General features: G+C 58.4%; 54 protein-coding genes and 2 tRNA genes (1 of these 56 only partly in view). 23 read left to right on the forward strand and 33 right to left on the reverse strand.

Translation table 11 applies throughout. The features are described 5' to 3' along the window. Nucleotides 1–27 precede the first annotated feature (27 nt). Nucleotides 28–867, forward strand: coding sequence for an isopenicillin N synthase family dioxygenase (locus CF137_RS15050; protein ID WP_139720005.1), 840 nt, complete (start codon nt 28–30; stop codon nt 865–867). A gap of 213 nt (nt 868–1080) precedes the next feature. Continuing rightward, nucleotides 1081–2394, forward strand: coding sequence for a sodium-dependent transporter (locus CF137_RS15055; RefSeq protein WP_139720008.1), 1314 nt, complete (start codon nt 1081–1083; stop codon nt 2392–2394). Between the two features lie 3 nt (nt 2395–2397). Here CF137_RS15055 and CF137_RS15060 read toward each other — a convergent pair whose 3' ends face one another. Next, a complete protein-coding gene (locus CF137_RS15060; protein WP_139720010.1) occupies nt 2398–3117 on the reverse strand; it encodes a substrate-binding periplasmic protein in 720 nt (239 codons plus the stop codon). 415 nt (nt 3118–3532) lie between these two features. On the opposite strand from CF137_RS15060, the gene CF137_RS15065 reads away from it, so the two are divergent. Further along, a complete protein-coding gene (locus CF137_RS15065; protein ID WP_139720012.1) occupies nt 3533–4846 on the forward strand; it encodes a sodium-dependent transporter in 1314 nt (437 codons plus the stop codon). A gap of 350 nt (nt 4847–5196) precedes the next feature. On the opposite strand, the gene CF137_RS15070 is transcribed toward CF137_RS15065, so the two are convergent. The 15 genes from CF137_RS15070 to ruvA form a co-directional block, all read right to left on the reverse strand. Continuing rightward, nucleotides 5197–5272 (reverse strand) — tRNA-Val (locus CF137_RS15070). Between the two features lie 17 nt (nt 5273–5289). Continuing rightward, nucleotides 5290–5365, reverse strand: a tRNA-Lys gene (locus CF137_RS15075). A gap of 174 nt (nt 5366–5539) precedes the next feature. Next, complete coding sequence (gene ybgF / locus CF137_RS15080; protein WP_042019510.1) at nt 5540–6340, reverse strand: tol-pal system protein YbgF; 801 nt, start codon at nt 6338–6340, stop codon at nt 5540–5542. Nucleotides 6341–6352: 12 nt separating this feature from the next. Next, nucleotides 6353–6877, reverse strand: a complete 525-nt coding sequence (gene pal / locus CF137_RS15085; RefSeq protein ID WP_042019509.1) for a peptidoglycan-associated lipoprotein Pal — start codon at nt 6875–6877, stop codon at nt 6353–6355. Between the two features lie 49 nt (nt 6878–6926). Next, nucleotides 6927–8252, reverse strand: coding sequence for a Tol-Pal system beta propeller repeat protein TolB (tolB, locus tag CF137_RS15090; RefSeq protein ID WP_101315682.1), 1326 nt, complete (start codon nt 8250–8252; stop codon nt 6927–6929). Between the two features lie 94 nt (nt 8253–8346). After that, entirely contained in the window at nt 8347–9480 is a 1134-nt protein-coding gene (gene tolA / locus CF137_RS15095; RefSeq protein ID WP_101325843.1) for a cell envelope integrity protein TolA, read from the reverse strand. Between the two features lie 5 nt (nt 9481–9485). Next, nucleotides 9486–9932: a protein TolR gene (tolR, locus tag CF137_RS15100; protein ID WP_042019505.1), complete on the reverse strand. Its 447-nt coding sequence runs from the start codon at nt 9930–9932 to the stop codon at nt 9486–9488. Next, a complete protein-coding gene (gene tolQ / locus CF137_RS15105) occupies nt 9932–10624 on the reverse strand; it encodes a protein TolQ (RefSeq protein WP_042019503.1) in 693 nt (230 codons plus the stop codon). Before tolQ ends, tolR begins: the two co-directional genes overlap by 1 nt. Continuing rightward, nucleotides 10614–11021, reverse strand: coding sequence for a tol-pal system-associated acyl-CoA thioesterase (ybgC, locus tag CF137_RS15110; RefSeq protein ID WP_101315686.1), 408 nt, complete (start codon nt 11019–11021; stop codon nt 10614–10616). The genes tolQ and ybgC overlap by 11 nt, the downstream gene beginning before the upstream one ends. A gap of 105 nt (nt 11022–11126) precedes the next feature. After that, the gene (locus CF137_RS15115) at nt 11127–11438 is read right to left on the reverse strand and encodes a cyd operon YbgE family protein (protein ID WP_240038555.1); all 312 of its coding nucleotides are present in this window, start codon (nt 11436–11438) and stop codon (nt 11127–11129) included. Further along, nucleotides 11425–11541: a cytochrome bd-I oxidase subunit CydX gene (cydX, locus tag CF137_RS15120; RefSeq protein ID WP_042019500.1), complete on the reverse strand. Its 117-nt coding sequence runs from the start codon at nt 11539–11541 to the stop codon at nt 11425–11427. Before cydX ends, CF137_RS15115 begins: the two co-directional genes overlap by 14 nt. Before the next feature lie 14 nt (nt 11542–11555). Next, nucleotides 11556–12692: a cytochrome d ubiquinol oxidase subunit II gene (gene cydB / locus CF137_RS15125; RefSeq protein ID WP_101325845.1), complete on the reverse strand. Its 1137-nt coding sequence runs from the start codon at nt 12690–12692 to the stop codon at nt 11556–11558. 11 nt (nt 12693–12703) lie between these two features. Continuing rightward, nucleotides 12704–14260, reverse strand: a complete 1557-nt coding sequence (locus tag CF137_RS15130; protein ID WP_101315690.1) for a cytochrome ubiquinol oxidase subunit I — start codon at nt 14258–14260, stop codon at nt 12704–12706. A 944-nt stretch (nt 14261–15204) separates the two neighbouring features. Next, nucleotides 15205–16215 carry a Holliday junction branch migration DNA helicase RuvB gene (gene ruvB / locus CF137_RS15135; protein ID WP_042019494.1) on the reverse strand — a complete coding sequence of 337 codons (1011 nt, stop codon included), beginning with the start codon at nt 16213–16215 and terminating at the stop codon, nt 15205–15207. Nucleotides 16216–16223: 8 nt separating this feature from the next. After that, the gene (gene ruvA, locus CF137_RS15140; protein WP_101325846.1) at nt 16224–16835 is read right to left on the reverse strand and encodes a Holliday junction branch migration protein RuvA; all 612 of its coding nucleotides are present in this window, start codon (nt 16833–16835) and stop codon (nt 16224–16226) included. Between the two features lie 260 nt (nt 16836–17095). Between ruvA and CF137_RS15145 the strand changes: the two genes are divergently transcribed. Further along, a complete protein-coding gene (locus CF137_RS15145; RefSeq protein WP_139720014.1) occupies nt 17096–19105 on the forward strand; it encodes a methyl-accepting chemotaxis protein in 2010 nt (669 codons plus the stop codon). Nucleotides 19106–19205: 100 nt separating this feature from the next. Here the strand turns inward: CF137_RS15145 and CF137_RS15150 are convergent, their stop codons facing one another. From CF137_RS15150 to CF137_RS15160, 3 genes are all read right to left on the reverse strand, one after another. Next, on the reverse strand, nt 19206–21179 hold the full coding sequence (locus CF137_RS15150; RefSeq protein WP_162515959.1) for a bifunctional 2',3'-cyclic-nucleotide 2'-phosphodiesterase/3'-nucleotidase: 1974 nt from the start codon (nt 21177–21179) through the stop codon (nt 19206–19208). Nucleotides 21180–21314: 135 nt separating this feature from the next. Then, a complete protein-coding gene (gene lysE / locus CF137_RS15155) occupies nt 21315–21923 on the reverse strand; it encodes an L-lysine exporter (RefSeq protein ID WP_139720223.1) in 609 nt (202 codons plus the stop codon). Between the two features lie 205 nt (nt 21924–22128). Continuing rightward, entirely contained in the window at nt 22129–22905 is a 777-nt protein-coding gene (locus tag CF137_RS15160; protein WP_139720019.1) for a helix-turn-helix transcriptional regulator, read from the reverse strand. A 62-nt stretch (nt 22906–22967) separates the two neighbouring features. Between CF137_RS15160 and CF137_RS15165 the strand changes: the two genes are divergently transcribed. The 6 genes from CF137_RS15165 to CF137_RS15190 all read left to right on the forward strand — a co-directional run bounded on the left by CF137_RS15165 (nt 22968) and on the right by CF137_RS15190 (nt 30509). After that, a complete protein-coding gene (locus CF137_RS15165) occupies nt 22968–23606 on the forward strand; it encodes an acyl-homoserine-lactone synthase (RefSeq protein ID WP_139720020.1) in 639 nt (212 codons plus the stop codon). 199 nt (nt 23607–23805) lie between these two features. After that, a complete protein-coding gene (locus tag CF137_RS15170) occupies nt 23806–24705 on the forward strand; it encodes a LysR family transcriptional regulator ArgP (RefSeq protein ID WP_139720023.1) in 900 nt (299 codons plus the stop codon). Nucleotides 24706–24805: 100 nt separating this feature from the next. Next, nucleotides 24806–26842, forward strand: coding sequence for an exoribonuclease II (locus CF137_RS15175; RefSeq protein ID WP_139720025.1), 2037 nt, complete (start codon nt 24806–24808; stop codon nt 26840–26842). Between the two features lie 261 nt (nt 26843–27103). Further along, entirely contained in the window at nt 27104–28744 is a 1641-nt protein-coding gene (locus CF137_RS15180; protein ID WP_139720027.1) for a GGDEF domain-containing protein, read from the forward strand. A gap of 4 nt (nt 28745–28748) precedes the next feature. Next, complete coding sequence (locus tag CF137_RS15185; RefSeq protein ID WP_139720029.1) at nt 28749–29852, forward strand: EAL and HDOD domain-containing protein; 1104 nt, start codon at nt 28749–28751, stop codon at nt 29850–29852. Between the two features lie 66 nt (nt 29853–29918). Next, nucleotides 29919–30509: an HAD family hydrolase gene (locus CF137_RS15190; protein ID WP_139720031.1), complete on the forward strand. Its 591-nt coding sequence runs from the start codon at nt 29919–29921 to the stop codon at nt 30507–30509. A 135-nt stretch (nt 30510–30644) separates the two neighbouring features. On the opposite strand, the gene hfq is transcribed toward CF137_RS15190, so the two are convergent. After that, nucleotides 30645–31004: an RNA chaperone Hfq gene (gene hfq, locus CF137_RS15195; protein ID WP_042019475.1), complete on the reverse strand. Its 360-nt coding sequence runs from the start codon at nt 31002–31004 to the stop codon at nt 30645–30647. Between the two features lie 175 nt (nt 31005–31179). On the opposite strand from hfq, the gene CF137_RS15200 reads away from it, so the two are divergent. The 3 genes from CF137_RS15200 to CF137_RS15210 are packed head-to-tail and all read left to right on the forward strand — an operon-like array spanning nt 31180 to nt 34662. Continuing rightward, nucleotides 31180–32451 (forward strand): PqiA/YebS family transporter subunit, encoded by a 1272-nt coding sequence (locus CF137_RS15200; protein ID WP_139694177.1) that lies wholly within the window; start codon nt 31180–31182, stop codon nt 32449–32451. After that, nucleotides 32444–34093, forward strand: coding sequence for an intermembrane transport protein PqiB (gene pqiB / locus CF137_RS15205; RefSeq protein ID WP_139694176.1), 1650 nt, complete (start codon nt 32444–32446; stop codon nt 34091–34093). Before CF137_RS15200 ends, pqiB begins: the two co-directional genes overlap by 8 nt. Further along, nucleotides 34090–34662, forward strand: a complete 573-nt coding sequence (locus CF137_RS15210; RefSeq protein ID WP_139720033.1) for a PqiC family protein — start codon at nt 34090–34092, stop codon at nt 34660–34662. The genes pqiB and CF137_RS15210 overlap by 4 nt, the downstream gene beginning before the upstream one ends. Before the next feature lie 172 nt (nt 34663–34834). Here the strand turns inward: CF137_RS15210 and rlmD are convergent, their stop codons facing one another. Continuing rightward, complete coding sequence (gene rlmD / locus CF137_RS15215; protein WP_139720035.1) at nt 34835–36187, reverse strand: 23S rRNA (uracil(1939)-C(5))-methyltransferase RlmD; 1353 nt, start codon at nt 36185–36187, stop codon at nt 34835–34837. 274 nt (nt 36188–36461) lie between these two features. Here rlmD and CF137_RS15220 point away from each other — a divergent pair, with 274 nt between their 5' ends. Continuing rightward, the gene (locus CF137_RS15220) at nt 36462–38186 is read left to right on the forward strand and encodes a proline--tRNA ligase (protein ID WP_139720037.1); all 1725 of its coding nucleotides are present in this window, start codon (nt 36462–36464) and stop codon (nt 38184–38186) included. Nucleotides 38187–38278: 92 nt separating this feature from the next. On the opposite strand, the gene CF137_RS15225 is transcribed toward CF137_RS15220, so the two are convergent. Further along, nucleotides 38279–38911: a TIGR04219 family outer membrane beta-barrel protein gene (locus CF137_RS15225; protein WP_139720039.1), complete on the reverse strand. Its 633-nt coding sequence runs from the start codon at nt 38909–38911 to the stop codon at nt 38279–38281. A gap of 94 nt (nt 38912–39005) precedes the next feature. Beyond that, nucleotides 39006–39455, reverse strand: coding sequence for a copper chaperone PCu(A)C (locus CF137_RS15230; RefSeq protein WP_139720041.1), 450 nt, complete (start codon nt 39453–39455; stop codon nt 39006–39008). Between the two features lie 90 nt (nt 39456–39545). On the opposite strand from CF137_RS15230, the gene CF137_RS15235 reads away from it, so the two are divergent. Next, nucleotides 39546–40295 (forward strand): enoyl-CoA hydratase-related protein, encoded by a 750-nt coding sequence (locus CF137_RS15235; protein ID WP_139720043.1) that lies wholly within the window; start codon nt 39546–39548, stop codon nt 40293–40295. Nucleotides 40296–40313: 18 nt separating this feature from the next. Here the strand turns inward: CF137_RS15235 and CF137_RS15240 are convergent, their stop codons facing one another. Next, nucleotides 40314–40742 carry a DUF2753 family protein gene (locus tag CF137_RS15240; RefSeq protein WP_139720045.1) on the reverse strand — a complete coding sequence of 143 codons (429 nt, stop codon included), beginning with the start codon at nt 40740–40742 and terminating at the stop codon, nt 40314–40316. Between the two features lie 284 nt (nt 40743–41026). Between CF137_RS15240 and CF137_RS15245 the strand changes: the two genes are divergently transcribed. After that, nucleotides 41027–41686 (forward strand): CatB-related O-acetyltransferase, encoded by a 660-nt coding sequence (locus CF137_RS15245; RefSeq protein ID WP_139720047.1) that lies wholly within the window; start codon nt 41027–41029, stop codon nt 41684–41686. A gap of 102 nt (nt 41687–41788) precedes the next feature. Here the strand turns inward: CF137_RS15245 and CF137_RS15250 are convergent, their stop codons facing one another. Further along, nucleotides 41789–42496 carry a ParB-like protein gene (locus tag CF137_RS15250; RefSeq protein ID WP_139720049.1) on the reverse strand — a complete coding sequence of 236 codons (708 nt, stop codon included), beginning with the start codon at nt 42494–42496 and terminating at the stop codon, nt 41789–41791. A gap of 184 nt (nt 42497–42680) precedes the next feature. Here CF137_RS15250 and CF137_RS15255 point away from each other — a divergent pair, with 184 nt between their 5' ends. From CF137_RS15255 to CF137_RS15265, 3 genes are all read left to right on the forward strand, one after another. Beyond that, nucleotides 42681–44285: a peptide ABC transporter substrate-binding protein gene (locus CF137_RS15255; RefSeq protein WP_139720052.1), complete on the forward strand. Its 1605-nt coding sequence runs from the start codon at nt 42681–42683 to the stop codon at nt 44283–44285. A gap of 118 nt (nt 44286–44403) precedes the next feature. After that, nucleotides 44404–44703: a hypothetical protein gene (locus tag CF137_RS15260; RefSeq protein ID WP_005335795.1), complete on the forward strand. Its 300-nt coding sequence runs from the start codon at nt 44404–44406 to the stop codon at nt 44701–44703. A 137-nt stretch (nt 44704–44840) separates the two neighbouring features. Continuing rightward, nucleotides 44841–46400, forward strand: coding sequence for a methyl-accepting chemotaxis protein (locus CF137_RS15265; protein WP_139720054.1), 1560 nt, complete (start codon nt 44841–44843; stop codon nt 46398–46400). 63 nt (nt 46401–46463) lie between these two features. Here the strand turns inward: CF137_RS15265 and dusA are convergent, their stop codons facing one another. Next, entirely contained in the window at nt 46464–47450 is a 987-nt protein-coding gene (dusA, locus tag CF137_RS15270; protein ID WP_139720056.1) for a tRNA dihydrouridine(20/20a) synthase DusA, read from the reverse strand. 137 nt (nt 47451–47587) lie between these two features. On the opposite strand from dusA, the gene zur reads away from it, so the two are divergent. The 3 genes from zur to CF137_RS15285 are packed head-to-tail and all read left to right on the forward strand — an operon-like array spanning nt 47588 to nt 48732. Beyond that, on the forward strand, nt 47588–48046 hold the full coding sequence (gene zur, locus CF137_RS15275) for a zinc uptake transcriptional repressor Zur (RefSeq protein ID WP_101325890.1): 459 nt from the start codon (nt 47588–47590) through the stop codon (nt 48044–48046). Continuing rightward, a complete protein-coding gene (locus tag CF137_RS15280) occupies nt 48036–48497 on the forward strand; it encodes a chemotaxis protein CheX (protein WP_016351979.1) in 462 nt (153 codons plus the stop codon). The genes zur and CF137_RS15280 overlap by 11 nt, the downstream gene beginning before the upstream one ends. 4 nt (nt 48498–48501) lie before the next feature. Next, nucleotides 48502–48732 (forward strand): hypothetical protein, encoded by a 231-nt coding sequence (locus CF137_RS15285; RefSeq protein ID WP_098970616.1) that lies wholly within the window; start codon nt 48502–48504, stop codon nt 48730–48732. A gap of 85 nt (nt 48733–48817) precedes the next feature. Here CF137_RS15285 and brnQ (CF137_RS15290) read toward each other — a convergent pair whose 3' ends face one another. The 3 genes from brnQ (CF137_RS15290) to CF137_RS15300 form a co-directional block, all read right to left on the reverse strand. Beyond that, nucleotides 48818–50095, reverse strand: coding sequence for a branched-chain amino acid transport system II carrier protein (brnQ, locus tag CF137_RS15290; RefSeq protein WP_240038556.1), 1278 nt, complete (start codon nt 50093–50095; stop codon nt 48818–48820). 467 nt (nt 50096–50562) lie between these two features. After that, complete coding sequence (gene brnQ / locus CF137_RS15295; protein WP_101348156.1) at nt 50563–51870, reverse strand: branched-chain amino acid transport system II carrier protein; 1308 nt, start codon at nt 51868–51870, stop codon at nt 50563–50565. Nucleotides 51871–52061: 191 nt separating this feature from the next. Continuing rightward, the gene (locus CF137_RS15300) at nt 52062–52772 is read right to left on the reverse strand and encodes a tRNA1(Val) (adenine(37)-N6)-methyltransferase (protein ID WP_139720060.1); all 711 of its coding nucleotides are present in this window, start codon (nt 52770–52772) and stop codon (nt 52062–52064) included. 118 nt (nt 52773–52890) lie between these two features. Between CF137_RS15300 and srmB the strand changes: the two genes are divergently transcribed. After that, nucleotides 52891–54114, forward strand: coding sequence for an ATP-dependent RNA helicase SrmB (gene srmB, locus CF137_RS15305; protein ID WP_042019443.1), 1224 nt, complete (start codon nt 52891–52893; stop codon nt 54112–54114). Between the two features lie 159 nt (nt 54115–54273). Here srmB and CF137_RS15310 read toward each other — a convergent pair whose 3' ends face one another. From CF137_RS15310 to rnr, 4 genes are all read right to left on the reverse strand, one after another. Continuing rightward, nucleotides 54274–54747, reverse strand: coding sequence for a GNAT family N-acetyltransferase (locus CF137_RS15310; RefSeq protein WP_139720062.1), 474 nt, complete (start codon nt 54745–54747; stop codon nt 54274–54276). Between the two features lie 190 nt (nt 54748–54937). Next, nucleotides 54938–55510 carry a Crp/Fnr family transcriptional regulator gene (locus CF137_RS15315; protein WP_139720064.1) on the reverse strand — a complete coding sequence of 191 codons (573 nt, stop codon included), beginning with the start codon at nt 55508–55510 and terminating at the stop codon, nt 54938–54940. A gap of 4 nt (nt 55511–55514) precedes the next feature. Continuing rightward, a complete protein-coding gene (gene rlmB, locus CF137_RS15320) occupies nt 55515–56264 on the reverse strand; it encodes a 23S rRNA (guanosine(2251)-2'-O)-methyltransferase RlmB (RefSeq protein ID WP_068977609.1) in 750 nt (249 codons plus the stop codon). Further along, a protein-coding gene (rnr, locus tag CF137_RS15325) for a ribonuclease R (RefSeq protein ID WP_042019439.1) crosses the window boundary here: on the reverse strand, nt 56261–56711 show its 3' end. 1916 nt of this gene lie beyond the right edge of the window; the window shows 451 of its 2367 coding nt (coding positions 1917–2367); the start codon falls outside the window, past its right edge; the stop codon is at nt 56261–56263. The genes rlmB and rnr overlap by 4 nt, the downstream gene beginning before the upstream one ends.

Genomic DNA, 56711 nt, shown 5'->3' on the forward strand with positions numbered 1-56711 from the left:
TCTTTTAACTGGCGCGCAACAAAAACAATGCAAGTCCTGACCGTCGATTACCGCTCACCCGATGCGGCCCAACGCTTCACCGAATCCCTGCGAACCACCGGCTTTGGCGTGCTGACCAACCACCCCATCCCCAAAGAGCTGGTGCAGTCCATCTACGACAACTGGTATCGCTTCTTCATGAGCGAGCAGAAGCAGGATTTTCTGTTCAACCGCGACACCCAGGATGGCTACTTCCCGCCATCGGTGTCCGAGGTGGCCAAGGGCCATAGCCAGAAGGACATCAAGGAGTACTTCCACCTCTACCCCTGGGGTCAGATGCCGGCAGAGCTGAAAGAGCAGGCGATGGAGTACTACCGCCTCGCCAACGGTCTGGCCGCCGAGCTGCTCGGCTGGGTCGAGCAGTACACCCCGGCCGATATCGCCGCCAACTACAGCTGCCCCCTCTCCTCGATGATCGAAGAGAGCCAGAAGACCCTGCTGCGAGTGTTGCACTACCCGCCGTTCGATGGCAGCGAGGAGCCGGGTGCCATTCGTGCCGCCGCCCACGAGGATATCAACCTGCTCACCATTCTGCCCGCCGCCAACGAGCCGGGGTTGCAGGTGAAGGGCGCCGATGGCGAGTGGATGGATGTGCCGTGCGACTTTGGCACCCTCATCATCAATATCGGCGACATGCTGCAGGAGGCCTCTCGCGGCTACTACCCCTCCACCACCCACCGCGTCATCAACCCGACCGGTGGCAGTGCAGCCAAGTCCCGCATCTCCCTACCGCTGTTCCTCCATCCGCGCCCGGATGTGGTGCTCTCCGAGCGCCATACCGCCCACAGCTACCTGATGGAACGGCTGCGGGAGCTGGGGGTGATCTAGTCAGCAGACGAGCCGCTGTCAGAGACCAAACCGGAGCAATAGCGCTCCGGTTTTTATTTATTGGCAGGACAGGACGAAAATCAGAATTAAATTAGCGAATCGTGCCAATAAATCGCATTTACGTCTGATAACCGTCGTAGTGATTGCGCCACGACCTCCGTAACATGAGCGCCATTCTGCCCCTGCCAAGGGGGGCACTCGATTGGAGTTCTTATGAAGCAGTCCCAATGGTCATCCCGACTCGGCTACATTCTCGCCGCAGCTGGTTCCGCAGTCGGTATCGGCGCAATCTGGAAATTCCCCTACGTCACCGCAGTCAACGGCGGCGGCGCCTTCCTGCTGGTCTTCCTGTTGTTCAGCTTCACCTTGGGGGTCGCGGTGCTGATGGGGGAGACCCTGCTCGGCAGCATCAGCCGTCGCGGGGTCGTCGGCGCCTTCTCCGAGTTGCTTGGCAAGCGCTGGCGCTGGGTCGGCATCATGGGTCTGGTCTGCACCCTGATGATCTTCAGCTTCTACAGCGTGGTGGGCGGCTGGACCCTGGGCTACACCGGCATGGCTATCTCGGGCCAGCTAAATCAAGGTGATGCCGCCGTCCTTACTGCACGTTTCAATGATTATGTCAGCGGTGATTTCTGGCCCATTCTCACCCACTTGCTGTTTGCCGCCCTCACCTGGATGGTGGTGCAAGGAGGCATTCAGAAAGGGGTTGAACGCACCTTGCGCTGGATGATGCCCGCCCTGTTCCTGATGATGTTGATGCTGGTCGCCTTTGGCCTCACCCTGCCCAATGCGATGGAGGGGGTCCGCCACTTCCTGATGCCCGATTTCAGCAAGCTGGGGATGTCCGGCGTGCTCGACGCCATGGGGTTGGCCTTCTTCTCCCTCTCTATCGGTCTTGGCATTCACACCACCTATGGCGCCTATCTGCCGACCAGTGAAGGGGTGGGTCGCTCCAGCCTCTGGGTGGTGCTGCTGGCCAGCATGGTGGCGGTGCTGGCGGGCTTGATGATCTTCCCGGTACTGGCCTCCACCGGCATTGATCCGGCTGCCGGGCCCGGCCTCACCTTTATGACCATGCCGGCGGTGTTCCAGCTGCTGCCCTTTGGTCAGGGCCTGGAGGTGGTGTTCTTCGCCCTGCTGGTCTTTGCTGCGCTCTCTTCGGCTATCTCCCTGCTGGAGCACTTGCAGTGCTTCCTGTGCGAGAGCTGGGGCTGGTCACGCCGCACTGCCTGCAGCGTCATCACGGCGGTGGTGATGCTCAACGGCATTCCGGTCAGCCTGTCGTTTGGCCCACTGCAACACGCCACCCTGTTTGGCAAAACCATCTTCGAGCTGCTGGATTTTGTCACGTCCAACCTGATGATGCCGCTGTTCGGCCTGATGGTGACGTTGCTGCTGGGCTGGAAACTGGGACGCAAAGCGTTACCACAAGGACTCTCGGCCCACTGGCATCACCTGATCATGCATTGCTGGCGCTGGTTGGCCCCGTTGTTGATTGGCGGGATCCTGGTACGCGGTCTGGTTTGACCATCACTCATCATGGGTGGGCCCATCGGCCCGCCCCTGTGCGACTCTGACCGCATCTACCGCCTGCTGCCAGCGGGTTATCTCGCGATCATCCATCCCCTTGGAAAATGCGATGTAGAGACCGGACTGATGGAGCAGCACGCCACTGCTGGCGACACTGCGCCGGGATAGCCCCAGCTTGTCGAGGGTGGCATCCATCACCATCTCGGCCATCGGCAAGGCATCGATCTTGCCCAGCATCAGCCGATCTATCGCCTCCCCGACCGTCTGGTAGCGCACCAGATTGCGATACCCCTCCTTGCTCAGCCGTACATCATCGGCATTGCCCAGCACCACCCCAACTCTGGGCAGATCCCGCAGCTGCGCCAGCGAGGTCAGCGGGTAGCGGTTCCCCGGTGCCTGATAGATAAACACCCGATTGATAAAGAGCGGACCTACCCACTTGAAATGGGACTCCCGCTCAGGGATCCGCTGTACCACGAACACGCCATAACCGGGCTCGACCCGCGCCATCGCCAATGCCCGCTTGAGCGGGTAAATCCTAATGGGATAGCCCGTCCCCAACTCCTGCTGCACCTCATCGATCAGGCGAATAGCGAATCCGTCGAGCTTGCCGTCGCGGTATTCGGTAAAGGGGGGTAAATCGTGACTCAGCAGGGTTAATCCCGGCTGCGCCGACAAGCTGAGGCTGAGCAGCCACCAGAGCAGCACCACCCATCTCATACGACATCCTGTCTCAGGTTTACTCTCGCTGGCACCATGTCAGGCCCCTCCTCTTCCATCGCAACTATGACGATTATCGCCCAGTAAATAACGGCAGGGCAGAAAAGATACCGTCTGGCCGCAGGGGAACCCCATAGGAGGCCCATGAATGCCAGACACATAAAAAATTTTATTTTATGTGTCAATTTTTCTTTCCATGGTTTAGGCTGTTTCCTCATTCATTAGTCAGGTTGCCACCTCATGTCTGCCATCCTCGTGCTGTTTGGTCGATTTTTTAGCTCGCAAGAGAGGTGACCTTGCACGCACAGTTTTCTGAATGTTCATTGCAAAGGTCGCCTCAGGCGGCCTTTTTTATGGTCTGTCGTTTATTGCTACTCAGGAGTATTGCTTCGATGTTGTGTTACCCGGAGGTTGTATGAGCCAGGTTCAGTGGTCTTCCCGTCTTGGTCATGTGCTGGCCGCAGCAGGCACCGCGATCGGCCTTGGTGCCATCTGGAAGTTTCCCTATGTGACGGCCACCAATGGTGGCGGTGCCTTCCTGCTGGTGTTTCTGCTGTTCAGCTTCACCCTGGGCGTAGCCGTGTTGGTGGGGGAGACATTACTCGGTAGCCGCAGTCAGCGCGGGGTACTGGGCGCCTTTCACCAGCTAGTCGGGCCAAACTGGCGCTGGATGGGGTATATGGGGATCCTCTGTGGCTTCTTTATCTACAGCTTCTACAGCGTGGTCGGTGGCTGGACCGTGGGCTATGCCGCACTGGCGATGGCAGGCAAGCTCAACCTGAGCGAGGGCAGCGCCCTGACCACCCTGTTCAACGGTTACGTCAGCGATCCCTTGTGGCCGATCCTCACTCATCTGGTCTTTGCCGGGCTGACCTGGTGGTTTGTGCAGGGCGGCATTCAGAAAGGTGTAGAACGAGCGCTGCGCTGGATGATGCCGGCACTGTTCATCATGATGCTGTTGTTGGTGGGGGTCGGCCTCTCCATGCCCGGTGCCATGGCTGGCGTGCGCCAACTGCTGCTGCCGGACTTCTCCATGCTGACCGGCCAGAGCGTGCTGGATGCCCTGGGGCTGGCCTTCTTCTCCCTCTCCATCGGGCTGGGTGTACACACCACCTACGGTGCCTACCTGCCCAATAGCGAAGGGGTGCTGCGCTCCGGGGTTTGGGTGGTCACGCTGGCGAGCCTCATCTCGGTACTGGCGGGGTTGATGATCTTCCCGGCGCTGGCATCGACCGGTATCGATCCCACAGCTGGCCCCGGTCTCACCTTTATGACCATGCCCGCCGTGTTCAGCCATCTGCCGTTCGGTCAGGGGCTGGGGGTAGTCTTCTTCCTGCTACTGCTGGTCGCCGCCCTCTCCTCCTCTATCTCCATGCTGGAGCATCTGGTGCGCTTCACCACCGAGGAGTGGGGCTGGTCGCGCCGTGGCGCCTGTCGGGTACTGACCCTGCTCATCATGGCCTCCGGCATTCCAGTGAGCCTGTCGTTCGGCCCATGGAGCGAGCTGACCCTGTTTGGCAAGACCATCTTCGAGCTGCTCGACTACCTCACCTCCAACCTGATGATGCCGCTGTTCGGCCTGGTGCTGACCCTGCTGCTGGGCTGGCGCCTGGGTGACACCATACTGCCTGCGGGCCTGCCCCCTATCCTGCGCCTGGCGCTGCTCTGGTGCTGGCGAGTGGTGGCACCGCTGCTGATCAGCGGGATCCTGATCCGCGGCATCATGTAACACCTTGCGCACCCTTGCGGGCAGGCCTTGGCCTGCCCTTTTTATTTCTGGCGTTCACTCAATTGCTGGCATCCGCATGGGAAATATGACGGTGGATAGGACTGCAATGGGAGGCCGTGGGGCAATCCCGGAAGAGCAGAATAGAGGAGGCGGTGTGGCGGTGTGGCGGTGTGGCGGTGTGGCGGTGTGGCGGTGGGCACGATAAGAGGTGGAGCTCAGCTCGCCACAATGGCAACTGAAGATGTTGGAGTACTGAATTCCAAGCAAAAAAAATCCCCACCTGAGTGGGGATTTTTCTCTGAAACATTGCTACAGATTTCAGCTTTTTCTTACGCTTTTTACTACAAATATGGTGGTCGTTACTGGGATCGAACCAGTGACCCCCTCCTTGTAAGGGAGGTGCTCTCCCAGCTGAGCTAAACGACCTGGGATTCTTGAAATGATGGTGGGTCGTGCTGGATTCGAACCAGCGACCAATTGATTAAAAGTCAACTGCTCTACCGACTGAGCTAACGACCCTCACCACGACCAGTTCCGACTGCATTACTGCTTCGGCCCTGACGGCGGCCTATAATACGGATTTAAACTCACGGTGCAACAGAAAATTCGTAATTTAAATCCGTTTGCTCACTGCGCGTACACATGCAGGCCGTTTTTACAGTACCGTTACGAAAACAGTGACATACGGCAATGTTACAGCTTGGCCAGACTCTGTTTGGCCAGCTGGGCTGGCGAGGTGTTGGGATAGCCCTTGATCACCTGCTCATAGAAGGATTTTGCTTCTGCCTTCTTGCCATCAAGCTGCGCCAGCATACCCAGCTTCAACAACGCATCGGCACGCTTGGGAGACTTGCTGTATTTGTTAGCCACGGTCGAGAACTGTGCCGCAGCTGCCGTTCGGTCACCTTTGTTGAACAACAACTGGCCGAGCCAGTAGTGCGCATTGGGCACATAACCCGAATCGGGGTACTGCTTGATAAAACCCTGAAAAGCCGGAATGGCCTTGTCGTAGTTTTTCTCTTTCAGCACCATGTTCACCGCAGCGTCATAAGCCTGATTCTCATCCTGATTGGTTGAGTAATTAGCGGTAGCTGCCGGTGTGGCGGGGGTTGCCGGGGCAGTTGCTGCGGGGGCCGCCTGTTGACTGGTCGCAACCTTGTCGAGCTCCTGATAGAGCTGACGCTGACGCTCTTGCGACTGTTCCATCTGGTAGGTCTGTTGCTCCAGCTGACCACGCAGCTCGGAGACCTCCCCTTGCAGGGAGTCGACCTGTTGCTGCAATTCAGCCTGCAGCCGCAGACGGGCATTCAGGGTGCGCTCCAACAAGGCCACCCGATCGTCCAGGCTCCCGGTGGGCACAATGGCGCCAGCATTACTGCCATAGACAGCAGCACTGTTGCCACCACTCAAATCGCTGACCGGCGCCGCGGCATGTGCCGCGACAGCAAATAAAACGGCCATCGAAATGGCCGCTTGCTTATACACAAAATTCATTCGGATCAAACCTTAGTAAACCAGAACCGCACGGCGGTTTTTGGCAAAGGCATCCTCGGTGTGGGTCATATCCAGCGGCTTCTCTTCGCCATAGCTGACGATGGAGAGCTGCTCAGCCTGCACACCCAGGGTTTGCAGATACTTGGCAACAGCCTTGGCACGACGCTCGCCCAGGGCGATGTTGTACTCCGGAGTACCGCGCTCATCGGCGTGACCTTCGATCAGGACTTTAACGCTCGGGCGCTCGCGCAGGTAACTGGCGTGGGCATCCAGCAGATCAGCGTACTGACCCTGAATGTCGTAGCCGTCAAACGGGAAGTAAATGACGTTATCGCGTTGCAGCGCTTCGAACTTCTGACGCATCTGCTCTTCCGGGGACAACATGCCGTTGGCGCCGCCGGTTTGTACACCGCCCATGCCGTCGGTCATACCTGATTCAGCGCCAGCGGCGTCAGAATCAGAAGAGGAGCTACAAGCGGCCAGGGTGAACAGTGGCAGTGCGATGGCCAAACCCTTGAGCAGTTTATTGAGTTGCATGCTTTTTCCTTAAACCTTTATAACAAAACAAAAAACAATTGGATTTTTATCAATTCAAGAAGGGCGACCAAGCTGGTGCACGTATTTCACCGCTACTGGTCGGAAGCACAGCCTTGAAGCGACCATCAGTCGATACCAATGCCAAACTCTTACGACCCTGATAGATGGTGGCATAAATGATCATGCTGCCATTGGGAGCCACACTTGGGGACTCGTCAAGCGCGCTCTGAGTCAGGACCAACTGGGCATTATTTTCCATGTCCTGACGGGCAATACGGTATTGCCCCTGAACACGGGTCACCATCACCATGATTTTGCCATCAGGAGTAATGGATGCACCCTGGTTGGAGTCACCTTCCCAAGTCATCCGGCGAGTCATACCAGTCGCCAAATTTACGCTATAAATCTGGGGTTTGCCACCACGTTCAGAGGTGAACAACAAATTTTGCCCGTCCGGCAACCAGGAGGGTTCGGTGTCGATCACACGGCTGGTTGTAACCCGGGTCAGTTGCTTGCTAGCGACATCAACCACATAGAGGTTCGGCGAACCATCTTTGGAGAGAACGATAGCCAGACGACGACCATCTGGCGACCACTCCGGCGCCCCGTTGATACCACGGAAACTGGTGATCAGGCTGCGCTGCTGGGTGTAGATATCCTGCACATAGATTTCGGACTTCTGGTTCTCGAAGCTGACATAAGCCAGCTTGCTACCATCCGGCGACCAGGAAGGCGACATCAGCGGCTCGCGGGAGCGCAGCAGGGTCTTCTCGTTGTAGCCGTCGTAGTCGGCGATCCGCAGCTGGTACGGGAACTGGGTACCCTGCTGTACGGAGACGTAAGCCAGACGGGTCAGGAAGGCACCACGCTCGCCAGTCAGACGCTCATAGACGATGTCGGAGATGCGGTGGGCAAACTGGCGCATCTGGGCGCCCGGAATAGTCGCCATGCGGCTATCCAGGATGTAACCGTTACTTTCGCCACCTTGTGCCTTGGCCAACTGGCCTTTCAACACGTCGACCAACTCGAAGTTGATCTTGTAAGTGCCATCGCCTACTGCAGAGATGGAACCGACCACCACGGCTTCAACCCCTTGGGAAGCCCATGGCGCGAAGTTGATCTCGCCACTGCTGCTCGGGGTCTGTGGCATCTGGCCACGGGCCAGCGGCTTGAACTTGCCACTGCGCATCAGGTCGTTGGAGACCACTTCCGCAATATCCTGCGGCAGTTGTCCATTACCTTCCCATTTGAAGGGCGCAACCGCGATGGGGCGTGCGCTATCAATACCGCCAGTGATGACGATGTCCAGGGCCGCCTGGGCACTCTGGCCCAGCAACAAACAGCCAACCAAAGCAAAAAATACTTTTCTGATCATGGCTTAAATACTCGGTTCCAATAAAAATGAGAGGTTAAATTCCTTTCTCAGCGAGATGCTGCCAACCACTGTAAACAACCCCGTTTTATCACGCTTAGATATTCGGTTCTAACTTGAGATTAAATTCCTTCAACATCTCGAATGCCGCAGGATCCTTGGGTACTGGCAGTGAACCCGCCTTCAAAACCGCCGCCTTACCGGAACGACAAACGGCCGGATCACCCTGACCACCATCGACCGAGATGACAAAGCCAGTGCTCGCAAGACGTACGCCGATAGTACAGGTTTTGCCCCGCATGGTGGGATCCAAAATCATATACCGCTCAACCGTGGCCTTGATGAGGGAGGCATACTTGTCAACCTCACCCTGCGAGGCAGCAGATGCCGCCTGGCTGCGGGCATTGGCCTCAGCAGACAGTTGCTGCTGCATCATATCTTCCATCTCTTTTTGCAGCTTGGCTTGTTCGGCCGCTTTACGCTTGCGCTCTGCCGCGATTTTGGCCTGCTTGTCGGCCTCCGCCTTGGCTTTCTTCTCTGCGTCAGCTTTTGCCTTCTTGTCAGCCTCTGCCTTAGCCTTTTTCTCTGCATCGGCTTTGGCTTTTTTCTCAGCTTCCGCCTTGGCTTTCTTCTCGGCATCGGCCTTGGCCTGCTTGTCAGCCTCGGCTTTTTTGGCCTTGGCCTCTGCCGCCTTGGCCTTCTCTTCAGCCTCTTTCTTCTCTTGTTCCTTTTTCTTCTTCAGCGCCAGCGCCTTGCTCTCGGCTTCGGCTGCTTTGCGCTCGGCTTCTGCCTTCTTGGTTTTCTGCTCTTCCAGCTTGCGCGCTTCCTCGGCTTTCTGGGTCTTCTCTTCCGCCTGCTTCTGCTCAGCGACTTTCTTCTGCTTCTCGGCTTCGGCCTTACGAGTCGCCTCTTCGGCTTGCTTGCGTTTGGTCTCGGCGATGCGCAGCTGCTCCTGTTTCTGGGCCAGCTCACGTTTGGCGAGATCCGTGTCTTCCTTATCCTTCTCTTTCTCTACCTTCTGGGGCTTGGGCTGAGACTTTTGCTGCTGGATCTGCTTGGCCTGCTCGTTAAGAAAGTTTTCATCGAGCATGACGGCATTGACTATCTGGCCCTTCGATTCGGGCCGCTTCGGTTTACTGAAATCGACCCCGACCAGCAAAATGATGCCAATGATCAGATGCAGCAGCAGCGATGCGATGAGATAACCGGAAATACCACGCTTCACATCCATCTCCGTTAGTTCACCGGATCTGTCATCAGGCCAACCTGAGGCACGCCGGCATTCTTGAGCGCCACCATCAACAGGATCACCTCTTCGTAGCGCACCGCCTTGTCACCGGCGACCACCACAGGGGCATTCTGGTTGATCGCCAGATAGCCCATGGCTTTCTCGGTGATGTATTGCTGCATTGCCTCGGGGGTGCCTGCCGGTACCGGCTCGTCGTCTGCTTCACCAGCCTTGATGACGTATTCACCTTCGGTGTTCACGCTAACAATGAAGGGCGGTTTGGCATCTTCCGGCAACTGCTCGGACTCTGCCTGTGGCAAGTCAACCTTGACCCCCTGGGTGATCACTGGCGTGACCGCCATAAAGATGATGAGCAGCACCAGCATGACGTCGATATAAGGAACCACGTTGATCTCGCACACCTTCTTGCGCCGGATCCGCTGATAGGTTTGCATTACTGATCACCCTGCTGCTGCTGTGCAATTTGGCGGTTCAAAATGGTGGTGAACTCGTCCATAAAGTTGGCGTAGGCGTTCTCCAGCTTTTCTACCTTGTTGGTAAAGCGGTTATAGAAAATAACTGCAGGAATAGCGGCGAACAGACCCATGGCGGTGGCGATCAGTGCTTCTGCGATACCGGGGGCCACCATTTGCAGGGTGGCTTGCTGGACCTGACCCAGGGCGATAAAGGCGTTCATGATCCCCCAGACGGTACCAAACAGGCCGATGTAGGGGCTGATTGAACCAATGGTCGCCAAAACCGGCAGATTGGACTCAAGCTCATCCACCGCACGGGAGAGAGAGACGCGCATGGCACGATACGTACCGTCCATCACCGCATCCTGACCCCGGGCACCGGCCTTGAGCAAGCGGGCATACTCCTTGAAGCCGGAGTAGAAAATATCTTCCATGCCTTCAATATCATCACGGCGGGAAGAGGACTCCTGATAGAGGCGATTGAGATCGACACCAGACCAGAATCTGTCTTCAAACTGCTCCGAGGCAAGATGAGCGGCCTTGATCACTTTGGAGCGCTGGATGATCAATGCCCATGAGACAATTGACATACTCATCAGGGTCATCATGACCAGCTTTACCAACAGACTGGCTTGCCAAAACAGGCCAATAAACGAAATTTCAGCGTGCACTTAACAGCACTCCCTTGATTTTTTCAGGTATTGCAACGGGTTTCATTTGCGGGTGACTGACACAGGCTATCTGTACCATGGCCTGAGTGACCAGTCGCCCATCAGCCGCCAGGATCTGCTGTGAAAAACGCAGGGATGCGCGTTTCACTTCAATCACTTGCGTTATTACATTCAGCAGTTCATTAAAACGGGCCGCCGAGCGGAAATCGATCTCGGTTCGACTCACCACAAACGCGTGTCCCTCCTGCAGCAAGACGTCCTGTTCGACCCCTTTGGCACGAAGAAACTCGGTGCGAGCACGTTCCATAAACTTGAGATAATTGGCGTTGTAGACGATGCCCCCGGCATCGGTGTCCTCGTAGTAGACACGTACCGGAAACTCAAAGACTTCCCCCATAACAATCTGTGATCCATTCGACAGTCAGATGGGGGGCTATCATAGCGCAGGGCTGAATAGGAAAGAAGCAGGGGGAAGCAGGGAAATCCTGCCTCCCCCCGTTTTTTATGAAAGGAAATATGAATGTGTCAGCCAGAGGCCATACAACAAACTGGGCCAGGCAAGCCAGGGGTTGAATAGCACTCGCCCGGGCAGACTTTTTAGATGAAAGCCAAGCCCGTTGAGCAGGCCACAACAGACAGCCCACATCAGCAAGGGTGCCAGCCAATAGCCATGTTCACTGGTATTGGCAGCGATCAGATTGGGGGCCTGTAAAATAGCGACGGCCAACAAGGCCGCCGCGAGTAACATCAACCCCTGCCATGGCTGGCGCTCCAGTGGAGCAGCCAGCTTGGCGAGTCGATCATTTATTGTCATCGATCTGGCGATCCATGTTCTCGGTGTGTTCCAGCCACAGCGCATTGATGATGCCAAATGCGCAGGCCAGCAGCAGACCCAGGATCCAGGTGAAATACCACATATCAGGTCTCCTTCTTAGTAGAGCGATTGTTGGTTGTCTTCAATATGCTTGCTGGTCACCCGGCCAAACATCTTGATGTAAGTCCAGATGGTATAAGCCAGCACAATCGGTACGAAGATCGCTGCGGCCACCGTCATCACCTGCAAGGTGTTGAAAGAGGCGGTAGCATCCCACATGGTCAGACTCAGTGATGGCTCAAGGCTTGAGGGCATCAAGAATGGGAACATGGAGAAACCGGCAGTGAGGATCACACCCGCAATCGCCAGCGAGGAGCTGGTAAAGGCCAGCCAGCCGATGTTCATTCTGGCAAACAGCGCGGTCAGCAGGCTCATGGCAAGACCCAGCACAGGCGCAGCAATCATCCAGGGATAGAGGCTGTAGTTGTTCATCCAGGCACCGGCCTGCACCACCACTTCCTTGTTCATCGGATTGGAGACAGCATCGTTGGCAGCAGCCTTGACGATGACATAGCCATCCATGCCACTTACCCACCAACCTGCGGCAGCAAACAGCACCAGAGTGACCAGAGAGCAGATCGTCGCTGCGGTGCGGGAACGCGCCAGCACCTCACCGTCAGTCTTCATCATCAGCCAAGTCGCGCCCTGGGTCACCAGCATGAACAGACTCACCAGACCAGCCAGAATGCCAAACGGGTTGAGCAGGCCAAAGAAGTTGCCGTGATAGGTCAACATCATGAACTGATTGAACTCGAACGGTACGCCTTGCAGCAGGTTACCAAACGCCACACCAAACACGATGGGGGGAACCGTGCTGCCAGCAAACAGTGCCCAGTCCCAGTTACTACGCCATTTGGCATCTGCACGCAGAGAACGATACTTGAATCCAACCGGACGCAAGAACAGCGCCATCAGAGTCAGGATCATCGCGATATAGAAACCGGAAAATGTCGCGGCGTACACCATTGGCCAAGCAGCAAACAGCGCACCACCGGCGGTGACCAGCCATACCTGGTTGCCCTCCCAATGGGGGCCCATGGTGTTAAGCATCACCCGGCGTTCGACATCTTTTTTGCCGACAAACGGGAGCAGTGTGCCTACCCCCATGTCGAAGCCGTCAGTGATGGCAAAGCCGATCAGCAATACGCCGACCAGAACCCACCAGATGACTCGTAGCGTTTCATAATCAAACATGGTCACTCCCCTTATGCCTTGATCTGTTCAAAGTGATATTTGCCAGTCTTCAGGCTGCTTGGGCCGAGACGGGCATACTTGAACATCAGATACATCTCGATAACCAACAGCACGGTATAGAACAGGCAGATACCGATCAGAGAGAACCAGATTTCAGCAGCAGGCAAGTTGGACACTGACAGCGAGGTCGGCAGCACTTCCGCGATAGTCCAGGGTTGACGGCCATACTCGGCCACGAACCAACCGGCTTCGATAGCGATCCACGGCAGCGGGATACCCCACAGCAGCCCTTTGAGCAACCACTTGCGCTCACCGATACGATGGCGCGCACTGTCCCAGAAGGCCAGGCCAATCAGCACCAGCATCAACATGCCGGTAGCCACCATGATGCGGAAGGCAAAGAACAGCGGCAGTACCTGCGGGATAGAGTCATCCACGGCGGCCTTGATCTGCTCGTCAGTGGCATCGGTCACGTTGCTGGTGTAGCGCTTGAGCAGCAGACCGTAGCCCAGATCCTGCTTCACTTCATCAAAGCGGGCGCGGGTGTCGTCAGACTTGTCACCGGCTTGCAGCTGAGTCAGCAGATCGTAAGCGGTCATACCGTTGCGCACGCGCAGCTCATGCTCGCTCTTCAGATCCTTCAGACCGGTTACCTGACCGTCCAGTGAACGGGTCGCGATAATGCCCAGCGCATAGGGGATCTTGATGGCGTAGTCGGTGCGCATCTCTTCCTGATTCGGAATACCGAACAGGGTAAACGCGGCAGGAGCGGGTTCAGTTTCCCACTCAGCTTCGATAGCCGCCAGTTTCACCTTCTGTACTTCACCGGTCTCGTAACCGGATTCGTCACCAAGGATCAGCACTGACACGATAGAAGCCATACCAAACGCAGCGGCAATGGCGAAGGAGCGACGGGCAAACGCCACATCACGGCCTTTCAGCAGGTAGTAAGAGGAGATGCCCAGCACAAACATGGCACCGCAGGTGTAACCCGCCGCGACAGTGTGAACAAACTTGACCTGCGCCACCGGGTTAAACACCACGTCTGCGAAGCTCATCATCTCCATCCGCATGGATTCGAAGTTGAACTCGGCACCGACCGGGTTTTGCATCCAGCCGTTAGCAACCAGGATCCAGAGGGCGGAGAGGTTGGTACCCAGCGCCATCAACCAGGTGGCCGCCAGATGCTGATGCTTGCTCAGACGATCCCAACCAAAGAAGAACATACCGACGAAGGTGGACTCCAGGAAGAAGGCCATCAACCCTTCGATAGCCAACGGGGCCCCGAAGATATCGCCGACATAATGGGAGTAGTACGCCCAGTTGGTCCCGAACTGGAACTCCATGGCCAACCCTGTGGTCACCCCCAAGGCGAAGTTGATACCAAACAACTTACCCCAGAACTTGGTCATGTCCCGGTAGATAGTGTTGTTGGTCATCACATAGACAGATTCCATGATCGCCAGGATGAAGGCCAGTCCCAGCGTCAGGGGTACAAACAAAAAGTGATAAAGAGCCGTCGCAGCGAATTGAAACCGCGATAGGTCTACCACATGCTCAGCAATCATGATGTTTCCTCACCGATTATTGGCACGGCTATTTTAAGTTTTAAGAACAAAGCTTCCGCTGGTGGTTATCGAACAAATCCCGTTGTGAGACACCACAACAAAGCCCCTTCAATAACGACCAATATTAACAACAAGGCAATACATGAGAACAAAAGAAACTAATGTTTAACATTTTCAAAACAATAAGCTTGAATTGATTCTCGCCCATGATGACGGTGGTTTTATATCACCTTTATTTGATTGAAATCAATGTAAAAGGGCCCGCCATAGATGGCTTTGAAAGGCATTTTTAATCTATTTCACGATTATTGACGCGAGCCAGATCACAAAATATGACAAAGCGTAAAACATTGATTTAAATCAATTTAAAAATTTAACATCCCACCACCCCGTTTAATTTGAAAAGCGTGGCTGAGGCTCCTTTTCCCATGTTATCCGGGTCAGGCAATCTGATTCGAAAACTCAATTTAAAACTGCAAAGAATGCATACTCATGCGAACCAATTTCATCAACCCATACATTAGATAAAGTAATTTGAAGATTACAATTTTTCTTGTTTGCCCGGGTCGATGCTAACTCCTACAATGCGCCTCGCAGTGAGGGCATACCCTTGGATACAGGCCGGTTAATCGGGGTTCACGGTACGTATTCGACTATCTATCTGAACCCGTTTATTGGAATCGAAGATGAAAAAGTTTGTTGCTAAAACCATCCGTTACTACAAGCTTTCCTTTGTTCAGCTCTATCAAATGAACCGACTCTAAGAGCTCGCGACGGCTCACCAGTTTATTTTCCGGTCTGTGTCCAGACGCACTCACTGTCTGTGAACGTCCACCCTGAATTGTCTTTGCCCACTGCACCTGCCGTGGGCTTTTTTTATTGTTGATGAAAAATGACAATAAAAAACCGCCTCTGACGGCGGTTTCACATTCAAACGACTGTTTTTACTTATCATCTGGTCGCTGAAGACCGAAATGCGCATAAGCTCGTGTGGTCGCTATCCGTCCTCTTGGTGTACGTTGCAGATACCCCTGCTGGATCAGATAAGGCTCCAGCACATCTTCGATAGTATCTTTCACCTCTCCGATCGCCGCGGCCAGATTATCAAGACCCACCGGGCCCCCCATAAACTTGTCTATCACAGCCAACAATAGCTTGCGGTCCATGAAGTCAAATCCTTCGTTATCGACGTCCAGCATGTCCATCGCGCGGGCCGCAATGGGGCCATCGATCCGGCCATCGGATTTCACCTGGGCAAAATCACGCACCCGCCTTAACAGGCGGTTAGCAATTCGCGGCGTGCCGCGGGCGCGACGCGCGATCTCGATAGCGCCATCCTCGGTCATCTCAAGCCCCAGACAACGGGCGCTGCGCGAGACGATATCGGTCAGATCCTTGACGTTATAGAACTCCAACCGCTGGACGATACCAAAACGATCCCGCAGCGGGCTGGTGAGAGAGCCAGCCCGGGTGGTGGCGCCGATCAGGGTGAACGGCGGCAGATCCAGCTTGATGGAGCGGGCGGCGGGGCCCTCTCCGATCATGATGTCGAGCTGGTAATCCTCCATCGCCGGATAGAGTACTTCCTCTACCACCGGACTGAGACGGTGGATCTCATCGATAAACAACACATCGTTCGGTTCGAGGTTGGTGAGCAGCGCCGCCAGATCCCCTGCTTTTTCCAGCACCGGGCCTGAGGTGGTCTTGATATTGACCCCCATCTCGTTGGCAACGATATTGGCAAGGGTGGTTTTGCCCAGCCCCGGCGGGCCAAAAATCAGCAGGTGGTCAAGTGCTTCGCCCCGTTGCCTGGCCGCTTCGATAAAGATCTCCATCTGCGCACAGACGGTATCCTGACCGGTATAGTCAGCCAGTTTCTTGGGACGGATCGCCCGATCGATAATCTCATCCTCGCGCTCGGCGCTTGCCGAAATGAGGCGGTCTGCTTCAATCATCAACTACCTCACAGGCTACGCAGGGATTCACGGATGATCTCTTCTACCGACATCCCATCGACGGCGATCTTGCTGACGATTTGACTCGCCTGCTGCGGTTTGTAACCGAGCGAAATCAGTGCGCTGACCGCCTCATCTGCGGCGTCTGGCGCACGCAACTCGGATGTCCCGACAGGCAGGGCCACCATGGCCGGCGAGAAGAGATCGTGGCTAACCCATCCCTTGAGGCGATCCTTCATCTCTACCACCAGCCGCTCGGCGGTTTTCTTGCCGACCCCCGGTAACTTGACCAGCGAGCTTATCTCTTCGCGCTCGACGCAGATGACGAACTGGCTGGCAGTCATGCCGGAGAGAATGGCCAGCGCCAGCTTGGGACCGACGCCATTGGTCTTGATCAACTCTCGAAACAGCGCCCGCTCCTGCTTGTGATTGAAACCATAGAGCAGCTGGGCATCTTCTCGCACCACAAAATGGGTGTGGATAGCCGCCTCTTTGCCGATTTCCGGCAAGTCATAGAAACAGCTCATCGGCATCTGCACCTCATAGCCTACCCCGCCTACTTCCAGCAAAACCTCGGGGGGCTGTTTTTCAATGACAATGCCTCTCAAGCGACCAATCACGGCTCTCTCCTCACCAACACAGCTATTCGTAAATTGGCTCATAGCATAAAGAATAACTGGATAAGTATCCAGCATAGGGCTGCGACACCCGCGTGGTCAGAGAGGCTTTTTATCCAATTTGCCACCATGCTTGATTGCGTGCAGCCAGAGCACGGGATGTTCCAACACAGCACCGGGTTATGGCCGGGGGATAAACCGCTACACTAAACCCGTTCGGAACCGAAACTGGTGCCAATGTCGATACCAAGGAAGGCCATCACATGAAAATTGTTACCACCTCCAATCTGGGTCTTGCCATCTTGCTCAGCTGCACGCTGGGCATGGGGGTCGTGGGCTGGTATGGCAGCCAGCGGCTGGCCAATCTGCTCTCCTATGTACTGGGGGCTGCCTGGCAGACCGCCGACGGCGCCATGGAGGGCTCCATAGAGCTGGGCAATCAGCAACTCCACATCCAGAAGATGCAAAACGGCACGCCGCTCAATCGCGCCGAACTCGATGCCGCCAAGGCGGCGACCGATGACGCGCTGGCCCGGGTCAGCCAGGGGCAGCTCATTGATGGCACAGCACTTGCCATCATGGATCAGCACAAGCAGGCCTATCAACAGCAGCAAGAGAAGCTGCTGGCGCTCTATCACGCCTATACCGAGGTGGATCAGGCGCTGCATCACAACGCCGACCTGATGGCCCGTCTCTCGACCCAGCTGGAGGTGATCGGCGATGGCGCGATCGAAGCACTGACCCAATCCCCCGACCAGACCATCAGCTGGAACAGCGGCCTCTCCACTCGCTGGGAAGCGGCCGATGGCGGCATGGAGTCCAACATCGGCTTTTTGCGCCAACTCTATGCGCTGGAGAAGATGCGCAGACAGGGGGTAACGGAGGCGATCAAGGCCGAGCTGAAAGAGGCGACCGATTTCTACCATGAAGCGATCGACAGCATGCTCGGCACCGGACTGTTTGATATCGAGGGAACCGGGCCATTTGCCGGCAAAACGCTGGCGACAGAGTATCGCGCCCTGTTGGCCCAACATCAGCAACTGATGGGGCAGTGGATCGAGGCGCTCGGCAGCTATCAGGCCCAGCAAGCCGTCTATGAGGCCAGTGCCGATGAGCTGCGACAACAGCTGGTTGCCATCGAGGAGAGCGGCGATGCCACCGTCGAGGATCAGGTGGCCCAGCTCAACGGCATCATCAGCCAGACCCGCACCCTGCTGCTGGGTGGCCTACTGCTGAGCCTGATCATGGTGACCCTCTGCGGTCTCTGGTTGACCCGCAAGCTGGTGACCCCGCTGCTGCAAGTGGACAAGCGGATGCAGGATATCGCCGCCGGCGAGGGGGATCTCAACGCCCGCATCAACCTGCAGCGGGATGACGAGATAGGTTCGCTGGCCAACAGCGTGGATCGCTTCATCGAGAAATTGCAGAAGATGATCAGCTCCACCATGGACAACAACCAGCACATCAGTGAACACGTCCACACCTCGGTCAACCGGGTGGAAGCGATCAGCCAAAGCAGCCGCCAGACCGCCGAACATGCGCTGTCCCTGCACCATGACAGTGAACAGATGGTGCAGGTGGCCACCACCATTTCGGACAACTGCAGCATGGCGGCCCGCAATGCCAACGAAGTGCGCCAGCTGACCACCGAAAGCAGCCAATACGTCGCCTCTGCCAGCGCGGGCATGCAGCGGGTGGTGCAGGAGGTGAGCGAGTGCGCCATCGCCATCAACTCCCTCAAGGAGCAGGCGGGCCAGATTGGCCAGATCATCTCCACCATCAGCGGTATCTCGGAGCAGACCAACCTGCTGGCCCTCAATGCGGCCATTGAAGCGGCCCGCGCGGGGGAGATGGGGCGTGGCTTTGCGGTGGTCGCGGATGAGGTGCGCACCCTGGCTAATCGCACCGCCACCTCCAGCGCCGAGATCAGCCAGGTGATCAGCAGCATCCAGCAGCAGACCGAGACTGCCTACCTGATGATGCAGCGCAACCTCAAGACGGTGGAGTCCGGCATGCAGGACTCCGAGAACACCAAGCAGATCCTGTTCAAGGTGGAAGGCGCCATCGACCAGCTGGCCGACATGGTGCAGCAGGTGGCCGTGGCCACCGGGCAGCTGTCACACACCCTGAGCCACTCCTCTGACAAGGTCTCCGGCATCAGTCTGCAAGCCAGAACCGGCGAACAGGAGGCGCAGGAGTGCCTGCAGCTCGCCTCCTCCCTCCATCAGGCCAGCCTGCTGCAACAGCGCCTGCTCTCTCAGTTCCGGGTATAGCCAGCCCCCGCCGAAGCCGGCGCAAAAAAATGCCAGTCCGCGTTAACGGACTGGCATTTGCTTTTCTGCGGGCCGGGCAAACCACCCAGCCACCAGCGAGTTACTGGCGAACCAGACGGTAGATGGCGTAGCCCGGGTGCTTCTCGTCATCCATCGGCAGGGTGGACTGATAGGCCAGATCCTCACCCGCCAGCGCCTTGGCCTCTTCACGGGGTGATGAGTAGAGGCGAACATCCACTCCGGCAGACAGCGCCTTCATATGCCAGTTGTTATCTGCAGCCGGGCTGAACCCTTGCGGATTGCTGGCAGAGTGGGACTTCAGATACTGAGCGACGATTTCACGCGTCTCGAAGGGATCTTCATGCACCACGCTGCTGCCATCCACGCCCGGGAAGTGGCCACCACCGCTACCGCGATAGTTGTTGGTCACCACATAGAACTTCTGGGCCGGATCGATGGGCTTGCCGTTGAAGGTCAGGTTGCTGATCCGCTGACCGTCGCTCACCTTCTCCCCTTCCTTGTTGTAACGAGCGGGCTGGGTGATATCCACCTCGTAGTTCACCCCGTCGATCACATCGAAGTTGTAAGTGGGGAACTTCTCGTTCACCAGCCACTGCACTTCGCCCTTGGCCGGATCAACCCAGTTGAACTGACCGGCACTCATCTCCAGCCACTCCTTGACGGTGGCACCGTTCACCTCGACCACCTGCAGGGTGTTGGGGTAGATGTAGAGGTCGGAGACGTTGCGTAGGGAGATATCCCCCGCCGTCACATAGGTAAAATCGGTAATGCCGTTGCGGCCACCGCGGAACGGGGCAGCAGCAGAGAGGATCGGATAGGACTCCTTGAGCAGGCCGTCTTTTTGCAACTGCTCGGCATGCTGGCGCTGGGCATCACTCACCAGCTGCACCGAGGGATCATCCTGCACCAGCGCAAAGAAGCTGTGAATGGAGGAGGTGATCTTGCCGAGCGGACGATCCAGCCACTGGTTGGTCGCGTCGTGATCCGCCTTGACCAGGGCCACCACTTTTTCGTCCACCTTGCTCCCTTCGCTGGAGTCAATCTGGCGCAAGGCTGATTGGCTCTGCTTCACCTGCCACTTGCCAGCCACCTGCTCCAGCTTGAGATCGATGATCCCAAGATGGTTGCCCCAGAAGCCCGGCATCACGGTGGGAATCCCGTTCAAGGTGCCCGCCTGATTATCCACCAGCGGCAGATCAGGGAAGTCGCCGGGGAAGTTCTTGTGGGCATGACCCAGCATCAGGGCATCGATCCCCTCCACTTTGGCCAGATGCCAGGCCGCGTTTTCCATCATGGCTTCGTAACTGCCGGCATTGATCCCCGTGTGGGCGACCACCACCACCACATCGGCACCCTTGGCGCGCAGCTCGGGTATAAAGTGGTTGGCGGTTTCAACCATGTCGGCCACCACTACCTTACCTTCCAGATGACGCTTGTCCCACTGCAGCACCTGCGGCGGAGTCAGCCCCAGAATGCCCACCTTGACGGTCTGCGGCTGCCCCTTGTCATCCTTCACCTGACGCTCCAGCAGCAGATAGGGGGTAAATTGGTTGCCGCTCCAGTCGATCTTGCCGTTGCCATCGCGCTTGAACGAAGCGGCCTCGAATACGTTGGCGTTGACGTAGGGGAAGTTGGCCCCCTTGATGATCTTGCCCAGATAGTCGAGACCGTAGTTGAACTCGTGATTGCCGAGGTTGCCCACGTCATAACCCAGTTCATTCAGCGCCTTGATGGCTGGATGGGCCTGCTTGTCGAGATAGCCTGAACCCGATTGCTCGAAAATGTAGTCCGCCAGCGGCGAGCCCTGGATCAGGTCACCATTGTCGAGCAGCAGGTTGTTGGGGTTCTCGGCACGGGCGGCGCGGATCAGCAGGGCGGTGCGGGAGAGACCGAATTTGCGATCCTCCTTGTTCTGGTAGTAGTCATAACCCAGCACATTGGAGTGGATATCAGAGGTCTGGATCAGCCGCAGCGAGACGGCTCCGGGCTGCTCCTGCTTATCTGTACCACAGGCAGACAGCAGCACGATGGAGGCGATGAGGCCCAGTTTCATGGTTCTATTCACTGAGTTTTCCTGATTGGTATCTGGCGAGTCACAAGGGTGGGCAATTTAGCAGAGGAATATGCCAAAAACAGGCGTCCTGATTAATTTTTATGACGCCGAGCAGCAAAAAATCCAACGCCCCCATTAACCACCGATGGCGAGCTGCAGCGCCAGCGTCAACATGATGATACCCACCAGCAGATCAATCCCCCGCTGTACCCGACCCCGAGCCAACCAGGGTGCTAGCGCCGCCGCCCCTAGCGCCAGCGAGTAAAACCACACCAGCGAGGCAAGCATGGCGCCTGCGGCAAAGGCCGAGCGCAGGGACTCGCTCACCTGACTGCCAAGGGAGCCGAGCAGCATCAGGGTATCGAGATAGACATGGGGATTGAGCAGGGTGACCCCCAGCGTCATCGCCAGCACGCTCTTGGCCCCCATCCGCTGGGTCGAGTCGGCAAGCCCCTCCCCCTTACCGCGCCAGGCACTGAGCAGGGAGCGGCCACCAAACCAGCCGAGAAACAGCACGCCGCCCCAGGTGAGCAGCGCCATACCGATGGGACTGGCAGCCAGCACATTGGCTCCGCCAAATACACCAATGGCAATCAGGGTGAGATCGCAGAAGCTGCAGAGCGTGGCCGTCAGCAGATGGTGATTGCGATGGATGCCCCGGCTCAGCACAAAGGCATTCTGGGCGCCGATGGGGATGATCATGGCCAGACCGATGGTGAAGCCTTGCAGTGTCGTTGCGAGCATCATGGAGAGTACCGTTCGAAGTGATGAATGAGCGGCACTATAGCGATGGTGGTTCCTTCTTAGAAATTCATTGATTTACTGATTAATTCATTTTGCTAATAAGTCGGACTCATCCCCGCAGTGCGAAGCCCCATCCGAAACCAATAGTCAATAGCAGGATCTGACAATTGAGAGTCCGCCCCTCAGCCCCGAAAATCAGCAGGTTCTATTGCATCAGCTTGGGGAAGTTGGTGACCACTACATGCTCAAGATTCGGCAGCAAAATGCCACTGCTAATCCCCTTGGCAATGGCCTGATAACGATTCATTGAGCCGGTTTTGCGAGTGACCTGATTGAGGTGGTAATTCACCGTGCGTTCGGTGATCCCCAAAATGCAGGCGATCTCCCCCGATGTTTTCCCCTCACTGGCCCAGAACAGGCATTCGGTCTCGCGCCCCGTCAGGGCGGCATGTTGATCCGAATCCCTCAGGCGCACGACCCGGATTGCCGCCTCAAAGATGTAGTTAGCCATCCAGGAGAGGATCGGCGAGGACTCCAGCAGCAGATCGCTCGACGCTCGCTCGGAGGTGATGAAGGAGAGGATACCTGTCTCCCCGGCTGCACCGTGCAGGGGGAAGGAGATGCCGTTGCGCAGCCCGAATTCAGCTGCCAGTCCCATCACGTCCATGGTCCCCTCCTGCAGAAAACTGGCCCGCTCATCGAGGCGGTTCCAGTAGATGGGCAACGTCTGCTTGCGTGCCAGCTGAATCACAGGGTCGCACGCCAGCATGTTGTTATCGGTATAGGTCTGTACCCAGGAGACAGGGCACTGATTGAACAGCACCACTTTGGGTCTTTGCATCGACATCGGAATGATCAGGGTAAAGCCGTAATAGTCATAACCCATATCGACCGTGAAGCGACCAATCAATCCGGCAAGACGGTCACCATTCGTCACCGAAGTGAAATGTTCAAGATACTCAAACAGTTGCTCTTGTTTCATACGCTAGCCCCCCTGGCCAAGCTTCTGATTATAACGGCGAACAGGCAGAGAGAGAGTTCAAAATGTTGGTTTTCAAAGGAAAGTTGAGAGATCACCCACGAAACGCCGTAGAGAACGAACTCTATCAATTTCGAAATCGCGTCTTTTCCGACCGGCTAGGCTGGGATGTCGAGTCTTATCACGGTTTGGAACGTGACAGCTTTGACACGCCAGACACCCATTGGGTGCTAATCGAGGATGAACAAGGAGTCTGCGCCTGCATCCGTCTGCTCAGTTGTGCCAGCGCCTATATGCTGCCCACCATCTTTCCCACCGCCCTTGCCGGTGAAAGCGCGCCACGCACGCCCGATGTCTGGGAACTCACCCGCCTGGCTATCGATGCGGCCCGCGCTCCGCGCATGACCAATGGTGTTAGTGAACTGACCTGCGTACTCCTGCGCGAAGTCTATGCCTTTGCTACAGCCAACGGCATAAAAGAGCTGGTTGGCGTAGCCAGCCTGCCCGCAGAGCGCATTTTCCGCCGCCTCGGCATACCAATGGCTCGTCTGGGCCATCGCCAAGCGGTGGGTCTGGGCGCAGTCAAAGGTGTCGGTCTGCGCTTTTATCTGGATGAGCGATTTGCCCAAGCGGTCTCGCAGCCGCTCATCGGGCACTATCAAACTGCCCGCTATCGCTCCCACGAGCTGGCGGCCCAGCTATAAAAAATCCCGGGCAAACCGACCCGGGATAAACATATCGCTGCGATCCCGCAGGGCTACCCCCTGCGGCATTTGGCAGTATCCCCCCTCAATGGCCTGACTACTACTGTCAAAAATCGCAGCGCAACGCCCCTTCTGCCGCCCATTGTTGTCCCCTGCCGACTGACGTAGAGTCGGCCCTGATGCAACGGGAGAAGAGAAGATGAAAGAGCTGGACTACAAACTGCTGCGGGCGCTGGATGCTGTGCTGCAGGAGCAAAACTTCGATCGGGCGGCCAAGTCGCTCCATATCACCCAGTCGGCCATCTCCCAGCGGATCAAACAGCTGGAGCAGCAATTTGCCGAGCCGCTGCTCATTCGTAGCCAGCCACTACAGGCCACGCCACTCGGCCAGAAACTACTGGCCCACTACCGTCAGGTGCATCAGCTGGAGCTCGAACTGGCTGGCGAGCTGGCCCCTGCCGAGCCGCAGGGGCCAATCAGGATCAGCATCGCCGTCAATGCTGACAGCCTGGCTACCTGGTTTTTGCCTGCCATAGCCCCGCTGCTGGAGCAGCACCCTATCGAACTGAACCTGCTGGTCGATGACGAAAATCGCACCCTCGACAAAGTGCGGGAAGGGCAAGCCTTCGGCGCAGTCAGCTTACATGCCTACCCCTTAGCCGGTTGCTGTGTCGACCAGCTGGGCGAGATGCACTACTTGCTCACCGCCAGTCCCGCCTTTGTGGCACGCCACTTCCCTCATGGTCTGACCCGGGAGGCGCTGGCCAAGGCACCGGCGGTGGCATTCGATCAGCGCGATGATATGCATATCAGCTTTATGCGTGAACACTTCGGGCTGGAGCCGGGCGGTTACCCCTGCCACACCGTCCACTCCTCAGAAGCCTTCGTCGCCATGGCCGAGCAGGGGCTCGCCTACTGCCTGATCCCCGAGTTGCAGATCCGTGAGCAACTCGCCGCCGCAACCCTGGTCAACCTCAGCCCGCCACACCGGCTGACCGAGTGCCTCTATTGGCACCGCTGGGTACTGGAGAAAGGACTCCATAAACAGCTGTCACAACGGCTGATCGATCAGGGCCGCGCGCAATTGCCGCCGCGCTGACAAGGCCATTCGCCTTGGCTTTGGAGGGCTAAAAACGTATAGTGCTGGGCGATCCTTCATCAGGTCTCCACCCAGGTTATCCACTTCAGGTTCCTCACTTATGTTCCAAGACAATCCGCTGCTGGCCCAGCTCAAGCAACAAATCCGCGAAAACATCCCCAAGAAAGAGGGTGTGATCCGCGCCTCGGATCGGGGCTTCGGCTTTCTGGAGGTCGATGAGAAAACCAGCTATTTCGTCCCGCCTCCCTACATGAAAAAGGTGATGCACGGAGACCGGGTGAGCGCCCTGATCCGCACTGAAAAAGATAAGGAAGTGGCTGAGCCGGATACCCTGCTGGAGCAGTCGGTCACCCGTTTTGTGGCCCGGGTCAAGCTGTTCCGTGACCGCCTCAACGTGGTCGCTGATCACCCGCTGATCAAGGATGCCATCAAGGCCCGCGCCAAGAAGGGCCTGGATGAGAAAGAGTTCAAGGAAGGGGACTGGGTGGTTGCCACCCTCAAACGTCATGCCCTGAGTGACGGCAACTTTTCGGCCGAAATCATTGAGAAAATTTCCGCCGAAGAAGATCACAACGTGCCCTGGTGGGTGGTGCTGGCACGCCACAATCTGGCTCAAATTGAGCCAGCAGATCTGCCGGAGTGGAAGGTGATCGAAGAGCAGGAGCTGCCCCGCACCGACCTGACTGATGTGCCTTTCTTCACTATCGATGGCGCCAAGACCAAGGATATGGATGACGCCTTGTCGATCCGTAAACTCGACAACGGCTGGGAGCTGCTGGTCGCTATCGCCGACCCGACCGCCTATGTAGCGGAAGGTAGCGAGCTGGACAAAGAAGCCGCCAAGCGCGCCTTCACCGTCTACATGCCGGGCCGCAACGTGCCGATGATCCCGCGCACCCTCTCCGACGAGCTCTGCTCCCTGAAAGAGGGCGAGGAGCGCAATACACTCTGTGCCCGCCTGCTGATCGCCGAAGATGGCCTGCTGCTGGAAGATACCGAATTCTTCGCTGCCCGCATCATCTCCCATGCCCGTCTCAACTATGACGAGGTCTCCGATTGGGCCGAACATGGCAAAGCGCTGACCATAGACGCTGGCGTAATGGCTCAGCTGCCGCTGATGAAAGCCATGACCGAGGCGCGTATCGCCTGGCGCACCGAGCACGCGCTGGTGTTCCCGGATCGTCCCGACTATGACTTCGAGCTGGGCGAGAATGGTGAAGTGCTGGCCATCCACGTTGAGCCACGCCGCATCGCCAACCGGATGATCGAAGAGTCGATGATCGCGGCCAACATCTGCGCCGGTCGCGTGCTGGGCAAGAGCGTCGGTTACGGTATCTTCAACGTCCACACCGGTTTCGATGAAGAGTCCCTCGATGGCGCCATCGAACTGCTGCAAACCGCCGAAGCCCCGTTCGAGCGCGACGAGATCGCCAGCCTCTCCGGCTTCTGTGCCCTGCGCCGCTGGATCGACAACCTCGACACCCGCTGGCTGGATGGCAAGATCCGCCGCTTCCAGAGCTATGCGCTGATGTCCGCCGAGCCGGGTGCTCACTACGGTCTGGGTCTGGATGCCTACGCCACCTGGACCTCACCGATCCGTAAATACGGCGACATGGTCAACCATCGCCTGCTCAAAGCGGTCATCGCTGGCAAGACGCCGGGTGAGCGCCCAAGCGAAGAGCTGACCGAGCACCTGACCGAATGCCGCCGCCTGCACCGCAGGGTCGAGCGCGATATCGGCGACTGGCTCTATGTCCGTTACCTCAAGGCTGCCGCCGGCACCGATCAGCTGTTCAACGCCGAGATCATCGACGTGATGCGGGCCGGTCTCAAGCTGCGTCTGCAGGAGAACGGCGCCGTGGTGTTCATGCCTGCCCGCCACATCCTCGACAACAAGGATCGGCTGGAGTGCAACTGGGACAACGGCCGCGTCTATCTCGACAAGACCGAGGTGATCTACGAACTTGGTCAGGTTATCGAGGTCAAGCTGAGTGAAGCGGTGGAAGAGACCCGCTCCCTCATCGCCAAACCGGCGGTCGCACTGGTACCGGGCCCGGCACCGGAAGCACCGGTTGCCGAGAGTGCACCAGCCGATAGCAGTGAAACGCCTGCGGATGCTGCCCCCAAGGCAGAGTAAGCCGCGTAGAGCAATCTGATCTGCCCGAGAGCCCGCCACTGTGCGGGCTCTCTTTTTGCCCAACATCTCACCCTACAAGCTGCCATACAGACCGCCACGGCGCACAGTTCTCGCCACGATTGGCAGAAAATGCAGTGAATGTTTCCACCAGCCGCGCTGAAAGCAACCGTTATGTGCGCCACCTCTCCTTTCTGACATTTTAATCAACAAAAAAGAAGTTTATACTCGTTTGGGCACAACCCAAAGGATATGGACATTGGTATGCAGGAATGGGACCCGGAACACTTCAGCACCTTCGCTCAGTTATGCGAAGTGAGCCTCGCCGCCATCCGTGAAAAAACCGATGCCGAACGCCTTTACCTCTGGCTGAAAGCCCCCGAACCGCAGCTCTACAGCTTTCAGCTGGATCAGGGGCTGACCATGCTGGATCTCGCCCATCTCGAACAACTGACCCTGCCCCACCACCTGATCGACAAGGCGATAGACACGGGACAACTGGTGATCGAGCAGCTCCCGCCACCGCTGGATCCCGGCGAAAATGTGGAGCCCGCCCAGCCGCAGCTACGCGCCTGTTTCCCGCTCAAACGCCATATGAAACTGGAAGGGGTCATCTATCTGGAGACCCACCGCCGCATCGACCGCCTCTCCTCCCGTCAGCGCCAAGGGATCCAGCTCCTTATTCACTATCTGACCGCAGAACTGAGCAACCACCTGCTCTCCAGTCAGGTCGACCAGGAGCGGGTGCAACGTCAGCATACCCAGACCGATCTGGTGCAGAGCCAGGCGCTGCAAGGCTCCTTCCTCACCATGCTGCAAGCGCTGCACATGGTCTGTATCTCCCTCTCCCGTTGCCGCAGCGAAAACCAGCTGCTGCGGGATGCCGTGCTGTTGGCGCGGCAGGAGCTGCAATTTGACCGGGTCGCCATCTTCCTGATCGCGCCCGACGGCAAGACCATGCACGGCACCTGGGGCACCAGCGAAGAGGGTGAGCTGGTCGACGAACATGCGTTCATCAGCCCCATCCCGGAGCATCCCACAGTGCAGGAGGCGCTAAAGCGCAAAGACTACGTACTGGTACTGGAAGATGCCCCCCTCTACTACGAACAGCAGCAGGTGGGACGTGGTTGGAACGCCATGGTATCGCTGTGGGATGGCGCCACCCCCATCGGCTGGATTGCCGCCGACAATCTATTGTGGCACCGGCCACTCAAAGCCTATCAGAGCGAGATATTCAAACAGTACGCCGCCATGTTGTCACAGCTGCTGATCCGCCAGCGCACCCAGGATCAGTTGGAGCAGCTCAATCACCAGCTGGAGGCGAGAGTCACCGAACGCACCATACAACTGGCCAATACCAACCGGGCGCTAGAAGAGGCTAACCACCGCCTCTCCCTGCTCTCGCTGGAAGACCCCCTCACCGGCATCGCCAACCGCCGCCAGTGGAACATCACCATGCAACGGGAGTGGGAGTGGGCAAGGCGCACCCAGAACCCGCTGGCGGTACTGATGATCGATGTCGACCAATTCAAGGCCTACAACGACCACTTCGGCCACGCCAAAGGGGATCTCTGCCTGCAACAGGTGGCCCAGGTACTACGGGATGCGGAGCGACGCTGCACCAATCTGGTAGCCCGTTACGGCGGGGAGGAGTTCGTCATCCTGCTCTGTGCGCCCCAACCCGGTGAAGCAGAGCAGTTGGCGGCACTGATCCATAACGAACTGGCTCAATTAAAACTGCCTCACCCCGCCTCGCGGGTTGCTGATTTCATTACCGTTAGCATAGGCTTTAGCTATCTGGTTCCCTCCCGGCACGAGGTATGGCAGACCCTGATCGAGCAAGCGGACCAGGCGCTCTACCACGCCAAAGCACAAGGGAGATCCCGCACTCTGGCTTATCGGTGATCCCATGCTGCTGCGTCGTTACCCCATCTTCAATCGTCGCCTGGCTCTGGTAGCCTACGGCATCGACTATCAGCTCAGCTCACCGGCCGAATGGTCCTCACTGGCGCAACATTGCCGCCTGCTGGCGCAGGGGCGTCAATATCTGGTGCCCTTCACTCACGAGCAACTCGATGAACAGCGCCCCCTGCTGCTGGATCAGGATGCGATCCCCCTAGTTGAAGCCTCAAGCGACAGGCTACCCAGCTCGTTTCCGGTGCTGGAACAGTGGCGCGACAGCCGACGCCGACTGGCGGTGCACGGCGCCAACCGGGATCCACGCTGGCTCGGTGCCAGTCGTATGCTGGTGTTCTGGATGGGGGAAGAGGGGATCTGCCAACCCACCGAACACAAGCGGATGGCACTCAATATCGAAACCTGGGCGGACTTTCTCCCCCTCAGAGAGAACGGTGTCGACTTCTTTGCCGGTGGCTTTCTCGCTCGCCCCGAACTGGTTAACCAACGAGCAAACAAACCCGACATGGTGCTGGTGCAGCAGATCCTCCAGCTGATCTGCCACGAGGAGTTCTCTTTTGCCCAAGTGGCTCGCTTACTTGAGCAAGACACCTCTCTGCCCGGCCAGCTGATCACCTATGTCAACTCCCCCGGTTTTGATCACGCCAGCCCCATCACCTCGGTATCCCGCGCCCTCTCCTATCTGGGGGAGCAGGAGATCCGCAAGTTTGTGCTGATCAATGGTCTGGCCAAAATGAGCCAGCATATGCCGGAGGCCTGCACCCGGATCGCCATTGCCCGCGCCCGTTTCTGTGAGCTGATTGCCCTCACCTCGCTGGGCAAAGCCGAGGCGAGCTGGGCCTTTCTGGTGGGACTGGTGCTCGATGGTTCCATGCTGTCGGAGCCGCTGATGGCTCACTTGCCAAAGAGTGTGCAGCGGGCCATCGAACTGCACGAAGGGCCACTGTTTCACCTGTTCCAGCTAGCCAGCACTTATGAACAGGGCAACTGGGCCCTGCTGGAGCAACTTGCCCCCAAATACCAACTCGATCCTGCCAAGCTCACCCCCGTCTATTTTCAAGCGCAAATGTGGGGGCAAGCGTTTCTCACCCGCTAGGTGATGGCAAGCCGGGGAGTCACTGGCTAAAATGGGCCCCCTTATTGCAAAGACAGACTCCGCACCATGACCCTTTCCGGATTCCAAGGCCTGGTCTTTGACCTTGATGGCACCCTGGTCGACTCCATGCCACTGCACCTCGCCGCCTGGGAGCATGCCGCCCGCGAGTTTGGCTTTCACTTCGATGCCGACTGGTTCTATGAACTGGGCGGCATGCCGAGCCGCAAGATCGCCCTGCTGGTCGCGCAAGAGCAACAGCTCCCCCTCGATCCACTCGCCGTAACCCGCTGCAAAACAGAGCACTATGTCGCCAACCTGCACAAGGCCACCGTCTTCCCGGCCATGCAGGCACTGGTCGAGCGCTATCACGGTGTCATCCCGATGGGGATCGGTACCGGTTCACCACGGATCAATGCCGAGGCGGTGCTGCGCAACACCGGGCTGGATCGCTACTTCGCCGTAGTCGTCACTGCTGACGACGTGGAGTTGCACAAACCCAATCCGGATACCTTCCTGCTGGTCGCCAGCAAGTTGGGAGTCGCGCCAGCGGGCTGTCTGGTGTTTGAAGATACCGGCATCGGGGTACAGGCAGGAAAAGCCGCAGGAATGCAGACCTGTATGGTCAAAGAGGGCAAGCCGATCGGGCTAACGGAGTGATGCAGAAACAGATATCGCCCTGCAGCAAGGGGCGATAAGCGGAACCGGCTCCCATACGGGACAGGATTGAAAATGAGAGCCGGTTACGTCAGCCGCTGACGCAGGGCGCGTCAACGGGCAGGTCGGGGCAGACGATTACTCGTTGTTGCCGCCGCCCTGATTGTCATCATAACGGCCCGGGGCACTATGGGGACGCGGTGCCATGGAGACACGAGGCTTGCGGGCGCGCTGGATGTTCACTGGCGGACGGCCAGAGTGCATAGCAATAGTGGAGATCTTGGCCTTGTAGACCAGCTGCTGATTACCATGGGCATCGGTCAACAGCACGCTGTACTGGTCAAAACCACTGATGGTGCCTTCCAGCTTGATGCCGCTCACCAGAAAAATGGCAACCTGACTGCGATTCTTGCGCAACCAGTTAAGGGCGGAATCTTGCCCGTTACCAAGGGAAAAGGCTTGCTCAATGGTGGAGTAGCTTGGGGATTCAGTTGTCATAAGTTATTGTCCCGCAGAAAAAAGTGGCGTTTGATTGTGCTAAATGGCCACTGGCTTGTCAAAGTCATTCTCACTCCAGCCAGCAATAGCACACCGCCGGGGCTGGTCGCTGACCAGTACAACTGCGATAATCAAAGGTTCTGGCTCTATTACGTGCCTTATCTGGGGTTTTATCTTGCATCCGGTTTCACACCAACACCACACCACCTATGTCCATGATGCCACTGCCTGCGAAGAGTGTGATCTGCTGATACCGGCCACACCGCTCGAGGTAGGCCAGGCCAGCTGCTGTCCCCGTTGCGGACACACGATCAGTCGTCACCTGCCACAGCAGGAGCTGCGCCCCATCGCCTATGGTTTCGCTGCGCTCATCATGTTCGTGCTCGCCAACGCCTTCACCTTTATGTCCTTCTCGGCCAAAGGGATCGGCCAGGAGATGACCTTTCTGCAGAGCATCACCACCCTGGTGGATGAGGGCTATCTGTTTCTCGGCGCCGTGCTCAGTGTGACCCTGATCGGTTTGCCACTGGTCTACATGGGCTCCATCATGCTGGTGCTGTGGCGTATCGATAAAGATCTCCACAGTAATGCCCTGCGCTCTCTCGGCCGCCTGCTTTGCCTGATCAAACCCTGGCTGATGGTGGATGTGTTTCTGGTGGGGGTACTGATCTCGCTGGTCAAGCTGATGGGGATGGCCGACATCAAGATGGGGCTGTCGTTCTGGGCCTTCGTCGGTTACACCCTGCTGCTGATCAAGATGATCTCCTCACTGGACCAGATGTGGCTGTGGCAGCGGCTGTTCGGCCCCACCGAACCGCGCGAAATCGATCCTGAAGCGGGCGCGTTGGCATCCGGTCTGGTGGGCTGCCACATCTGTGGCGCCCTGAGCGAGGTGGGCAGCCACAGCTGCGCCCGCTGCGGCGGTCACCTGCATGCGCGCAAACCCGGCGGTCTCAACCGCACCTGGGCGCTGCTGTTTACCTCCGCCATTCTTTATGTACCCGCCAACCTCTATCCCATCATGAATACGGTGTTTCTCGGCGATGACAGTCCCTCCACCATTCTTGGCGGTGTGGTGCTGTTGTGGGCCATGGGCTCCTACCCCATCGCAGCCGTTATTTTCTTCGCCAGCGTGGTAGTGCCGCTGGTAAAAATAGTGGCGCTATTCTGGCTTTGCTATATGGTGCAGCGCGGCCATGCCGCCTCGCCGCTAGGCAAGCTCAAACTTTATCGTATGACTGAATTTGTCGGACGCTGGTCAATGATCGACGTCTTCGTGGTCGCCATCCTCGCTGGCCTGATCCGGCTCGACAATCTGATGACTATCTATCCTGGCCCTGCGGCCGTTGCATTTGCAGGCGTGGTATTGATCACCATGGTCGCCGCCATGAGTTTCGATGCCCGCTTGATCTGGGATTTACAACAAGGAGACCCCGAACGTGAGTGAGCGTAAAAAAAGGTGGAAACCGGGCTCTGATTTTATGAGCTCTGCTGCCGCAATCTGGATGGTGCCCCTGCTGGCGCTGTTCATCGGTCTCTGGATGCTGTTCCAGCACTGGTACTCCCAGGGCCCCAGCTTCACCCTGACAGTCGCCACTGCCGAAGGCATAGTGGCGGGCAAGACGGTGATCCGCTCCCGCGAGGTCGATGTCGGTCGAATTGAAGCGGTCGAACTGAGCGATGACTACAGCCACGCGGTGCTGCGGGGGCGACTAAGCAATGCCGCCTCCGGCATGCTGCGCGGTGACAGCCAGTTCTGGGTGGTCAAGCCACGGGTGGGTCGTGAAGGGGTCTCCGGCCTCGGCACCCTGCTCTCCGGTGCCTATATCGAACTCTCCCCCGGCAAGAAAGGGCGGGCATTGGACGAGTACGCCATGCTCGACAAACCGCCGCTCGCCTCCCTTGATGCCAAGGGGCTGCGCCTCACCCTCAACAGTCGCGACACCCGCGCGCTGAGCGAAGGCTCCCCCATTAACTATCAGGGCTTCACCATAGGTCAGGTGGAAGAAGCGAAGTTCCTGCCAGAAAAGAGCGAGATGCAGTATCAAATCTTCATCAATGCCCCTTATGACATTCTGGTCAGCAGCAACTCCCGCTTCTGGCTGACGCCGGGCTTCGAAGTCTCCATGAGCAGTGAAGGGATGAAGGTGAAGATGGATTCACTGGAGAGCCTGCTCGACGGCGGCATCACCATGGGTCTGCCACCTGGCTGGTCGCCCGGTGAACCGGTTACCAAGATGGAAAATTTCACCCTGTTCCAGGATGAGGCGAGCGTGCTGGCCGGTAGTCTGGATCAGTTCATCGACTACGTCTTCCTGTTCGATGACAACGTGGGTGGCCTGCACCCGGGCGCCGCCGTGCAGTATCGTGGCATCCGGGTCGGTACCGTCATCTCCGCCCCCTACCTCATCGAGGACAAGGGCGTGCAGATCTTCAAGAGCCGCCAGATCCCGGTGCTGGCCCGCATCGAAGTGCAACGCCTCTCCCACCGCTATGCCAAGGCGGAGAAGGATCAGTGGCGCGCCCTGTTCGGCAAGCAGTTCAAGGAGGGGTTGCGTGCCAGCCTCAAGACCTCGAGCCTGCTGACCGGCGGCAAGATCATCGATCTCAACTTCTACCCGGACGCACCCCGTTTCGAGCAGGCCAAGCTGGCCGGCTATCAGGTCTTCCCCACCGTACAGGGCGGGCTGGACCAGATCGAGCGCAAGGTAAACGCTATCCTCGACAAGTTTGTCGACATGGACATGGCGACCACCCTGGCCAAGGTCAACGGGTCACTCACCACTCTGGATGGCACCCTGAAGAACATCAGTGCGGTCAGCGCCAACCTGAACAAGCTCACCGGCAAGGATGCAACCCAGCAGCTACCGGCATCGCTTAACGAGAGTCTCAAGCAGTTGCAGGAGACCTTGCAGGCCTATGATGCCCAGTCGCAGACCAATCAGGACCTGCGTCAGTCGGTGCAGACCCTCAATCAGTTGATGCGCGAACTGCAGCCGCTGGTGCACTCCCTCAACGAGCAGCCCAGCTCGCTGATCTTCGATCGCGCGCATTCCTCGGACCCTGAGCCCAAGCGAGGCAAACAATGAAAAAACAGATCCTGACGCTGGCCCTGCTGGGCCTGCTGGCGGGCTGTAGCAACAGCCAAACGAGCCTGCACTACTACTCGCTCGATGCCGACAGCCCGCAACCGGTCGCCGCAGCGGCCAAACCGCAGCACCAGCTGGTGCTGCGCCCGATCAGCCTCGCCAGTCAGCTCGACCGGATCAGTCTGGTCTATCAACTGGAAGGGCAAGAGCTGCACTTCACCGAGTATCACCGCTGGGCTGGCTCGCTGGACGATCAGCTCAACCAGCTGACCCTCAATGGCCTCTCTACCCGGCTACCGGGCTGGGTGGTGCGGCAGGATGGCGCCCGCAAGGGGCCAGTGCTGACCATTCTGGTGGAGCGCTTCCAGGGCCGCCATGACGGCAGCGCCGTGCTGAGCGGCCGCTGGCGCCTGCTGGCGGAAGATGGCACAGTGCTGCGCGATGCCCCCTTCCGTCAGGAGCGGGTACTGCCCGCCGATGGCTACAACGCACTGGTGAACGAACTGGGTCTGGGCTGGCAACAGCTGCTCGACCAGATTGCCAGCGAGGTGCGCCAAAGCGCCAGCTAACTGGTCTACCCCGAATTGCAGATATAAAAAAACGACGCCAGCTGGCGTCGTTTTTATGTGGGCGAGTGTCAGGCGATGGCTCACGCCTTGGCGGGCAGGCTCAGACGGGCAACCGCTTCGACGTGCATGGCGTGGAGGAGGAACATGCCCATCGCTCCGCGCCAGTGTCCGATCACGCTTTCGCTGGCAGGCTCAGACGAGCGACAGCCTCAACATGCATGGAGTGCGGGAACATATCGACCGGCTGAACCTCGTCCAGCACGAAGCCCTGCTTGACCAGCCAGGCGAGATCGCGAGCCAGAGTCTGCGGGTTGCAGGAGACATAGACCAGACGACGGGGCGCCATGGCCACCAGCGTCTGCAGCACCGCCTTGTCACAACCCTTGCGGGGCGGATCCAGCACCACCACATCAGCTGTCACGCCCTGAGCGTGCAGCTCGGGCATCAGCTGCTCGGCCTTGCCGACGTGGAATTCGGTGTGCTCGATGCCGTTGAGGGCAGCGTTGCGACGGGCATCGCTAATGGCACTCTCTACCGACTCGATCCCCACCACCTTGGCGGCCTTGCCAGCCAGGAACAGGGAGATGGTGCCGATACCGCAATAGATGTCGAACACCGTCTCGTTGCCGGTCAGTTCGGCATACTCGAGGGCGCTGGAGTAGAGCACATCGGTCTGGGTCGGGTTGTTCTGGAAGAAGGAGAGCGGCGAAATCTCGAACTCGAGTTCGTGGATCTTGTCGCGGATCACCCCTTCGCCCAGCAGCACCCGGTTGGTGGCGCCCAGAATGCGGTTGGTGCGCTCATCATTGATGTTCTGCACCAGAGTGGTAATGGGCAGATCGCTCAGGGCCGCCAGCAGCTCGGCTTCGAACGGCAGCGCGTCACCCAGGGTCACCAGCACCACCATCAGCTCGCCGCTCTTGAAGCCCTTGCGGGTCATCAGGTTGCGCACGCAGCCGGTGTGGTTCACTTCGTCATAGGCGGCGATGTCATGCTCGCGCATCCAGTTGCGCACCCGGGCGTTCAGTTCCACGTGCAGTGAATCCTGCACCGCGCAGTCATCGGCGGTGATCAGATCGTGGGAGTGCTTGCGATAAAAGCCGATCTCGGCACCGGCTTCGCAGCCACGCACCGCGTATTGGGCCTTGTTGCGATAGGCGAACGGGCTCTCCATACCGAGGATCGGGTTGACCTTGGTCTCCCCCAGCCCGGCCTGCTCCAGTGCGCTTTGCACCAGTGCCTGCTTGAGCTTGAGCTGGGCCGGATAGGCCAGCGGACGTACCTGACAACCACCGCACTCGGTGTTGGGGCAGAAATCGGCAACCCGATCGGCAGAGGGCTGGAGCAGCTCGGTGACCTTGCCATGCAGATAGTTCGGCTTGACCTCGGTCAGCTCCACCAGCGCCTGCTCACCGGGCAGCAGACCTTCGACAAACAGGGGGCGATCGAACAGGCGTCCTTTGCCATCTCCTTTGTCGGTCAGTTCCAGGATCTCGATCTGGTGTTGATGTCCCACTAACGGCATGAGCGGCTCCAAAAATACAAAAATGGGGGGTGATGGACGCGGCACAGCCATGCCCATCGAGAAAAGGTGGCAGAGTTTAGCGGAGATCCGGCCAAATTGCAGGCATAAAAAGCCTGCGTGTTGTAATGGTGGTAGCGCCTGGCCATCTGCCGAGCCCTGTTACCTTTCAGGGCTGCGTTAAATTTAGCCCTTGGGCCGCAACGCCCAGCCTGTTAAAATTCCGCCCTTGAATTTATCCAGGGCCCAGCGCCCGTCTTAGCTAAGGTCTACCGCGATGCGTACCAGCCAATATCTGCTTTCCACTCTCAAGGAAACCCCCTCCGACGCTGAAGTTGTCAGCCACCAGCTGATGCTGCGCGCCGGGATGATCCGTAAACTGGCCTCCGGCATGTATGCCTGGTTGCCAACCGGTCTGCGGGTACTGAAAAAAATCGAGAACATTGTTCGCGAAGAGATGAACAATGCTGGTGCCATCGAAGTCTCCATGCCGGTGGTACAACCCGCCGAGCTGTGGCAAGAGTCCGGCCGCTGGGATGACTACGGCCCCGAACTGTGCCGCCTGACCGACCGCCACAACCGCCCCTTCGTACTGGGCCCGACCCACGAAGAGGTGATCACCTCGCTGGTTCGTTACGAAGTGAACAGCTACAAGCAGCTGCCGCTCAACCTCTACCAGATCCAGACCAAGTTCCGCGACGAAGTGCGCCCCCGTTTCGGCGTAATGCGTGGCCGAGAGTTCCTGATGAAGGATGCCTACTCCTTCCACATCGACAAAGCCTCGCTGATCGATACCTATGAGCGAATGCACGCCGCCTACTGCACCGCCTTCACCCGCATGGGTCTGAACTTCCGTCCGGTGCAGGCCGATACCGGCTCCATCGGCGGTACCGGTTCCCACGAATTCCAGGTGCTGGCCGAGAGCGGTGAAGATTTGATCGCCTTCTCTGATACATCAGATTACGCCGCCAACATCGAGATGGCCGAAGCGCTGGCACCGGCTGGTGAGCGCGCTGCCGCTACCGCTGCCCTGACCAAGGTTGCCACCCCGGCTGTTCACACCATCGACGAAGTGGCCGCCTTCCTGAACGTGGCACCGACCGCCATCGCCAAGACCCTGCTGGTACTGGCAGAGGAAGACGAGCACGGCAAACAGGCGGTCATCGCGCTGGTACTGCGTGGCGACCACGAGCTCAACGAGATCAAGGCTGAGAAGCTGGCTGGCGTCGCCAACCCGCTGACCTTCGCCAACGACGAGCAGATTAAAGCTGCCGCCGGTTGCGATGCGGGCTCCATTGGCCCAGTCGGCTTTGCCGGCCGCATCATCGTCGATCGCAGCGCCGCCCAGCTGAGCGATTTTGTTTGCGGCGCCAACGACACCGGCTTCCACCTGACCGGCGCCAACTGGGATCGTGACATCACTACCTATGAGGTTGCCGACCTGCGCAACGTGGTGGAAGGCGACCCGAGCCCGTGCGGCCAGGGCAAGCTGCTGCTCAAGCGCGGTATCGAAGTGGGCCACATCTTCCAGCTGGGGACCAAGTACTCCGAAGCGATGAAGGCGAGCGTGCTGAACGAAGGCGGCAAGTCCGTCACCATGGAGATGGGTTGCTACGGTATCGGGGTTTCCCGTCTGGTGGCTGCCGCCATCGAGCAGAACAACGACCAGTACGGCATCATCTGGCCGGACGCCATCGCTCCGTTCGAAGTGGCTATCGTGCCGATGAACATGCACAAATCCGAGCGCGTGGCCGAGCAGGCACAGCAGTTCTACGCCGAGCTGAAAGCGGCCGGTGTGGATGTGCTGTTCGACGACCGTAAAGAGCGCCCGGGCGTGATGTTCGCCGACATGGAGCTGCTGGGTGTGCCGCACGCCATCGTCATCGGCGATCGCAGCCTCGACAACGGCGTGGTGGAGTACAAGTGCCGCCGCTCCGGCGAGAAGCAGGAAGTAGCCATCGGCGACATCATCGCCATGCTCAAGGCCAAGCTGGGCCGTTAATTTCGCCCCCTTGCCAAGATAAAAAAAGCGCGCCATTTGGCGCGCTTTTTGTTTCTGCTTTATCTGACGACCGCAACCGGATGGCAATCCGATTAGAAGGTGAATTCGCCGCCCATGAACCAGCCGTCGATAGACTGATCGATGTTGTCGAAGTCGACCTTGGCTTCACGCCAGCCGGCACGCAGCTTGATCGGCATGGAGGAGAACTTGTAAGAACCACCCAGACGGTAGTCATAGTTGTCCGCATCGTGGGTACGCAGGTCGCCGAAGAAGGCGAAACCGGTGCGAGGAATGTTTACTTCGCCGCCAGCATAGGCCATCAGGGTATCTTCTTTATAACCCTGGCGACCCCAAGTTACCTGCTCACCATCGTAGTGACGGCCGGTCATGCCCAGATCGATCTTGAACAGATCGTTGTTGAACAGACGGTAGTAGAGGCTCAGATCGTAGGCGGTCAGATCATTTTTGAAGGCGCCACCAGAGGTGCTGAAATCGGAGATTTCAAACTTGGCGTTCGGCAGGAAGATGATGCCATGTTCCAGCTGCAGATAGCCGTTCCAGTTGTAGCTGTCGTCATAACGGCCATCGGCACTTTTGCCGTAAGCCTGACCACTACCCTGAGCAGCCCATACATCCGCACCGGCGGCAAAACGCCAGTCGTTAGCGGCCATGGCACCTTGGCTGCACAGAGCCAATACAACACCGGCAATCAGCGTCTTTTTCATTACGTCACTTCCTCTTGCATACATGGAAAGGGCACTATTTTACTCGGTGCAGCCAAAATACCCAGCGGGAATCCTGAACAAACGACGACAAATGTCAGTGCTTCATATGCTTCATGCCCGCCATCGGCTCAATCGGCTTCACTGGCAGTGACAGATCCAGCTGCTGGCCATCGTCCATGGTGAGGGTCAGCGGCATGGGCGTCTGCTCGGAGAGAGTGCCCACCTCGAACAGCATGATGTGCAAACTGCCCGGTTTGAGTACCGCCTCGCCCTTGGCCGGGATCTCGATACTCTCGACCTGACGCATCTTCATCACGCCATTCTCGTGCAGGTGAGTATGCAGCTCGGCACGCCCGGCCGCAGCAGAGGCCGCCGCCACCAGCTTGACCGGCTGGTCGGCGTCATTCTTGAGCACCATAAAGGCGGCGGTGTTGGGGGAACCCGGCGGCAACAGCCGCACATAGCCGTCGACGGCCTCGACCTTGGCCAGTGCCGGCGCCGTCATACCCAGTACCAGCAGAGAATAAAACGCACGTTTAAACATGGTTGAAATCCTTTTATGATGTTGTTAAACGGCAGCAAGGTTACCCCAGCGGCAACCTTTTTTGCACCTTTCAATAACAAGGATTTAGACATGGCCCCCATTCTCATTGCCGAGCAGCAGGATGGCTTGCTCACCCTGACCCTCAACCGCCCCGACAAGCGCAACGCCCTCAATACCGAGCTGTATGAGCAACTGGTGGCGGCGCTGCGAGAGGCGGCGGCCGATGACGAAGTGCATGTCCTGCTGTTGCAGGGGCAGCACGACTGTTTCACTGCGGGCAATGATCTGGCCGACTTTATGGGCAAGAGTTCGCTGGAGCCCGACGACCCCATCCTGCAGTTCCTCCACACCCTGGCGGATTTCCCCAAACCTGTGATCGCTGCAGTTGGCGGCCCGGCGGTGGGGATTGGTACCACCATTCTGCTGCACTGCGATCTGGTCTATCTGGGGGATAACGCCCGGTTGCAGCTCCCCTTTGTCGAGCTGGGGCTGGTACCGGAGTTTGCCTCCAGCCTGCTGCTGCCGCGCCTGGTGGGTCACCTCAAGGCGGCAGAGCTGTTGCTGTTGGCCGAGGTTATTGATGCCGAAGAGGCGCTGCGGCTGGGGCTGGCCAACAAGGTGGTGGCGGCCGATGAGTTGCTCCCCTTTGCCCGCGAGCAGGGGCTAAAGCTGGCGGCCAAACCGCCCAGGGCGCTGCAAAAGAGCAAGGCGCTGCTGAAACAGGAGCTCAAACAGGCGGTGCATTTTGTCATCGATCTGGAGGCGCGCGCCTTCGCCCAGGCGCTGCAAGGGGAAGAGGCGCAGCAGCGCATCGCCCAGAAACTCAAACGGCGGAGCTGAGCTGCCGCTCTGCGCCGGTCAGTTGAGGCGAAAACGGCCGATCAGCTCGCAGCCCTGCACCTTGTCCTGTAGCTGGATCAGCTGGGCAATCTCCGGATTGGGGTGACGCTTGAGGAAGGCGAGCAGGGCACCGCGGCAGCAACCCAGCTCGCTGATCAGCGCCTCGCACTCCCGGTTCGGGCATTGCGGCACCAGCGCCGTCACCAGCTCGGCGGCGAGCTTCAGGTAGCGCAGCTCGTAAGTCGGCTCATCCATCGCCCGCCAGAAATCGGCCAGTCGGTGACAGGTGGCGACCCGCATGGTGGCCAGTTCGGTCAACTCCACCTGGGTCATCTCGTAAACATCCCCCAGCGCCTGCTGATAAAAGCAGATCGCCGCTCCCAGCGAACCGGCCTGCCAGGCTCGATCCGCCTCCAACATGTATCGCTGCCAACTGTGCGGTGTCATCTCGCGCTCCCGGGTCCGTCATCGTGGGAGTGTTATCATGGCTAATTGAGAATAAATATCAACCAGAGGGTTAGTGCAGGATCTCTCGGCAACCTTGGCAAACCGGACACCCGACCTTATGATCGTGCCCTTCCCTCTGCTTTGGAGCACCCCACAATGCGACCTTGTCTCCCGCAGATGCTGGGCTGCTCCCTGCTCTGCGTGCCCCGCATGCTGGTCTGGATCTATTAGCTGCGCTCACCCGCACGCACCCAATCCGATCCATTCAGCAAAGGAGTTCCAGTATGAACACCTGCCAACACTGGTCGCAGGTTGAATACCTGCACCTGACGGTGACCAACCCCAATATCTGCCTCAAGGGGCAGCACAGCTACTACTCGGGCGCCTGGGATGGCCCCTTCGAAGAGGTGGCGGTGCGCTATCTCCATGGCGACCGCTTCAGCCTCAGCCCGGACACCGGCTGGGAGCCGCTCTGGCATATCGACCGGCTCCATATCGGCGACTATGTGCAGATTGCCGCCGGAGTGAAGATCATCATGGGGGGCAACCACACCCACAACACCGCCTTCATCAGCACCTATCCGTTCGCCGATCTAGCGGCGCTCCAGCGTAGCTACCGCCCCGCAGGCGATACTCGCATCGGCAACGATGTCTGGATCGGAATGGAGGCGATAATCATGCCCGGTGTCACCATCGGCGATGGCGCCATCATCGCCGCCCGCTCACTGGTCAATCAGGATGTGCCGCCCTATGCCATGGTAGCGGGCACCCCAGCCAAGGTGGTGCGGATGCGCTTTGACGAGGAGGAGATTGCCCGGCTGCAGGCCCTCGCCTGGTGGGATTGGCCGAACGAGCAGGTCAACGCCCTGCTGCCGCTGATCCAGCAAGGTGAAGTCGCCCTGCTTGAGCAGGCGGCCGTCCGCTGGGCTGAGCGCCATGAGTGACCACCGCTAACCATCAGCTAACAAGCTGACAGCAGAAGGGCGACCCTAGGGTCGCCCTCTTTCATCTTCGGCATGTTTTGGATGCCGTCATCGCTCATCCGGTCACTGCGCCGTTTTTGACTGATTAAGGTTGCACTGCTTACCGGGATAACCGGGCAGATCACTGGCATCGCTGCCACAGGCGAGTCGTTTGGCCTGTTGCAGCCGGGCCGCCAGATTGGCGCTGTCCACCGGCATCCACTGCATCTGCTTGCCGAGCCAGCTGGCCCAAGCAAACTCGACGAAATAGACCTGCTTGTTCTTGCTGAAGTAGCCCGCATCTTGCAACAACCCGGCCAGGGTGCGGTAGGGGTAATCAGGCAGCTTGTCGATGCGGGTCGGCAACTGCTCCGGGGTCAGCGGCTGCCCCTTCTCATCCTTGAGCCAGGCCCAGTGGTTGTTCTGCATCTGGCTCCAGAAATTATCTTTATCCTGCAGACGACCGATCACCTTGACCCGGGCATCCTTGACTCCCTGTTGCCACAGCGCCTTGGTGAGATGGTGGCGGTCCACCAGCCAGTAGCCGCCATCCGGCGCAATCACCACGGGGATCTCTTTCTTTTTCATCAACTTGTCGAGCTGCTTTGCGCTCATGCCCGCCAATGTGGCCTGGGTCTCATCGACCTGGATCTGGCCGACGCCCCCCTGAGTCGGGTGCAAGGCATCGATGCCGATCTCGCACCAGTTGCCCACCGCCGTCTCGCTCTGGCACGGGGCCAACGCCCAGGCGCCCTGGCTCAACACACAGGTCAGCAATAACCATGCTTTCATCGTTTGATACTCCTTGCCACATTGAACTGCAGAGACACCCGCATGCCCCCGCATCCCCGACTGGGGTTGAGAGCCAAATGCTGGCGGCCAGACCATTAAACGGGATATCATGATTCCCCATCTGTCGGCGACATTTTATCGCCGAGTTTTCTCCCCGCTTCACACTATTTGAAGGATCCGACCCATGAAAGGATGGAGCCCCTTGCTGGCCCTGTTGGGCTGCGCCGCTGTTCAGGCTGCCGATATCCCCGCCGGAACACAACTCGCCGCCGAACAAATTGTCGTTCGCCACCTCAAGGATGAACCCGCGAGCCTGAGCCCGCTCAAGCTGGTCGGACTGCCGGAGTTGCAGGTACTGCGGGATCTGTTCGAGGGGTTGTTGACCCAGGGGCCGGATGGCAAACCGGTTGCCGGGGTGGCGGCCAGCTGGGAGAACAAGGGCAACCAGTTCTTTACCTTCCATCTGCGCCCGGATGCGCGCTGGTCCAACGGCGATCCGGTCAAGGCCGGCGACTTCGTCTACGGCTGGCGCAAGCTGGTCGATCCGAAAGAGGCGGCCACCTTCGCCTGGTTTGCCCAGTTGGCCCGCTTCGACAAGGTGGACGAGATAGTGGCTGGCAAATTGCCTGCCAGCGAGCTGGGGGTCAAGGCCCTAGATGACCACACCCTGCAGGTGACCCTCTCCCAGCCGGTCCCCTACTTCCTGAGCCTGCTGAGCCACCCCAGTCTGTCACCGCTCCATCAGGCCAGCATCGAGCAGTACGGCAACCAGTGGACCCAACCCGGCAAACTGGTGGGCAACGGCGCCTTTGTGCTGAACAACCGGGTGGTTAACGAAAAGCTGGAGCTAACCCCCAACCCCTACTACTGGGATCGGGCCCATAACGTGCTGACTAAAGTGATTTTCATGCCGATCAATCAGGAGAGTGCGGCCACCAACCGCTATCTGGCTGGCGATCTGCATATCACCGAATCCTTCCCCAAGGAGCAGTACGACAAGCTGAAGCAGCAGATCCCGAATGAGGTCTACACCCCGGATCAGCTCGGCACCTACTACTACGCCTTCAATACCAAGCAGGCGCCGCTCGACGATGTGCGGGTGCGCAAGGCGCTCTCCTACACCATCGACCGCGCCCTGATCGCCGACAAGGTGCTCGGCACCGGCGAGAAACCGGCTTATCACTTCACTCCTGATGTGACCGCCAGCTTCACCCCTGCCGCCAACCTGCTCTCCACCAGCAGCCAGCCGGAGCTGGACAGCAAGGCCAAGGCCCTGCTCAAGAAGGCCGGTTACGGCCCGGACAAGCCGCTCAAGCTGACCCTGCTCTACAACACCGCGGAAATTCACAAGAAGATGGCGCTGGCCATCGCCAGCATGTGGAAACAAAAGCTGGGCGCCGAGGTCGAGCTGACCAATCAGGAGTGGAAAACCTATCTCGACAGCCGCCAGAGTGGTCAGTTCGAGGTGATCCGCTCCTCCTGGGTCGCCGACTACAACGACCCTTCTGCCTTCCTCGGCCTGTGGGGCTCCCATCACAGCGGCAACATGGCGGGCTTTGCCAATGCCCGTTATGACCAGTTGCTGGCAGAGGCGGCCAGCACCCAGGATGCCGCCAGCCGCAGCAAGCTGTTTGGCGAGGCGGAGGCGATCCTGCTGGATCAAGCCCCCATCGCTCCCATCTACCAGTACACCAATGCCCGCCTCATCAAGCCATGGCTCAAGGGCTACCCCATCAACAACCCGGAAGATGTGGCCTACAGCCGCCAGCTGTACCTCGTCAAACACTGACACCGGCCACAACGATGCGAGGCCCCGCGGGGCCTCGCTATTGATACTGTTCACACCACGATTTCCAGCCTAAAATGCCGCCCCTCCTGTTCAATTAATCTCCAATATCCAGTCAGACATGCGTTATTTGATACTGCTCTCGTTGTTGTGGACCCTGCCTGCACAGGCCAACAGCGAATCTCAATGCCAGCAAGAGTTTGTCGGCTGGATGCTGCATCAGCAGCAACAGTTCAGCGATCGCAAGTCTGACAAGATGGAGCGGCGCCGGGCCGAACGCGCCATCGAGTTGGCTCGTCAGGAGTACGACAAGCAGACCAGCTTTTGCAAGACGATGGAGCTAGTGCGCAGCTACAAAGATAGCGATCCGCGCTTTAAACCGAGAAGCGGCGAAGTTCACGATTTCACACCGGCCAGCTGACCCTCACTTCATCAATTCATTGTGTTGATTAATTGACCCAAGCCAAGTTCGGGTCACTGAAGAGCCTTAGAATGATTAACTGAAAACGACAATAAAAAACATAGCTATCAGTTATTTGGCATTCTCAGGAACGACACATGACCAAACTCAATCAGGAGGGGGAGATACACTTCCCCGACAACATCGCACTCATCTCGACCACGGATCCCGCCAGTCATATTACCTATGCCAACCAGCACTTCTGTGACGTGGCCGGGTATGGTGCTGCCGAAATGGAAGGGGTACCCCACAATCTGGTGCGACACCCCGACATGCCCAAGGTGGCCTTCGCCGACATGTGGCAGCGGCTGCGACAGGGCAAAAGCTGGATGGGGCTAGTCAAGAACCGCGCCAAAAGCGGTCAGTTCTATTGGGTAAACGCTTACGTCACCCCGATCCTCAATGCGCAGAAGGAGATCGTCGAGTTCCAGTCGGTGCGCACCAAACCCGCCGCCAGCGATGTGGCCTGGGCCGAGCAGCTCTATGGCCTGCTGCGCAGCGGCAAGGCGCTTCCTTGGCTGAGCCGCTTTCACATTGAACCGGGTCGGCTGACCCTCTGGCTCTCCGTTTCTGCCTTGTTCACCACCCTTGCTACCTTTGCCACCGGCAACCTGTTATGGCTGCTGCCCACCGCCTTGTTGCTGTTGGCACAGGCAACCCACGGCTGGCGATTGCAGCAACGGCTGGCTCATCTGCTCACCCTTGCCGATCAAGACAAGGGAACCCGCCTCTGTCAGGTGCTCTACACCCGACGGCGCGACACCCTGGCGGCCGTCGAACTGGCCCTGCGGATGAAGCAGGCCGAGCTCAAGGCCGTGGTCGGGCGCAGCGCCGACACCAACCAGCAGATCCTGCAGGCAGCCGAAGATGACCGGGGCAATATCCAGACCATTGATACTCATCTGCAGCAGCAGCGCGACCACAGCGAGCAGCTGGCGACCGCCATCACCGAGTTGAGCCACTCCATTCGCGATGTGGCCCACAGTGCCCATGAGGCGAGCAATCTGGTCATAGAGGTACAGCAGGTCTCCGACGAAGGGCTGCAAGCATTGGCGACCACCCGTTCTGCCGTCAACCAACTCCATCAGGAGCTGGATGCCAACCACGCCGTGCTGGCCCAGCTCACCAGCGACAGCCAGAAGATCAGCGGTATTCTGGAGGTGATCAGTCAAATCGCCGACCAGACCAACCTGCTCGCCCTCAATGCGGCCATCGAGGCCGCCCGGGCGGGCGAACAGGGGCGCGGTTTTGCCGTGGTGGCGGATGAAGTGAGGGCGCTGGCCCAGAAGACCCGAGCCTCGACCAGCGAGATCCACGAGATGATCCAGGCGCTGCAACAGACTACACGACAGTTGTCGGAGGGGATGATGCAAGGGGCGCAGACCTCGGTGCGCTGCCAGCAGCACGCGGGCACCACCGCCGACGTGCTCACCCAGATCAACCGGATGCTGGGGCAGGTAACCCGTACCAGCGACGAGATCGCCCAGGCGGTGAGTCAGCAGGCCGACGTCACGGCGACCCTCGATGAAGGGGTACACCAGATCCACCAGCTGGCCAGCCACACCGCCGACAACAGCAGGCAGGCGCTAGATGGCATCACCCTGCTGGTAGAGCGGCTGCAGGACCTCTCGCGGCTAATCAACCAGTTCAGATATTGAAGCGACAGCGATCAAAAAAGCGCGTCAACTGACGCGCTTTTTTCGCTTTGCCTGACAGGAGAGTTATTCGCTCTGCTCGCTGGCGGCAAACTCCGGCACCTTGGCCATGGCATCCAGCACCACCTGAATACCGGCGCCCGGCTTGCAGGCGTTCTCGCTCAGGTGACGGCGCCAGGCGCGGGCCCCCTGCATATTCTGGAACAGCCCCAGAATGTGGCGGGTCATGTGGGAGAGGTAGTTGCCCTTGGCCAGCTCCTGCTCGATATAGGGCAGCATCATCCGCACCACCTCGTGGCGACTCGGCACCGCGTTATTCTGGCCGAACACCAGGTTGTCCACCTGCGCCAGAATGTAGGGATTCTGATAGGCTTCACGTCCCATCATGACGCCATCCAGATGCTGCAGATGCTCGAGGGTCTGCTCCATGGAGGTGACACCGCCGTTGAGGGCGATGGTCAGCTCGGGGTAATCCTGCTTGACCCGATAGACACGGGGGTAATCGAGGGGCGGGATCTCGCGGTTCTCCTTGGGGCTCAGGCCGCTCAGCCAAGCCTTGCGGGCATGGACGATAAAGGTATCGCAACCGGCATCGCGCACCTGTTCGATAAAGGCCTGCAAAAACTCGTAGGAGTCCTGATCGTCAATACCGATGCGGGTCTTCACCGTCACCGGGATATCGACCACATCGCGCATCGCCTTGACGCAGTCCGCCACCAGCGCCGGTTCACCCATCAGGCAGGCACCAAAGCGACCGTTCTGCACCCGATCGGAGGGGCAGCCGACGTTGAGGTTGATCTCGTCATAGCCACGCTCTGCGGCCAGCTTGGCGCAGTGGGCCAGATCGGCGGGATTGCTGCCCCCCAGCTGCAGGGAGATGGGGTGCTCCTGCTCGCTGTAACCCAGATAATCCCCCTTGCCGTGGATGATGGCGCCGGTGGTCACCATTTCGGTATAGAGCAAGGTCTGGCGACTCATCAGTCGATGAAAATAACGGCAATGCCGATCAGTCCAGTCCAGCATGGGGGCGATGGAAAAACGCTGCGCCTGCATAAAAATCATCCGGGTTGGCTAAAGAAAGGGGCGGATTTTATCACAACGTGAAGCAGCCCCAGAAAATGAATTTTGTCGCCGCGCCATGCGAGGCCCTGTGATAGTATCCGGCTAATAGAAAGGGTATCTGCGCGATCATGAATCAAGACCAACTTTTACAACGAGCCGAGCGACTCTGTATACAGCGAGGGATCCGCTTCACCCCGACCCGGCGTCAGGTATTTCGCCTGCTGGCGGCACACGGCAACGCCATCAGCGCCTATGATTTGTTAGCCCAGTTGCAACAAACAGAAGCCAATGCCAAGCCGCCAACCGTCTATCGGGCGCTCGATTTTTTGCTCGAACAGGGCTTTGCCCACAAGGTGGAATCTCTCAACGCATTTATCTTCTGCTGCCACTTCGATCACGCTCACCCGATGCAGTTGCTGATCTGTGACGTGTGCGGTGATGTGGTCGAGCTTCACGATACGGCGATCGATAGCGCGTTTTCCGAGCAGGCCCACTTGCATGGTTTTACTATTACCAATAAGACAATCGAGGCACATGGCCAATGTGCTCGCTGTACGCCCACTGTAGGAAGTCATCATGAAGGCTGATTTTGTAAATCCGTTCCTGCTATCCCTGCTCAATGTGCTCTCGACCATGGCACAACTGGAACTCAAACCGGGCAAACCAAAACGCAAGATGGATGAGCTGGCACGCGGCGACGTCTCCGGCCTGATCGGCATGGTCGGCCCGCAGACCCGTGGTTCCCTCTCCATCAGCTTCGAGAAGGGGCTGGCGCTGGAGATCATGCGCCGTATGCTGGGGGAGGCACCCGCCACCATCAACGAAGAAGTGACCGACATGGTGGGCGAGATCACCAACATGGTAACCGGTGGCGCCAAGCGGATGCTGGGTGAGAAGGGTTACGAGTTTGACATGGCAACCCCCATCATCGTCTCCGGACCCAATCACACCATCACCCACCGGGCCGATGGCACCAAGATCATGATGCCGTTCGAATCAGATTACGGCCGCGCCACCATCGAAATCTGCTTCGAGTAGCCCTATGTGGAAAGCATTGAAATGGATTTTCATCTGCTGGGCCCTGTTGCTGATCCTGTCGGATATCCAGATCAGCACCTCCCTCTACAAGTACGAGGATAACCGGGTGCTCATCAACTTCCCGCGCTGGGAGGCCAAGGATCCCTGGGGTACCCTCGAGTGGCATGAGGGACGCATCAGCAGCCACTGGTATGGGCTGGAGGGAAAACCAAAGCCGGTAGCCCCGCAAATCTGAACCGTCAAATCGTTAGAGAATCACTACCGCAACAACAGAAGAGGCCAGCATATGCTGGCCTCTTTGCTATCTCGTTAACCTGGGATCAGGCCGCTTCGGCTGCCAGTTTAGCGCCCGGACGCACCAATATACCGACCATGCAGGCCAGCAGGGTCGGCATCAACCAGGCGAGGCCCTGGTCAAACAACGGCAGGAAGGCAAACCCGTCCATCGTCATACCGGCAGCACCCAGCCCATCGAGGCAGCCAAACAGAAAGGCTACCGCCAGCACGCCGCGAAACACCCGCCGTGGATGGGCAAACCACCCCTTGAGGAAGGTGACCAGTACCAGCGCGATAGCAACCGGATAGATGGCCACCAGCACCGGAATGGAGAGGCTGATAAGCTGACTTAGCCCCACATTGGCGACCAGCGCACAGAGAGCCCCCAGCAGCATGACCCAGTTGCGATAGGCCCAGCCAGTCAGGCCGTGGAAATAGTCTGCGCCAGCACAGAGCAAGCCGACCGCACTGGTAAAACAGGCCAGGGTGATGATGGCGGCCAGAATGAACTGCCCCGGCTGGCCAAACAGGCTCAGCACATAGGCATTGACGATGGCGCCGCCATTACTGATATCGCTCGCCACCCCACCGGCGCTATTGCCGAGCTGAAAAAGCGAGACGTACACCGCCGACAACCCGACCGCCGAGATCAAGCCCGCAATGGTGAGGTATTTGAACTGACTGCGATAATCCTCGATCCCCTTCTGGCGTAGCAAACCGATGATCAGGGCGCCAAACATCAGGGAGGCCAGGGTATCCATGGTGTTGTACCCCTCCAGCATCCCCTTGGTGAGCGGCGCGCTAATGTACTCGCCACTGGCATCGGGCATGGTGCCCTGCGGCGCCATAAAGACCCCGACCGCCAGAATGAGCAGCATCGCCATCAGGGCCGGCGTCAGATACTTGCCGATAGCATCGAGCAGCTTGCCCCGATCGAGTGACACCAGGATCACCAGCGCAAAGAAACTCAGGGTGTAGATCAGCAGTCCCTCATGACCGGCATCCCCGAGCCAGGGCTTGAGCCCCATCTCGTAGGCGACCAGACCGGTACGGGGAATGGCAAAGGCGGGCCCCATGATGATGTAGATGGTGATGGCCAGCGCCGTCGCCGCCCCGGCGGGCAGATAGCGGGTCATCCCGGTCCAGCCGCCCGCGCAGCCCCCCGAGCTCCCCTTGGCCACCGCAATCAGGGTGATCAGCGGCAAGCCCACCGCCGTCAGCAAAAAGCCGCACATGGCGGCCAGCAGATGCTCACCTGCCATGAAACCGGCCAGCGGCGGAAAAATGATATTGCCTGCCCCCAGATAGAAAGCAAACGTCATAAACCCCAATCCGAATACGTCGGACAACTTCAATGATTTCGTCAAACCCAACCTCATCTGCCTTATCAGCTTGTTATTGATTGCACCCACTGCCTGGCAGATAACCGGTAACAATACCTCTGGCGCCCATTCGGCCCGCAGACCGGATGAGGCGCTCCATCTTTAGCATAAAGAAGAGGAGTTCGATCTCAATCACCAAGTAATATCTTGAAACAATTTATCCAAGCAGAATTAATCACCGAACGGCTCAGCTATCCAGCAGCGGATAGCGCCCCGGGCATGCACCATGAGGGGTGAAAACAGGCTGCAGAGGAGTGGCAAGGGCGCAAGCAAGTAGCAACGGCTGGTCAGATGCTCTATGCACACCGTGACCGTCACGGCGGTGCCAACCGCAGTGCAGCAGCGAGACTGGCTGAAAACAAAAGAGCCTGCACGGGGCAGGCTCTTGGCAACATCACATCAGGTGATCAGGCAGCTTCGGCAGCCAGTTTCTCGCTCGGGCGGACCACCATGCCTACCACGCAGGCCAGCAGGGTTGGCATCAGCCAGGCGAGGCCCTTGTCGAACAGCGGCAGGAAGGCAAACGCATCCATCTTCATACCGGCAGCACCCAGACCATCCAGGCAACCAAACAAGAAGGCAACCACCAGCACCGCACGGAACACCAGACGAGGACGACCGAAGTAGCCTTTCAGGAAAGTGACCAGCACCAGCGCCACTGCAACCGGATAGATAGCAACCAACACCGGGATGGAGAGGCTGATCAACTGGCTCAGACCCACGTTGGCAACCACGGCACAGATAACGCCCAGCAACACCACCAGCTTCTGGTAGCTGATACCGGTAAGGTTGTGGAAGAAGTCGGAACAGGCGGAGATCAGGCCCACAGCGGTAGTAAAGCAAGCCAGGGTAATGATGGCCGCCAGGATCAGTTGGCCGGGCTGGCCAAACAGACTCAGCACGTAGGCGTTGACGATAGCGCCACCGTTACTGACATCGGTTGCCACGCCCGCAGCGGTGTTACCCAGACGGAATAGGGAAACGTACACCACGCACAGACCAATGGCAGAGATGAGGCCAGCAATCGCCAGATACTTGAACTGGCTCTTGTAGTCGTTGATCCCTTTCTTGCGCAGCAAGTCGACAATCAGGGCACCAAACATCAGGGACGCCAGAGTGTCCATGGTGTTGTAGCCTTCCAGGATCCCTTTCACGAAGGGGCTGTTCTGATAGTCACCGGACGCATCAGGCATGGTGCCCTGCGGCGCCACGAATACCCCGACAGCCAGAGTCAGCAGCAGCAGCATCAGGACCGGCGTCAGGTATTTGCCGATGGCGTCCATCAGCTTGCCCTGGTTCATGGAGACCAGCATGGCGATACCAAAGAAGACCACAGTATAGGCAGCCAGACCCGCTTGACCCATGTCGCCGATGAACGGCTTGAGGCCCATCTCGTAGGCAACAAGACCGGTACGGGGCGCGGCAAAGGCCGGGCCAATGATGATATAGATGGCAACGGCCAGCGCGGTGGCGATACCGGTAGGCAGCAGTTTGGTCATGCCAGCCCAGCCATTGCCAGCTTTGGCCACGGCCAGAATGGTCACTAGGGGCAGGCCCACGGCGGTGACCAGGAAGCCAAACATCGCCAGGGAGAGGTGCTCACCGGCCATGTAACCGGCCAACGGCGGGAAAATGATATTGCCAGCGCCCAAGTAGAAGGCGAAGGTCATAAACCCCAATCCGAGTACATCGGACAATGTGAGTGATTTCGTCAAGTTGAACCTCGTCTGTCTTGTAAATTATTGCTTGTTATAGTTTTTATCGGTCACTGACCGGGTGTGTTCAGGGGGGATAAAAAAAGAGCCCCGCGTGTTTTTTCATCACAACCAGTGGTTTTAGCTGGTCTGGAGCGGGCGCTCGATCTGGAACCAGCATAATGGCGTGAAAAAATAGTTCAAGACGAAATTTACATCTTCAAATAGTAGGGGCTGGTCAGATGGATATATCTGTCGGAATAGCCTCCATCAGCAGAATGGATCACAATACTGCCCCTCTCACACCTGTTTAATCCTCTGCCAAGTAGCAATAAAACGCGATTTGCCTCTTTACCCTCTCTGGTGATAACAGCTGTATAACAAATCCCATGCAGATCATAATGCGCCGAGATGCATAAAATTTCATCGGCCATCGCCGTCGGCAGCACCAGCGCCACCTGCCCGTTCAGGCTCAGCAAACGATCGCAGGCCGCCAGTAATGCGTGGCTGTCGAGGGCGCCGGTATGGCGGGCCAGCGCCCGCGCCGGATCGCTAAATGACTGGCCTGCCAAAAAATAGGGGGGGTTGGAGACGATAAGATCGTAGGGTTCGCCCTGATAATCCTGAATAGCGCGCTCGATAATCGCGACTCGCTCGGCCCAGGGTGATGCCGCCACGTTCTCTCTTGCCTGGGCCGCTGCATCCTTATCCAACTCCACTGCATCGATGAAACAGTCAGATATGCTGCGCTGAGCCAGCATCAGAGCGATCAGACCACTGCCGGTGCCAATATCGAGCACCCGGCGTGCCTGTTCGACCGGCGCCCAGGCACCGAGCAAAATGCCATCGGTGCCCACCTTCATGGCGCAGCGATCGTGGTTGATATGGAACTGTTTGAAGGTAAATCCGCGGCTACGCCCCATCTGGCCCCCGTCATCAGTGAAAATGGTGGGCGATTATAGCGGCTAAGCCACACTCGCCATAGGAGCCGACGAGATAATCGCCTATAATCTGCCGTTTCCTTAATGACCGAGTATTGCCATGAGCCAGTCCTTTGATGATTTCGACCTGAATCCCGCCCTCAACCGGGCCTTGGCCGAGATGGGATTCACCCGCCCCACCACCATCCAGCAGATGGTGCTGGAGCCAGCCCTGGACGGCCGCGATATTCTGGCATCCGCTCCAACCGGTACCGGCAAGACGGCCTCCTTCCTGCTGCCAGCGCTCCAGCATCTGCTGGACTTCCCGCGCCGCAAGCCGGGCCCGTGCCGCATGCTGATCCTGACCCCGACCCGCGAGCTGGCACTGCAGGTAACCGCCCACGCCAAGGCGCTGGCGGCCCACACCAACCTCAGCATCGAGACCATCATCGGCGGCGTCAGCCACGATGAGCAGCTGCCAGCCCTGACCAAGACCACTGATATCGTGGTCGCCACCCCGGGTCGTCTGCTCGAGTACATCGAGAAAGAGGAGTTCGAGAGCCACGACATCGAGGTGCTAGTGCTGGATGAAGCGGACCGTATGCTGGACATGGGCTTTATCAAGGATGTGAACCGCATCGTCGCCGAAGCGCGCTACCGCAAGCACACCATGCTGTTCTCCGCCACCCTGGAAGGGGCGGGTCTGGAGCGATTCGCCAACGAGATCCTCAACAACCCGGTCGAGCTGCACGCCGAGCCGCCGCGCAGCGAACGTCGCCCGATCACCCAGTGGGTGCATCTGGCCGATGACGCCGCCCACAAGCTGGCGTTGCTGATCCATATCCTCAAAGATCCGGAAACCCAGAAGGCGATTGTCTTCGTCAGAACCCGCGAGCGATTGGCCGAGCTCTCTGGCCAATTGCAGGCAGCAGGCATCTCCTGCGCCTGGATCCGTGGCGAGATGGAGCAGAGCAAGCGCGTCGAGTCGATCCGCAAGTTCCACGCCGGTGAAGTCCCCTTCCTGGTCGCCACCGATGTCGCCGCCCGTGGCATCGACCTGCCCAACGTCAGCCATGTCATCAACTATGACATGCCCTATGGCACCGACGTTTATGTGCACCGGATCGGCCGCACCGGCCGCGCTGGCAACCGTGGCTGCGCCATCAGTCTGGTCGAAGCCCATGACATGGCCATCGTCGCCAAGATCGAACGTTATACCGAAGAGCGTCTCAAGCGCCGGGTGATCGACTCCCTGCGCCCCAAGCACAAAGAAGCGCGGGTGCCGGTGAAGAAGAAAAAGCCAAAAGATGGCAAGAAGAAGACCGCAAAGAAGAAAAAGAAGTAATCATCACGGCGTGCCTTCCCTGCCATAGCAAAACGGCCATCCCTCGGGATGGCCGTTTTTCATCTGCTATCTCACCACTCGCGCTATCGCCACCACCCGTAAAAGATGAGGCGATGTAGCGTATTGGCAAGGTAGCGAGTCACGCTCACAGCGTGACTTTTACTGGCTACTGGCGACTTTGCGCATACCGATATGGGGGATATCGTCTTCGATATAACCTTCCCCTTCAGCCACAAAGCCATGCTGACCATAGAAGCCCTGCAGATGGGCTTGGGCGCCGAGCCAGATACTGTGGGCTGGCCAGCACGCTTCGCACGCTTTCACCGCTTCACCCATTAGCTGATGGCCGAGACCGCCCCCTCTCGCCTTGGGCGAGGTGACTACCCGACCGATGGCAACACCACTCTCATCGCCGCCCTGATCAACAATACCGGGTGCCATGATCCGGGCATAAGCGGCCAGATGTTCACCCTGATAACCAAGCAGGTGCCAGACCCCCTCGCGGCGATCCAACCCGTCCAGATCCTGGAAGGGGCAGGTCTGCTCCACCACGAACACCTCGGCCCGCAGTGCCAGCAACTCGTACAACTCATCAGTGGTCAGCTCGGACCAGGGTTTCAGGATCCAGTTCATTGGCAACTCCTTATCAATTCGGCCTGCCAGCATAATCGGGCGGATCTGCGCTGGCATTAACCTTGGTTAAGTTCTTTCAGCCGTTTGCGAATGCGACTAAGACTGACCGGCAGCCGTGATGCCGAAACGAACAGTGTGAGAGGTTGGAAATCTGGTGGCGACACTGCCCCCTCATGGCGAATAGGCGACATTACACCTTGTTAAGCGCTTTCAACCGCTTGCGAATGCGACTCAGGCTGATAGGGGTGATGCCAAGATAGGCGGCGATCTGGTGATCCGGCACTCTGGCGGCCAGCCAGGGGAAGCATTGCAAGAAGTGCTGGTAGCGAGCCTGCGGACTCCCGGTCAACAGCAGCAGCTCTTTCTCCTCTTTGATACGCAGTTGCACGGCAAGCAAGTGCTGATACCAGCCTGACCAACAGGGAAGCTGGCGCAGATCCGTCAGCTGGAAGATTTGCAAACGGCAGGGCTCCAGCGCCTCCACGCTATAGCGGGCGGGCTCGCCACTGAGCAGATGATGGAAATCGAGAAACTCGTCCCCTTCCCAGTAGAACTCCTTGATGTACTCGCGCCCATCCGCCAGCACCACCTTGGCCCGCAGCAGCCCCTGCGCCACCCTGACCAGCAGATCCGGGCTGTCACCGGCGTGCCAGAGGCAGGATCTGGGGGTAAGGGTCAGCGAACGGGCAAAAGAGAGGAGGCGCGTGGCCTCCTGCTCTTCAGTGACCTGCTCCCAACTAAAGGGGGGTCTGTCGGTCATCATGACACTAGCTGCGACGCTGACGCACGGCTTCGAACAGGCAAACGCCAGTGGCCACCGATACGTTGAGGCTGGATACCGCCCCCGCCATCGGAATGCTCACCAGTTCATCGCAATGTTCGCGAGTCAGGCGGCGCATCCCTTTACCTTCAGCCCCCATCACCAATGCCATCGGGCCAGTCAACTTGGCCTGATAGAGGTCATGATCAGCCTCACCCGCAGTACCAACCAGCCAGACACCGCGATCCTGCAACTCACGCAGGCTGCGGGCCAGGTTGGTCACCTGGATCAGCGGCACCACTTCGGCGGCGCCGCAAGCGACTTTACGCACCACCGACGTCAGGCCGCTGGCCTTGTCACGCGGCACGATCACCGCATGGACGCCAGCCGCATCGGCGCTGCGCAGGCAGGCACCGAGGTTATGCGGGTCAGTCACCCCATCCAGCACCAGCAGGAAAGGCTGGGCTTTTTGTTCTACCAAGCTGTCCAGCAAGCTGGCCAGGTCGTGCTCGGCCAGCTTGGGGGCCTCAATCACCTTGGCCATAATGCCCTGGTGATTGTTACCTTCCGCTTTGTCATCAAGGGTCTTGCGGTTCACGCCCTGCACCTTGAGACCGAGGGATTCCAGCTCGGTCAACAGCGGTTGCAGCCGGTCGTCATCGCGTCCCTTGAGGGCCCACACCTCGATGAAACGCTCCGGGGTGCGCTCAAGCAGCGCAGATACAGCGTGAATGCCGTAGATCAGTTCAGTACTCATTTCGTGCTCTTGGCCTTATCACGAGCATTTTTGCTCGGTCGTCTGTTGCTTGGTTTGGCGCGGCTACCCTTGTCGGATTTGCCGCTATCCTTACCCTCTTTGCGTTTATCGTGACGCTGGCCACCCTTGGCAGGCTTGCGCACCACCTCTTTGCCATCCTTGCCGGTGAGTGGCGCTTCCACCATCACGAAGTCAATCTTGCGATCATCCAGGTTGACGCCCATCACCTTGACCCGCACCTTGTCACCCAGACGGTAGCGACGGCGGAAGTTCTCGCCGATCAGCTGCATGTGCAGGGGATCAAACTGGTAGTAGTCGTTGGTGAGGGTGCTGACGTGCACCAGACCATCGATGTGGATGTCGGCCAGACGGACGAAGAAGCCAAAGCCGGTGACGCTGGCGATGACGCCGTCGAACTCGTCACCCACGTGATCCAGCATGTACTCG

It is taken from the genome of Aeromonas sobria, from assembly GCF_006243315.1.
Taxonomy (GTDB): Bacteria; Pseudomonadota; Gammaproteobacteria; order Enterobacterales; family Aeromonadaceae; genus Aeromonas; species Aeromonas sobria_A.

Bases quoted from the DNA above. Each gene is read 5' to 3' on its own strand.
- CF137_RS15210 (WP_139720033.1), top strand. From the start codon at position 34,090: ATGAAAAAACAGATCCTGACGCTGGCCCTGCTGGGCCTGCTGGCGGGC.
- CF137_RS15235 (WP_139720043.1), top strand. From the start codon at position 39,546: ATGGCCCCCATTCTCATTGCCGAGCAGCAGGATGGCTTGCTCACCCTG.
- CF137_RS15300 (WP_139720060.1), bottom strand. From the start codon at position 52,772: ATGGGGCGTAGCCGCGGATTTACCTTCAAACAGTTCCATATCAACCAC.
- brnQ (WP_240038556.1), bottom strand. From the start codon at position 50,095: ATGACGTTTGCTTTCTATCTGGGGGCAGGCAATATCATTTTTCCGCCG.
- CF137_RS15130 (WP_101315690.1), bottom strand. From the start codon at position 14,260: ATGATTGCTGAGCATGTGGTAGACCTATCGCGGTTTCAATTCGCTGCG.
- CF137_RS15050 (WP_139720005.1), top strand. From the start codon at position 28: ATGCAAGTCCTGACCGTCGATTACCGCTCACCCGATGCGGCCCAACGC.
- CF137_RS15190 (WP_139720031.1), top strand. From the start codon at position 29,919: ATGACCCTTTCCGGATTCCAAGGCCTGGTCTTTGACCTTGATGGCACC.
- ruvB (WP_042019494.1), bottom strand. From the start codon at position 16,215: ATGATTGAAGCAGACCGCCTCATTTCGGCAAGCGCCGAGCGCGAGGAT.
- CF137_RS15180 (WP_139720027.1), top strand. From the start codon at position 27,104: ATGCAGGAATGGGACCCGGAACACTTCAGCACCTTCGCTCAGTTATGC.
- CF137_RS15150 (WP_162515959.1), bottom strand. From the start codon at position 21,179: ATGAAACTGGGCCTCATCGCCTCCATCGTGCTGCTGTCTGCCTGTGGT.
- tolA (WP_101325843.1), bottom strand. From the start codon at position 9,480: ATGGATGTGAAGCGTGGTATTTCCGGTTATCTCATCGCATCGCTGCTG.
- zur (WP_101325890.1), top strand. From the start codon at position 47,588: ATGAATCAAGACCAACTTTTACAACGAGCCGAGCGACTCTGTATACAG.
- CF137_RS15260 (WP_005335795.1), top strand. From the start codon at position 44,404: ATGCGTTATTTGATACTGCTCTCGTTGTTGTGGACCCTGCCTGCACAG.
- CF137_RS15185 (WP_139720029.1), top strand. From the start codon at position 28,749: ATGCTGCTGCGTCGTTACCCCATCTTCAATCGTCGCCTGGCTCTGGTA.
- CF137_RS15240 (WP_139720045.1), bottom strand. From the start codon at position 40,742: ATGACACCGCACAGTTGGCAGCGATACATGTTGGAGGCGGATCGAGCC.
- tolR (WP_042019505.1), bottom strand. From the start codon at position 9,932: ATGCAAACCTATCAGCGGATCCGGCGCAAGAAGGTGTGCGAGATCAAC.
- CF137_RS15250 (WP_139720049.1), bottom strand. From the start codon at position 42,496: ATGAAAGCATGGTTATTGCTGACCTGTGTGTTGAGCCAGGGCGCCTGG.
- CF137_RS15065 (WP_139720012.1), top strand. From the start codon at position 3,533: ATGAGCCAGGTTCAGTGGTCTTCCCGTCTTGGTCATGTGCTGGCCGCA.
- tolB (WP_101315682.1), bottom strand. From the start codon at position 8,252: ATGATCAGAAAAGTATTTTTTGCTTTGGTTGGCTGTTTGTTGCTGGGC.
- CF137_RS15055 (WP_139720008.1), top strand. From the start codon at position 1,081: ATGAAGCAGTCCCAATGGTCATCCCGACTCGGCTACATTCTCGCCGCA.
- CF137_RS15280 (WP_016351979.1), top strand. From the start codon at position 48,036: ATGAAGGCTGATTTTGTAAATCCGTTCCTGCTATCCCTGCTCAATGTG.
- ybgC (WP_101315686.1), bottom strand. From the start codon at position 11,021: ATGGGGGAAGTCTTTGAGTTTCCGGTACGTGTCTACTACGAGGACACC.
- CF137_RS15060 (WP_139720010.1), bottom strand. From the start codon at position 3,117: ATGAGATGGGTGGTGCTGCTCTGGTGGCTGCTCAGCCTCAGCTTGTCG.
- CF137_RS15225 (WP_139720039.1), bottom strand. From the start codon at position 38,911: ATGAAAAAGACGCTGATTGCCGGTGTTGTATTGGCTCTGTGCAGCCAA.
- CF137_RS15315 (WP_139720064.1), bottom strand. From the start codon at position 55,510: ATGATGACCGACAGACCCCCCTTTAGTTGGGAGCAGGTCACTGAAGAG.
- CF137_RS15165 (WP_139720020.1), top strand. From the start codon at position 22,968: ATGTTGGTTTTCAAAGGAAAGTTGAGAGATCACCCACGAAACGCCGTA.
- srmB (WP_042019443.1), top strand. From the start codon at position 52,891: ATGAGCCAGTCCTTTGATGATTTCGACCTGAATCCCGCCCTCAACCGG.
- CF137_RS15310 (WP_139720062.1), bottom strand. From the start codon at position 54,747: ATGAACTGGATCCTGAAACCCTGGTCCGAGCTGACCACTGATGAGTTG.
- cydB (WP_101325845.1), bottom strand. From the start codon at position 12,692: ATGTTTGATTATGAAACGCTACGAGTCATCTGGTGGGTTCTGGTCGGC.
- CF137_RS15255 (WP_139720052.1), top strand. From the start codon at position 42,681: ATGAAAGGATGGAGCCCCTTGCTGGCCCTGTTGGGCTGCGCCGCTGTT.
- CF137_RS15170 (WP_139720023.1), top strand. From the start codon at position 23,806: ATGAAAGAGCTGGACTACAAACTGCTGCGGGCGCTGGATGCTGTGCTG.
- CF137_RS15245 (WP_139720047.1), top strand. From the start codon at position 41,027: ATGAACACCTGCCAACACTGGTCGCAGGTTGAATACCTGCACCTGACG.
- CF137_RS15285 (WP_098970616.1), top strand. From the start codon at position 48,502: ATGTGGAAAGCATTGAAATGGATTTTCATCTGCTGGGCCCTGTTGCTG.
- hfq (WP_042019475.1), bottom strand. From the start codon at position 31,004: ATGACAACTGAATCCCCAAGCTACTCCACCATTGAGCAAGCCTTTTCC.
- CF137_RS15265 (WP_139720054.1), top strand. From the start codon at position 44,841: ATGACCAAACTCAATCAGGAGGGGGAGATACACTTCCCCGACAACATC.
- CF137_RS15220 (WP_139720037.1), top strand. From the start codon at position 36,462: ATGCGTACCAGCCAATATCTGCTTTCCACTCTCAAGGAAACCCCCTCC.
- CF137_RS15145 (WP_139720014.1), top strand. From the start codon at position 17,096: ATGAAAATTGTTACCACCTCCAATCTGGGTCTTGCCATCTTGCTCAGC.
- pal (WP_042019509.1), bottom strand. From the start codon at position 6,877: ATGCAACTCAATAAACTGCTCAAGGGTTTGGCCATCGCACTGCCACTG.
- CF137_RS15175 (WP_139720025.1), top strand. From the start codon at position 24,806: ATGTTCCAAGACAATCCGCTGCTGGCCCAGCTCAAGCAACAAATCCGC.
- ybgF (WP_042019510.1), bottom strand. From the start codon at position 6,340: ATGAATTTTGTGTATAAGCAAGCGGCCATTTCGATGGCCGTTTTATTT.
- cydX (WP_042019500.1), bottom strand. From the start codon at position 11,541: ATGTGGTATTTCACCTGGATCCTGGGTCTGCTGCTGGCCTGCGCATTT.
- dusA (WP_139720056.1), bottom strand. From the start codon at position 47,450: ATGCAGGCGCAGCGTTTTTCCATCGCCCCCATGCTGGACTGGACTGAT.
- rlmD (WP_139720035.1), bottom strand. From the start codon at position 36,187: ATGCCGTTAGTGGGACATCAACACCAGATCGAGATCCTGGAACTGACC.
- CF137_RS15115 (WP_240038555.1), bottom strand. From the start codon at position 11,438: ATGACAATAAATGATCGACTCGCCAAGCTGGCTGCTCCACTGGAGCGC.
- lysE (WP_139720223.1), bottom strand. From the start codon at position 21,923: ATGCTCGCAACGACACTGCAAGGCTTCACCATCGGTCTGGCCATGATC.
- CF137_RS15230 (WP_139720041.1), bottom strand. From the start codon at position 39,455: ATGTTTAAACGTGCGTTTTATTCTCTGCTGGTACTGGGTATGACGGCG.
- CF137_RS15160 (WP_139720019.1), bottom strand. From the start codon at position 22,905: ATGAAACAAGAGCAACTGTTTGAGTATCTTGAACATTTCACTTCGGTG.
- rlmB (WP_068977609.1), bottom strand. From the start codon at position 56,264: ATGAGTACTGAACTGATCTACGGCATTCACGCTGTATCTGCGCTGCTT.